The following is a 56,003-nucleotide window of genomic DNA, read 5'->3' on the forward strand; positions in this document are numbered from 1 at the left end:
CTTCTCCGGATCGGCAGCCTCGCGAGCGCGCCGGCGCTCAGCGATAGCCTCACGGTTCCGGTAGTAGTAATCGCGCTGAGCCTGCTTGTACGCCTCGAGATGCTTCTGCTTGTACCGCTCGCGCGCCTGCTGGCGTTCCTCCGGGTGTTCCTTAGCCCAGGCCTTCGCGCGATCGATCTGCTTCTGGCGTCGCGCCTTCTCCTCCCGCGCGCGTTGAGCACGATCGCGTTCGCGTTCGCGGTTCTTGCGGCGGATGTCCTCTCGGTTCCGCTCGCGGTACTCGGCGTAATACGTCGGGTGGGCCTCGTTCTATGCCTTCCGCTGTCGGGCCAGGCGCGCTGCACGCTCCTCGTCGCTCGGGTGTCCGTCACTCATATCGGATCCACCATGAGCACGCCGTCAAAGCTCGGCGAGCGCCGTGAACAACTCCTCGCGCGTGGCGGTCGGGTCGGTGATCGCTCGCACGAAGAGCGCGCCCATCCGTTCGCGCTGAACGTCGGACACGTTACCGAGCCGCACGAGACACCATTCGATGTCATCGGCGAGGCTATAGCTCGGATCATCCACCTCGATGCCGGGGTAGTACAGGAACGCGAGCACAGCCACGTGCTCCAAGACAGCGTCAGCGCGCTCACGATCGCTCATGGCATCAAGGTGCGCACCCCGCGCCCAACCGCTCGCACGGCGATGTCTGTTGGTCGGTTTACTCTCATGCGTGTTCGGCCGGAGGATGCCCAATGACCGAATCGCACCTATGGCACCCGCTGCTCGCAGCGCAGGAAGGTCCGACGGGCACCTGGACCTCAATAGACACGTGCGACCGCGTGTACGGCACGATCGAGCTCTCGACTCAACGCCACTACAGTTCGCTACCGCGTCAGCTTTCGGGGCGAAGTAATCGGCTGGTCCTCGACTCTCCGCGTTGCGTGCGAGCGGGTCCACGGCGAGTCCCTCCGGAACCACGGGCCAAACGGCGGGCCAATCGCGAGTTGGGGCGCGACGGAGCAAGCGCAGTGACCACAGGCCGCCTTCTCAGGTCGGCTGATCCTTGGAGAAGGCGCGGTCGAGCATCTCGGCAGTGGAGGGGTTCACCATCTCGTTTCGACGAATGTAATGCTGGATGGTGATCTTGGGATCCGTGTGGCCCAACAGCTCTGCCGCAAGCTCCACGCCCGCCTGTTCGTTGATCGCTGTCGCGACCGTGCGGCGGAACGCGTGCGGCGTGACTCCGGTGATGCCGGCGATCTCCATGACTCGTCGAAGTTGGCGCCGCACATTGTTCGTGGTCAACGGGGTGCCCTCCCTGCTGCAGAAGAGCAGAGCGTCCAACGCCGGATCACTGAGACTAGCCAGACGCCGACGGACGGCCTCGGCCGTGAAAGTCGGAATCGCGATAGTGCGTCGCGACTTCGCGGTCTTCGGGTGATCCTGCCGCTGGGTCGGCTCACCCTTGTTGCTGACAATCGTGCCCGCGATGCGAATCGACGGCACCGCGCTCGTGATGTCAACATCACGACGTCGAATCGCGAGCACTTCGCCGATTCGGGCGGATGTTCCGAGCATGACCTCGACGATTCCACCGAGCTGTCCATCCGGCTTCGGCCCTGAGATCGCACGACCGCTCTCCCACACGGCGATCGCCGTGCGGATCGCCGTCACTTCGACCGGCGTGAGTGCGTCAGGTGTGGTTGTCTGCCGATTCAGTCGAGCGACATGGTCCATCGGATTACGCGACAGGACCTCGTGACGGACAGCGAGGCCGAACGCCAGGCGAAGTACCACGCGCGCATGCTTTGCTCGGCTGTAGCTCCACTTGTTCAGCTGCTTGAGGAGTTGGTCGCAGCGCGCGACACCGATCTCACGCAGCGTCAGATTGCCGATCGCCGGCATGACGAGCGTTCGCATATTGCGCTCGTACAGCTGCCGTGTCGCCGTGGAGAGACGACCCTCCTGATCCAGGTCCTCAAGCCAGTAGTCCACGAGATGTGAGAACAGGCTGTCGGGCGTGAGCACCGATGTCGTGGGCTGAAAGACGCTCCGCGTTGAGAGCTTTTCTTTCAGTGCGCGCTCGGCAAGCGTGCGCGTCCCTGCGGAGACCTGCACGAGCCTGGTCCGGCCATCCCAATCGCGATATCGAGCTCGGGCAATCACGCGACCGGGTCCGGTGGCAAGGAACCCGATCTCGCCGAACGTGCCGATCGCGAGGCGTGCGCGGCTCATCGTGTCACCGCGAGGCGGCGGGCGGCGGACCACCCGTCTCCCGGTGCGCGTCGACCCAGGCCCGCACGTCCGTGGCCGCGAATGTCAGATGCTTGCCGTAGCGATGCGCGAGAGGCGCCTGCCCCTTCGTACGCCACTCGTAGATGGTCGACACCGGGACGCGAAGATAGGCCGCGAGCTCGTTGATATTGAGGAGTCTCTCCAGCCCCCAGAGCTCTAGCGTCAGGTTGTCTACCGTGTCCATGCCGATAAGGTGCGCAGGTCGTTGCCCCACCATTCGGAGGCAACCGGAGCGAAGCCGAGTCAGTCGAGGCTTCGCGCCGCGAGAGTGCGCCAGAGCGGTCAATTTGATGGCATTGCGATGACGTGATCAAGTTTCACCAACTAAGAAGTCCCGGGAACCCTTAGGTTCCCGGGACTTTCCGGTCGGGATGACAGGATTTGAACCTGCGACCCCTTGACCCCCAGTCAAGTGCGCTACCAAGCTGCGCCACATCCCGATGTCCCCGCCGAAGCGCGGACAACTCCCCCATCCTACCGGCTCGTCGGAGCGCTCGCGAACGCGCGCGAGCACCCTGCGCCGGGTACTCTCCCACCATGGCCTCGACGCGGACTTCCCCGCCCACGGCACTCGGCCACACCCTGCTGCCGTTCGCTCCGTACGCGCTGGTCGCCGCCGTCCACGTCATCTCGCTGGCGGCCGGTGCGTCCGCCGTCGCCGCGCCGACCAAACTCCTCCTCATGCCGCTCCTGGCGGTCGGCGTCGTCTGGGCCCTTCGCGGCGCGATCGCGCGCACCCCCGGCATCCTGCTCCTCATCGCGCTCGGCCTGTCGTGGCTCGGAGACGGCGCAGGCACGTTCTTCCCCTTCGCCCCGACCGTCCCGATGATGCTCCTCTGCTTCGGCCTGGCGCACGTGGCCTACATCGTGCTGTTCTGGCGCTTCCTGTCGCGTGACCCGGTGCCCGCGTGGGCCCTCGTGTACGCCGTCTGGTGGGGAGCGCTCCTCGCGGTGCTGTGGCCGCATCTCGGAGCGCTTCTGCTTCCCGTGGCGGTCTACGGCCTGGTTCTCGGCGGCACCGCGGTCGCCGCATCCCGCGCACGGGCGATGATCGCCGTGGGCGGGGCATTCTTCCTCACCTCCGACTCGATCCTCGCCTTCGACCTGTTCTGGCCCGACGCGCCGACGGCCGTGACCGGCCCGCTGGTGATGCTCACGTACGCCGTCGGACAGGGGCTCATCGCGCTCGGCGTGGTGCGGGCGGTCTCCTCCGCCGCCCGCGGAGGCCCGAGATGACGGCGGATACCGCGCGGGTCGATGCCTGGTTGTGGGCGATCCGCATCTACAAGACCCGCTCGGCTGCGACGACGGCGTGCCGAGCGGGGCATGTCCGCGTCAACGGCGAACGGGCCAAGGCTGCAGTGCAGGTGCGGGCCGGCGACGAGCTGCGCGTGCGGATCCAGGGGTTCGACCGCATCCTGGTGGTGCGCCAAACGATCTCCAAGCGCGTCGGCGCCGCTGTCGCCGCATCCGCCTTCGAAGACCGCACACCGCCCCCGCCCCCGCGGGAGCTCGCCGGCTCCGTCCCGGTGCGCGACCGCGGCGCCGGGCGGCCGACGAAGCGCGAACGACGCGACCTCGACCGACTGCGCGGCCGCTGATCTGCTGCGGATGTCGACGGCTGCCGCTACCGTCACCCCATGAGCGTCGAGATCCTGCCCGCCACATCCGACCGCCACGACGACGCCGTGCGCGCCATCGCCCACGGTGACGGGCCGAGCTGCCTGTGCCAGTGGTGGATGGTCCGCCCCTCCGATTTCGCCTCCTTGACGAAGGAGGACAAGAAGCGGATGCTGCGCGACGACCTGTCGGCCCCGGTGGCGCCGGGCCTCATCGCCTACCGGGACGGCGAGGCGGCCGGCTGGGTCAGAGTCGGCCCCCGGCCCGCCCAGACGCGCATCGCGCGCACCCGGGCGATCGTCGCCCACTCCCGCGAGCCCCTCGAAGACTCCTCGGTCTGGGCCGTCACCTGCTTCGCGATCCGGCGGGAGCATCGCGGCGAGGGTCTCATGCGGGATCTCCTCGACGCCGCCGTCTCACACGCCCGGGCCCAGGGTGCGCGGGTCATCGAGGGCTATCCCCTCGACCCGACGGTGAGAAGGCGCGGAGCGAACGATCTCTATCACGGCACCGTCTCGGTCTTCGAGCATGCGGGTTTCGAGGTGGTCGCCCGCCCCCGACCCGACAGCGCGATCGTCGCGCTCACCGTCTCCGACGCGGCCCGCTGACCCGCCGTCCCGCTATGAGCTCACCTCGCCCGGCAGGCGGTCGAGCAGCCATCGGGCGCCGCGACTGGCCGCACCGACAGCGCCCACGCGTGCCCCGAGTTCGCGATCGCTCGTGATCACGGTCACCGCTTCGCCGCGGGCCGCGGCGGCCGCCGCCGTCGCGACAATCTCGTCGTCCCCAGCCTGGGAAGCGCGGACGACCTCGAGTCCCGCCGGCACCGGCGCGCGCCGCGCCTCGCCCTCCACGACTGCGATGACGCGGGGAAACCACACATCGCCCCAGAGGTCGAGCGCCTCCGCGTCGACGCCGGCGTCGACGAGGTGCCGCAGGCGGCGGAGCATGCGGTCCGCCGCCCCCGCGCGATCGCGCCACCAGCCGTCGGGAACCGCACCGACGACGTTGGCCACATCGACGATCAGGGTGGGTCGTGTCTGCAGGTGCTCGCGCAACGACGGCCAGGCCGCCCCGAAGCCGGGATGCAGCGGGTAGTCCTCCACCTCGTCGACCCCGACCCATCCGAGATCGAGGCTCTCGGGATCGGCGATGACCGGTTCGAAGGGCGCCGTCACCTCGGCGACGACCGTCGTGTAGGTCCACACCTCCAGGTCGAGCACGCTGACGAATCGCGGACGGACCGCGCCGGCGGGGACCCCGGCCTCCTCACGCGCTTCGCGCAGCGCCGCATCGGTGGCATCCTCCCCCTGATGCCGCGCCCCGCCCGGGAGCCCCCAGGTGCCCCCGAAGTGACTCCATCCGACACGGTGCTGCAGCAGGACGCCGCGTTGCGGGTCGACCGCGAGGAGCCCCGCCGCACCGAAGCGACCCCAGTAGCGCTCGCCCGACTCGGTCACCACCCAGGCATCACCCGGGTCGCGCGGCCCGCTCGGACGGCGCGGCTCGCCGGGGGCCGGGGGTTGGATCGTCACCCTCTCAGCCTGTCACAGCGACACACCCCGTGGCCCCGCGGCCGTCATCGGAGGTCACGCCCTCTCAGCGCTGACGACGCTCCCGCACCCGCATGTTCAGCACGATCGGCGTGCCCTCGAACCCGTAGAGCTCCCGGAGGCGCCGCTGGATGAACCGGCGATACCCGGGATCGAGGAACCCCGTGGTGAACAGCACGAACGTCGGCGGGCGGGTCGACGCCTGGGTTCCGAACAGGATGCGGGGCTGCTTGCCGCCGCGGACCGGATGCGGGTGCTCGGCGACGAGCTCGGAGAGGAAGGCGTTGAACTTGCCCGTCGAGATGCGCTGATCCCACGACGCCAGCGCGGTCTCCAGCGCCGGCACGAGCTTGTCCAGGTGGCGCCCCGTGCGGGCGGAAATGTTCACGCGCGGCGCCCAGGCGACGTGAGCGAGGTCCTGCTCGATCTCGCGCTCCAGATAGCGGCGGCGATCGGCGTTCTCGAGATCGACGTCGTTCAGGCGGTCCCACTTGTTGAACGCCAGGACCAGGGCGCGCCCCGACTCCAGCACGAGGTCGATGATGCGGACATCCTGCTCGCTGAGCGATTCCGAGACGTCGAGCACGACGACGGCGACCTCCGCCTTCTCCAGCGCCGCCGACGTCCGCAGCGACGCGTAGAAGTCCGCGCCCTGCTGGAGGTGCACGCGGCGTCGGATGCCCGCCGTGTCGACGAATCGCCAGAGCTTCCCCCCGAGCTCGACGACCTCGTCGACGGGGTCGCGGGTCGTTCCCGCGAGCTCGTTCACGACGACGCGCTCCTCGCCGGCCGCCTTGTTCAGCAGCGACGACTTGCCGACGTTCGGCCGGCCGAGGATCGCCACGCGACGCGGCCCGCCGATCTCCTGCTTCGCCACCGCCGAGACCTCCGGCAGCACCTTCATCATCTCGTCGAGGAGGTCGGCGACCCCCCGGCCGTGGATGGCCGACACGGGGTGGGGCTCGCCGAGCCCCAGGTTCCACAGGGCGGCGGCCTCGGGCTCCTGCCGGGCATCGTCGATCTTGTTAGCGACGAGGAAGACGGGCTTGCCGCTCTTGCGCAGCAGCTTCACGACGTGCTCATCGGTCGAGGTCGCCCCGACCATGGCGTCGACGACGAACATGACGACATCGCACAGCTCGATGGCGATCTCGGCCTGGGCGGCGACCGACGCATCGATCCCTCGCGCGTCGGGCTCCCACCCTCCGGTGTCGACGATCGAGAACCGGCGGTCCATCCACTCGGCCTTGTACGTCACCCGGTCGCGCGTGACCCCGGGGGTGTCCTCCACGACGGCCTCGCGGCGACCGAGGATGCGATTCACGAGCGCGGACTTGCCGACGTTCGGGCGGCCGACGATGGCGACGACCGGCAGGGCCGGGAGGTATTCCACCCCATCGCCCTCGTCGAGAAGACCGGCCAGGAGCGCCGCATCCTCGTCCTCGAGATCGTAGTCCGACAGGCTCGCGCGCAGCGTCGCCGCGCGCTGCTCGGCGAGGTCGTCGTCGATGTCGGCGAGGGTCTCGGCGAGGTGGTCGTCTCCCCCGGCGTACTCCCCGTCCTCGGAAGGGGCGTCGGTGGGACGCGTGTCATCGGACATCGGAAACTCCCGTCTCCACGAGCGAGCGCACGACGCCGAGGACGGCGTCGACGGTCTGTGCGAAATCGAGGTCGGTCGAATCGATCACCGTCACCCCGGGGGCGGCGGTGAGGAAGTCGACGACCGTGCTGTCGGCTGAGTCGCGCCGTTCCAGGGATGCCGCGACCCGGGCGACGTCGTCGGCGTCGAGTTCGGCGGATCGGCGCGCCGCGCGCACCTCGGGAGCGGCGGTGAGGAGGATCCGGACGGGGGCGTCGGGGGCGACCACAGTGGTGATGTCGCGGCCCTCGACGACCACCCCGGGTCTGTGCGAACCGGCGATCAGCCCACGGAAGAGGGCGTTGACGGAGCGTCGGACCGGCGCGACCCTGGCGACGCCGCTCACGGCGTCGGTGACACGCTGCTCGCGGATCGCGGCCGTGACGTCGGTCGGGCCGACGCGGACCCAGTAGTCCTCGGGATCGAGGGAGATGTCGTAGTCGAAGTCGCCCGCGACCTCGAGCACCGCGGTGGAGTCGGAGGTGTCGGCACCGTGCTCGAGGGCATGCCAGGCCAGCGCGCGGTACGCGGCGCCGGTGTCGAGGTAGCCGAAGCCGAGGCGCCGGGCCACCTCCTTGGACACACTCGATTTCCCGCTTCCCGCGGGGCCGTCGATGGCGACGACGAGGGGCTCAGTCATGGGTGGTGCTCGCAATCTTCCAGCCGCGGGACTCCAGCCCCGCGATCGCAGGGCGGACGGCGCTGGGCGCGACGCTGATCTCGGCGAGGCCGAACAGCGCCCCCGGCGAATGCTCCAGCCGCAGATCTTCGACGTTCACCTCGAGGTCGCCGAGGTCGCCGAACAGCCGACCGAGCTGCCCCGGGCGGTCATCGACCATGACGACGACGGTCTCGAAGCGTCGGTTCTGCCCGTGCTTGCCGGGCAGGCGTTCGACCCCCTCGTTGCCCCGCTTGATCGTGTCGGCGATCGAGCGGCGAGCACCGGGCGCCTCCGGGGCGCGCAGGGCGTCCGCCACGTCGGCGAGGTCGCCGGCGACGGCATCGAGGACGGATGCCACGGGCGCGGCGTTCGCACCGAGGATCTGCACCCACAGCTCGGGCGCCGAGGCGGCGATGCGCGTCGTGTCGCGGACGCCCTGACCGGCGAGGCGGAGGAAGCCGTCGGGGGCGTCGACGAAGCGGGCCGCCAGGAGGCTCGCGATCAGCTGGGGAACGTGCGACATGAGTGCGACGGCGGCGTCGTGCTCCTCGGGGGTCATCTCCAGCGGCGTCGCCCCCAGATCCAGGGCGAGCCCCTCGACGAGGGCGAGGTCGCGGGCGGGGGTCTCCTCGTCCCGGCACACCACCCACGGGCGGCCGACGAAGATGTCGGCGCGGGCGGCGATCGCACCGCCCCGCTCCCGTCCGGCCAGTGGGTGGGACCCGATGTAGTGGGTCAGGTCGACCCCGCGCTCCCGGAGGCGGCGAAGCGGCTCGAGCTTGACGCTCGCGACATCCGTCACGACGGCCTGGGGGTGGCGACGCAGCTCCCTCTCGATGACGTCGGCGGTGACATCGGGCGGCACCGCCACGACGATGAGCGCCGGGTCGTCGTCGTCGCGGGCCGCGCGCCCGGCACCGTAATCGATCGCCAGGCGCAACTGCGACGGGGAGGTGTCATCGAGTGCGACGTCCACGCCAAGGGCGCGGAGCGCATGCCCGATGCTCGCCCCGAGCAGTCCCGAGCCGACGATGCGGACCGTCCCCTGAACCCGCGGCGCGAGCGGCGGGGCCGGGCGCGCGGCAGAGCTGTTCTCGAGGGTCACGGATTCTCCTGGCGCGACAGGGTCAGAAGCGCACCGCGTTCCACTGTAGTCAACTCCCGGGCCTGTCCTACGGCGAGGGTTCCCAGGTGCAGGGGCCCGAACTGCCGCCGTACAAGTTCCAGAACGGGGTGTCCGACCTCGGCCATCATGCGCCGCACGATGCGATTGCGCCCCGAATGGAGCGTGAGCTCGACGAGGGACTCGCCCTCCGACGGAGAGGAGGACAGCAGCCGGGCCCTGTCCGCCGCGATGGGCCCGTCCTCGAGCTCGACGCCGCGGGTGATCCGGGCGATCGTCTGGGGGGTGACCCGCCCGGCGACCTTGGCGACGTAGACCTTCGTCACCCCGAACGACGGGTGGGCCAGGATGTGCGCGAGCGCGCCGTCGTTCGTGAGCACGAGCAGACCGCTGGTGTCGGCGTCGAGCCGGCCGACGTTGTACAGGCGCTCCGGCCACGCGGAGGTGAAGGTGCGCAGATCGGGCCGTCCACGATCGTCTTTGAGGGAGCTGACGACCCCGCGCGGCTTGTTGAGCATGACGTAGCGCCGAGACTGGTCCAGCTGCACCGCGACGCCGTCGACGTCGATGAGATCGGCTTCGGGGTCGACCCGCGAGCCGAGTTCGGTCACCGTCTGCCCGTTGACCCGCACACGACCGTCGACGATCATCTGCTCGGCGACCCGGCGGGAGGCCACTCCGGCGTTCGCCAGCGCCTTCTGCAGGCGCACGCCCTCGGTCCCCGGTTCGGTGGTGTCGCTCATCGGATGTCCTCGAAGCCGTCCGAGCCGTCGTCCAGCAGCGGCGAGATCGGCGGCAGCTCGTCGAGGGAGTTGATACCGAGGTTCACCAGGAGCGCGTCCGTCGTCTCGTAGTGGATCGCCCCGGTGTCGGGGTCGGTGAAGGCCTCGGTGATGAGGCCACGGGCGAGGAGGGTGCGCACGACCGAGTCGACGTTCACCGCACGAATCGCCGCGACCTGGCCGCGGGTGACGGGCTGCTTGTAGGCGATGACAGCGAGGGTTTCCAGGGCCGCCTGCGACAGCCGCGCGGGCGCCTGGCCGCCGACGAAGTCGCTGACGAGGTCGTCGTGCTCGGCACGGACGTAGAGCCGCCACCCGCCGCCCACTTCGCGCAGTTCGAAGCCCCGGCGAGGCCCCCCGGTCTTGCCGTCGTAGTCGTCGACGAGCGACTCGATGGCCTGCCGGACCGCGGCGACGGGCGCGCCCACGGCGGTGGCGAGGCTCACCAGACTCTGCGGCTCCTCCACCACCAGGAGGATGGCTTCCAGCCGACGCGCCACCGACCCCGGCGAGACGGACTCGGTCACGGTCTGCCCGTCGGTCATGGTCTTCTCGTCGGTCATGGTCTGCTCATCGGTCATAGTCGGCTCCCAGGCTCGCGAGGCTCTCGTCGCTCCAGCGGTCGGCGGTCCACCGCAGGGTCAGCTCACCGAGCGGCTCCACCTGCTCGAACGACAGGGCGGCGTGACGGAAGAGCTCGAGCACCGAGAGGAAGCGGGCGACGACCACGCCGGGCTGATCGACGCCGGCGATCAGCTCGCGGAACGACAGCGAACCCGCGCTCCGCAGGAGCGCGACCACCACAGCGGCCTGCTCGCGGATGCTGACCAGGGGCGCGTGCAGGTGGTCCAGACGCACCTCCGGGATCTCCTTCGGTGTCATCGCCAGCAGTGCCAGGGCGGCGAAGTCGGCGGCACTGAGGGTCCAGACCAGTTCGGGGGTCGATGCCCGGTAGCGCTCGTCCAGCCTGACAGCCCGCGCGTGGCGGCGATCCTCCGCCTGCAGACGTTCGGCGAACCAGCTCGACACCTGCTTGAACGCGCGGTACTGCAGCAGTCGGGCGAACAGAAGATCGCGCGCCTCCAGCAGCGCCACCGACTCGGCGTCGACGAGCTCGCCCTGCGGAAGGAGCCCCGCCACTTTCATGTCCAGGAGCGTCGCCGCCACGACCAGGAACTCCGAGGCCTCCTCCAGCTCCTCAGCCGGGTCGAGCTGACGCAGATAGGCGATGAACTCATCGGTGACGGCACTGAGCGAGACCTCGGTGATGTCGAGCTCGCGCTGGGAGATCAGGGTCAGCAGAAGATCGAAGGGCCCGTCGAAGACGCCGAGAGAGACGCGGAATCCGTTCCCGGCCCCGCCGGGGGTGTCGGCCGACGACTCCGGACCGTGGACGGTCTCAGGCGACGGCGCCACGCGCGACCAGCTCCCGCGCGAGTCGCAGGTAGGCCTGCGCCGCGGCGTGCTCGGGCGCGAACTCGGTGATGGGCATCCCGGACACGGAGGCGTCGGGGAACTTCACGGTGCGTCCGATGACCGTTTCGAGAACCTCGTCGCCGAACGCCTCCACCACCCGCTCGAGCACCTCGCGCGAGTGCAGCGTGCGCGCGTCGTACATCGTCGCGAGCACCCCGTCGAGCGTGATCGTCGGGTTCAGGCGGTCGCGCACCTTGTCGATGGTCTCGATGAGGAGCGCCACCCCGCGCAGGGCGAAGAACTCGCACTCCAGCGGGATGAGCACGCCGTGGCTCGCGGTGAGCGCGTTGACCGTCAGGAGTCCGAGTGACGGCTGGCAGTCCACGAGGATGACGTCGTAGTCGGCCGAGACCTTCCGCAGCACCCGCGCGAGCGTGGTCTCCCGGGCGACCTCGTTGACGAGGTGCACTTCGGCGGCCGAAAGGTCGATGTTGGCGGGGAGGACGTCGAGGTTGTCCACCCGGGTGGAGACGATGACCTCGCCAGGATCGCGCTTGGTGTCCAGCAGCAGGTCGTAGATCGTCGGGATCTCGTGGGTCTGGATGCCCAGGCCCGCCGACAGCGCGCCCTGCGGGTCGAAGTCCACAGCGAGCACACGGCGCCCGTACCCGGCCAGCGCCGCGGCGAGGTTGATGGTCGTGGTGGTCTTGCCGACCCCGCCCTTCTGATTGCAGAGCGAGATGATCCGTGCCGGACCGTGACCATCGAGCTTCGGCGGCGTCGGGAACCCCTGGTAGGGCCGACCGGTGGGACCGATCGGGACGTCGCTGACAGCGGCCTTCTTCGCGCTCCGCGTGCTACCGGCCACGACTCTCCTGACTTCCGACATGTCTGATCGATTGTAACGACGCGCGCCCCCGCGCCCGTGGAGGCTCACCCACCTCGGCTCACCGGGCGCGGGGATGACTGGTCGCGTAGACGTCGCGCAGTGCCTCGACGCTGACGTGGGTGTAGATCTGCGTGGTGGTGACCGAGGCGTGCCCGAGGAGCTCCTGCACGACGCGCACATCCGCGCCCCCCTGCAGCAGGTGCGTGGCGAAGGAATGGCGCAGGGTGTGCGGCGAGACATGGGCGGTGAGCCCTGCCCGCTCCGCGGCCTGCTGGATCACCAACCACGCACTCTGTCGCGACAGCGGCGCGCCGCGCGCGCCGAGGAAGAGCCGCGGGCTCGCGCGGCCGCGCCGGGAGAGCTCGGGTCGCGCGCGGGTGAGGTAGGCGCCGACCGCCGCCTGGGCGTACGACCCCACCGGCACGATCCGCTCCTTGTCGCCCTTGCCGCGAAGCCGCAGAACCGCGGGATGGGAAAGGTCGTCGACATCGAGCCGGACCGCCTCCGACACGCGCGCTCCGGTGGCGTAGAGCAGTTCGAGCAGCGCCCGGTCGCGGAGGCCGAGCTCGTCGCCCGGCTGTGCGGAGCCCGGCGTCGGCCCCGCGGCATCCAGCAGCTGCTCGACCTGAGAGATGGTCAGCGCCTTCGGCAGCCGGCGGGGAGCCTTGGGGGGGCGGAGCGTGCTGGCGGGGTCGACCTCCTGCAGACCCTCCCGTACGAGGAAGCGGTGCAGTCCCCGCACCGACGACTGCAGACGGGCCAGGCTGGATGCCGCCGGCGGAGGGTCTGCGCGCGCGCGCTCGGCAGCGAACTCCTCCAGCAGCTCGGTGGTGACCTCGTCGAGATCGGTGAGACCGCGTGCCCGGAGCCACGCGAGATAGATCCCCAGATCGCGGCGGTACGCCGCGACGGTGTGGTCTGACAGGCCCCGTTCGACGGTGACGTGGCGGAGGTAGGCGTGCACCGCCCGGTCCGGCGTCATCGGCCTGAGCCGCCGGAGAGGAGCATCGCCCGACTCAGCCGTCCGCGCGTTCGCGCCGCAGAACCTCCGCGGCGGCGAGCGCGCCCGTGGCGAGGATCCCGTTGCGGAAGCGACCGGCGATGACGGCGTCGATCACATCGGTCAGGGCGACCCACTCCACGCGGATGTCGGCCTCCTCCTCGCCGCGGGCGTGCACCTCGGGCGCCGCGGAGAGATCACGGGCGAGGAAGAGATGGACGACCTCGTCGTTGCCACCGGGTGTGGTGAAGATGCTCACGAGCGGGTCCCACCGCGCGGCGGCGAGATCGACCTCCTCGGCGAGTTCCCGCTGCGCCGTCGCAAGCGGAGGCTCCCCCTCCACATCGAGCAGCCCCGCCGGGATCTCCCAATCCCGGTGGCGGATGGGATGGCGGTACTGCTGGATGACGACGATGCGGTCCTCGTCATCCAGCGCGACGACGGCGGCCGCGCCCGGGTGCGCGACGTACTCGCGGACGAGCTCGTCGCGACCGTATCGGACGACATCGCGCTGGACGTTCCACACCCGGCCGGCGTACACCCGATCCGCGGCGGCCACGTGCGGCGTCACCGGCTCGTCGCGCAGGGGTTCGGAGACGGTGTGCTCAGTCATTGTCGACGTCGAACAGTTCGCTGGCGCGGTGTCGATCCAGCGCCGCGCCGACGAGACCCCGGAAGAGAGGATGCGGCTCGGTCGGCCGTGAGCGCAGCTCGGGGTGCGCCTGGGTGGCGATGTAGTACGGGTGGACCTCGCGCGGCAGTTCGACGTACTCGACCAGGTTCCGGTCCGGTGAGAGACCGGAGAACACCAGTCCCGCCTCGGCCAACTGCGCGCGGTAGGCGTTGTTGACCTCGTAGCGGTGGCGATGCCGCTCGAGGACCTGATCGGCCTGATACACCTCGGCGGCGACGGAGCCCTCGGCCAGCTGGGCAGGGTACAGGCCGAGCCTCATCGTGCCACCGAGATCACCGCGATCGAGGATGTCGACCTGTTCGGCCATCGTCGCGATGACGGGGAAAGGCGTCTGCGGGTCGAACTCGCTCGATGAGGCGTCTGCGAGACCCGCGACGTTGCGCGCGTACTCGATCACCATGCACTGCAGGCCCAGGCACAGTCCGAGGGTGGGGATGCCCTGCTCGCGGGCGAAGCGCAGGGCACCGAGCTTGCCCTCGATGCCCCGGATGCCGAAGCCCCCGGGAACGATGATGCCGTCGAGGTCGCCCAGGGCCTTGGCGGCGCCCTCGGGAGTCTGGCAGTCATCGGAGGGGATCCAGCGGATGGTGACGTGGGTCTCGTGCGCGAAACCGCCGGCCTTGAGCGCCTCGGTCACGCTGAGGTAGGCGTCCGGAAGGTCGATGTACTTCCCGACCAGCCCGATCGTGACCTCGTGCTTGGGGTTGTGGACCGCCTGCAGCACCTTGTCCCACCGCGACCAGTCGACCTCTTCGGCGGTGTCGAGGCCGAGGGAGCGGACGATGTAGGCGTCCAGCCCCTGCTCGTGGAGCATGGTGGGGATGTCGTAGATGCTCGGCACGTCGACGGCGTTGACGACGGCGTCCTCGTCCACGTCGCACATCAGCGCGATCTTGCGCTTGTTGCTGTCGGTGACAGGCCTGTCGCTGCGCAGCACCAGTGCGTCGGGCTGAATGCCGATGGACCGCAGCGCCGCCACGGAGTGCTGCGTGGGCTTGGTCTTCTGCTCCCCGGATGCGCCCATGAACGGCACGAGCGAGACGTGGACGAAGAAGACGTTGCGTCGGCCGAGCTCGTGCCGTATCTGACGAGCGGACTCGATGAACGGCTGCGACTCGATGTCGCCGACCGTGCCGCCGATCTCGGTGATGATGACGTCAGGCCGGGGTTCCTCGCTCGCCTGCAGCCGCATCCGGCGCTTGATCTCATCGGTGATGTGGGGGATCACCTGGACGGTGTCGCCGAGGTACTCCCCGCGACGCTCGCGCGCGATGACCTGCGAGTAGATCTGGCCGGTCGTGACGTTGGCCGCCTGGCTGAGATCGATGTCGAGGAAGCGCTCGTAATGCCCGATGTCCAGATCGGTCTCGGCGCCGTCATCCGTCACGAAGACCTCGCCGTGCTGGAAGGGGTTCATCGTGCCCGGATCGACGTTCAGATACGGATCCAGTTTCTGCATCACCACGCGCAGACCGCGGGCGGTGAGCAGGTTGCCCAGACTCGCCGCAGTGAGGCCCTTGCCCAACGAAGAGACGACACCGCCCGTCACGAAGATGTGTCTGGTGGTGTCGTCGTTCGGTCCCGCCTCAGGAGTCTGCATCACGGGCTTCGATCCTATCAGCCGGCAGCGGCGACGCTGCGGTCGCAGCGCCGAGTTCGAGAAGCTCTTTGGCGTGCGTCAGCGCCGCGTCGGAGTCGGGCATGCCCGAGAGCAGGCGTGCCATCTCGGCCTCGCGATCTCGGCCGGTCAGCCGTCGGACGCTCGACGCCGTCACCGAGCCGTCACTGGCCTTCTCCACCGTGAGGTGATTGCCGGCGAAGGCCGCCACCTGGGCGAGGTGGGTGACCGCGATCACCTGCGCCGACCGGGCGAGCATCGCCAGCCGTCGGCCGACCTCGATCGCGGCGGCCCCGCCGACGCCCGCGTCGACCTCGTCGAAGACGAAGGTGGGCACGGGGTCGCTGCCGGCGATGACCACTTCGATCGCGAGCATCACCCGGCTGAGCTCGCCGCCGGACGCACCGCGCGCCACGGGCCGGGGCTCCGCGCCGGGGTGGGCGGCGAGGAGGAAGGTCACCTCGTCGCGGCCCGACGCGCTCGCCGATGTCTCCCCGACGTCGACCCGGATCAGCGCGTCGGGCATCGCCAGCGCGCGCACCTCGGCGGTGACCGCGCGCCCCAGCCGCTCCGCGGCATCCTTCCGGGCGGAGGAGAGCACCGCGGCCGCGGCGTCCAGGTCGGATGCCGCCCGATCGCGCTCCGCCGACAGACGCGCGACCCGCTCGCCGTCGTCGTCGAGTTCCATCAGCCGCGCCGAACCCGTCGCGAGGAACGCGAGGGCGTCGTCCACGGAACCGTGTCGACGCACGAGCGCGCCGAGCACGGCCCGACGCTCCTCGACCTGCTCGAGCTCGCGGGGACCGGCTTCGTCGAGATCGGCCAGGTAGGCCGAGAGAGTGGTGGCGGCATCGACGATGCGGTATCCGATGTCGGCCAGCTCGTCGGCGTGCGGTCGCAGCGCAGGGTCGTCCACCCGCTCCAGCGCCTGGCGGGCTTCGGCGACCAGCGTCGCCGCGTCGGGTACGTCGAGGTCGCTCGAGAGTGCATCATGCGCAGCGGCGGCCGCTCGTCGCAGCTCCTCGGCGTTGGCCAGGCGCTCCGCGCGGGCGGCGAGCTCGACGTCCTCCCCCGGCTGGGGATCGGCTTCCTCGATCTCCGCGACGGCGGATCGGAGATCGTCGGCCTCGCGGGCACGGACGTCGCGGGATTCCAGGAGTGCGCGCAGCTCGTCGTCGAGCGCCCGGTGGCGCTGGAAGGCCTCGCGGTACACCCCGAGGGCGTCGCTGACCGGCTCACCCCCGAAGCGGTCGAGGGCATCGCGCTGCGCGGACGCGGAGCGCAGCCGAAGCTGATCGGACTGACCGTGCACGACGACGAGATGGTCGGCGACGTCGGCGAGCACCCCCGCAGGGGCTGACCGGCCTCCCACGCTGGCTCGGCTGCGTCCTTCGCTGGTGACGGTGCGGCCGAGGAACAGCTCGGCGCGGTCGTCATCGAGGGGTTCGAGCTCTCCCCCGGCCTCTTCGACGCGGGCGGCGACCGGGCCGCGTGCCGGCACCGTCCAGACGCCGTCGACGGCGGCCTGGCCGCTGCCGGCGCGGACCACCGACGAATCGGCGCGCTGACCCAGAAGGAGACCCAATCCGGTCACGACCATCGTCTTGCCCGCGCCGGTCTCGCCCGTGATCGCCGTGAAGCCGGGCCCGAGAGGGAGGGTGGCCTCGGCGATGACGCCCAGACCGCGCAGCCGCATCTCCTCGATCATGAGGGCCGCTCCCGACCGGATGCCGGCGTCGGCCCCCGCCAGCCTTCGACCGGCAGGCGGAACTTCCGCACCAGGCGGTCGGTGAAGGCCGCGGGATGCAGTCGGGCGAGCCGAACCGGAACGGCGGCGCGCCGCACCACGACGCGGGCGCCCGGGGGCAGGTCGTGGGACCGGCGTCCGTCGCACCACAGGATGCCGGTGTCGTCGGTGCGGTCGAGCACCTCGATCGCGACGGCGTGCTCGGGCCCGACCACGAGCGGTCGTGCGAAGAGGGCGTGGGCCGAGAGCGGCACCACGGAGATGGCCTGCACGGTCGGCCAGATGATGGGTCCGCCGGCCGAGAAGTTGTAGGCCGTCGACCCGGTCGGCGTCGACACGACCACACCGTCGCATCCGAAGCTCGACAGCGGTCGTCCGTCGACTTCGATGACGACCTCGAGCATCCGCTGGCGGCTCGCCTTCTCCACGGTCGCCTCGTTCAACGCCCAGGTGTCGTAGACGACGGCGCCCGAGGCATCCTTCACCCGCACCGACAGGGTCAGCCGCTCCTCGACCTCGTAGTCGCGCGCGATCACCATGCGGACGGCGTCGTCCATGTCATCCGGCTCGATCTCGGCGAGGAACCCGACGTGACCCATGTTGATCCCGAGCACCGGCGCTCCGCCGTCCCGGACGAGTTCGGCGGCACGCAGGATAGTGCCGTCACCGCCGAGGACGATCGCGAGCTCGATGTCGTCGATCGCGACGTCCTCGCCCAGCCGCCCGATCTCGGTGTGCCGGGGGTCCACCTCCTCGGCGCGGAACAGACGCTCGGTGAGGAGTCTCATCTCCGTGGTGTCGTCGGCGGGCAGGACCGGTCGTGCCCCGGCAGCGGTCAACGCCGTGATGACGCGGGTCGCGGCATCGATCGTCGCAGGCCGGTGCGCGTGCGCGACGACCAGGATGTTGCGGTCCGCCTCGGTCATCGCTCCCCTGTCACATCGTTCACGGTCCCGAGCCATTCTGTCGGGTTTTGCCCGGCACCCGGTCGGAGGCGGATGAGGAACTCCCTGTTGCCGCGTGCTCCCAGGAGGGGCGAGGCGATCACGCCCGCCGTCCCCAAGCCACTGTCCCACGCACTCCAGAGCACTCCGGACACCGCATCGGCGCGTGCGGACGGATCGGTCACCAGCCCCTCCTTGACCCCGGTCCGCCCCACTTCGAACTGCGGCTTGACCAGCAGGACGACATCGGCCGCCGCGGGGACGACGCGTGCGATCGCGGGGAGGATGTGCCTCAGCGAGATGAACGAGAGATCACCGACCACGATCTCAGGGCCTACCTCCCCCGCCGACCACGATCGCCAGTGCGCGGAGGTCATCTCGCGGGCGTTGAAGCCCTCCACGACGACCACCCCGGGGTCGGCACGGATCCGCGGATCGAGCTGTGCGTGACCGACGTCGACGGCGACGACCGTCCGTGCACCCCGCTCGCGCAGCACCTGCGTGAAACCGCCCGTGGATGCTCCGAGATCCAGCGCGATCCGCCCGGAAGGGTCGACGGCGAACGCGTCCAGCGCGGCGGCGAGCTTCACGGCCCCGCGGCTGACGTAGTGATCGGTTTGGGCGACATCGATGACGGCGTCGTCGGTGACCCGGTGCGAGGCCTTGCGGATCTCCGCGCCGTCGACGCGCACGGCGCCCGCGGTGATGAGCGAGGCGGCATGCGTCCGGGATCGGGCGAGCCCGCGGGCGGCCAGGGCCGCGTCCAGGCGCTGCGTCATCGGCGCGTCGGGTCGCCGGCACCGAGCGTGTCGTCCAGGCGCCGAGCCAGGTCGTCGTGAATGGCCGTGAAGGCCTCAGCCCGTTCGCCCAGCGGCTGCGATTCGATGATCTCCAGCGCCGACAGCAGCTCCGACGGAGCCGCGGCGTCGGTCTTCCGATCGTCCTCGCCCATGGTCACATGCTACGTGCAATCCGAATCGCGCCCCGCTCCGAAGCACTCTCGTCTCTGACCTTCGTGAGGGGGGGACGTCGACCTGGACAGCGAGAGTGGGCACTCGTGTCGACGGCACCCGTCGCGGGGTGATCGAAAGGAACCCGAACCTTGACGGTCTACGATCCGTCCTCGCCGCTGCCCACGGCGAGACAGCACACGACACAACAGCATCACGCCGGATGGCTCGCCGCCTTCCGCCACGGGGATGACGCGCTTCGCGCGTGGGTCCTCTCCCATCCCCCGGAGGTGTGGTCCACCGATCCCGGCCTGCTGCTCGCGATGGCGGCGACCTACCGGTGGGAGGGTGCCGAGGGAGCCTGGACGATGCTCCCCTACCTCGAGCAGGCCGAATCCCTGATCGATGCCGACCCCGACGCGCCGGGGCGCACCCGCGCATCGGCGGCGCTGCTGAGGTGCCTGGCCGAACGGTCACGGGGCGATCTGCACGCGGCTCTGATCTACGCGGAGCGGACATTGGAGATCCTGGCCTCGACCGGGACCGATATCCGGGACCGCCTCGATCTGCGCTCGGCCGCACTGCTCAAGCGAGGCAGCATCCATGCGCTCAGGGGAGATCTCCCCCGCGCGCGCAGCGACCTCGAACGGGGCCTGCGCGACGCCGACTCCGATCTCACGCCGCGCAAACGCGTGGAGGCTCTGGGTTTCCTCGCGATCATCGAGGCGCTGACCGGGGCCCTCCCCGACGCCGAGCGGGTCCTGCACCGGGCACGCCCGGTGGCCGACCGCATGCCCGGCGGACTGTGGTCGGCACCCCTCGAGATCGCCGAGCTCCTCATCGCGGCGGAACGCTCCGAACTGGGCGCGAACGCGCCCACGCTTCGTCGACTGGTGACCGAGGTGGAAGGGTCGGAGTTCGACTTCCTCGCTCAGCATCTCCTGGCGCTCCTGGCGGAGGAGTCCGGCGACACCGACGGCCGACGCGCGGCGATCCGGCGCCTGCGGATCATCGAGCAGCAGGGGAAGGATCAGGGGCTGCTGCGCCTGCTCCGCATGGGCGACCGTGCAGAGGCGCTGCTCGACCTGGGCGACCTCGCGCGCACCGGCGCGGCACTCCGAGACGACCGGGACCACGCGCACCTCCTGTGCGCGGCAGCACTGCGTGCCCGCGCCGCGCTCGCCATCGGCGATGCGCGCGCGGCTGTGGCCGAGACGCGGTCGTGCCTGCTCGAAGAGGATCATCCCGTGCGGTCGCTCGTGGCGTCCGCCGCGGTCGATGCCGAGGCCCGCGTCATGATCGGCGACACCTCCTCCGCCGACGCCGCCTTCCGGCTCGTGTTGCGCGAGGCCGTCGCCACGGGGGCGCAGCGGGCGCTGCGCCGGATGTCGCCATCGGTCCGGCGGCTGCTCGCCGAGCGCGCGAGAGAAGGGTCGGATCCGGATGCCGCGGAGTCGGCGCTCCTCGCCGAGTTGGCCTCTTCGACTCTGCCGCCGGAAACACCGTCGGGCCCGACCGTCGCCCTCAGCCCCCGGGAGCGGGTGGTCCTCGCGAGGCTGGCCGCCGGCGAGTCGCCCCGCGCCATCGCCCAGGCGCTGCACGTGTCGTTGAACACGGTCAAGACCCAGGTGCGGAGCACGTACCGCAAACTCGGCGCGTCCACGCGCGACGGCGCTGTGGAGCGCGCCCTCATCCTCGGCGTCCTCACCACGGGCTGACGGCCCGCGACGGACCCGCGTGAGGGGCGGGAGGCGGAGGCCTCCCGCCCCTCACGCGTCTCATCCCCCATCACCTCGCCCTCACCCCTCGTGGCCCATCACTCCCCCTTCGGAAAGCCATATTCACCTCTGGATCAGGCTGTTTCTCGTCGGCTTCACCTCATCGTCCGCGTTCGACTGACGCAGACGAGAGGAGAGGTCATGCTTGTTGCGGTCATTCCGGCCCACAACGAAGAGGCGGGGATCGGCGCGGCGATCCGAGGTCTGCGACAGCAGACCACTCCGCCCGACCACATCGTGGTCGTGGCCGACAACTGCAGCGACGACACGGTCGGCGTGGCGGCGAGTCTCGACGTCGACGTGTGGCCGACGGAGGGCAACACCGCCAAGAAGGCCGGCGCCCTCAATCAGGTACTCGCGCGCATGCTGCGCGAACTGCACGACGCCGACCTGGTCCTGGTTCAGGACGCTGACTCCGCCCTCGACGGTGGATTCATCGCCACGGCGCTGCGCGAACTGGCCTCGCCGCGGATCGGCGCCGTCGGGGGTGTGTTCCGCGGGTCGGCGGGGGGCGGATTCGTCGGCCATCTTCAGCGCAACGAGTACGCCCGATACGGACGGGACGTGCGGCGGCTCGAGGGGAAGTGCCTGGTTGTGACCGGAACGGCCGCCGTGATGCGTGTGGCGGTGCTGCGGGAGATCAGCCGGGCTCGGATGCAGGGCGCGCTTCCCTCCGGTGACGGCCACGGGGGCGTGTACGACACCAGCGTCCTCACGGAGGACAATGAGCTGACGTTCGCCATCAAGCACCTGGGGTACGAGGTGCTCAGTCCTGCCGGATGCACTCTCGTCACCGAAGTCATGCCGAACTGGTCAGCACTGTGGCGTCAGCGTCTGCGGTGGAAGCGGGGCGCGGTGGAGAACTGCGTCCAGTACGGACTGACTCGGGTGACGTGGCCGTACTGGGGTCGCCAGCTCGTCACGATGGCCGGATGTCTCGTGACGTACCTCTACCTGGCGACCATCATCTTCGCTGCCGTCGCCGGCCAGTGGGGCCTGCAGCCGTTCTGGCTGTGCGTCACGGCCATCTTCGTGGTCGAACGCGTCGTGACGGTGCGCGATCGCGGATGGCGCTACATGCTGCCGGCCGCGCTGATGTACGAACTGCTGCTGGACGTCTTCCTGCAGCTGGTTCACACAAAGGCTTACCTCGACGCGCTGACCCGACGTCAACGCGCATGGTAGGAGGAAAGGAAACCCACATGTACAACGACGCCATCTCATCGACGGGGGCGGGCGCGGGCGCAGGCGTGCTCGCGGCCACCGGATTCGACTCGCTCTGGCTCGGACTGGCCGCCTTCGCCCTCATCGCCGCGGGAACCGCGGTGATGCGCATCGTGCCGCGCCGGCGGCGCGCCCTGGCGCACACCTCGTCGGACTGAGCGGGAGGAGGGGGATGTGCGACATCCCCCTCCCCCTCACGGTCGGTGGAAGGGGTCGGCGTACAGCCGCTCGGGCACACGGAAGCCGAAGATCGCCCGCCCGGTGTTCCAGATCGCCGTCGCCCCGGCGCGGAGGAGGTCGATCGGCCGGTCACCGTCGCTGTCGATGAGGACGTCGCCACCGTCGATCCGTACGCGCGCACGCCCGACGGTCACGGTGTCGCCGGACACACGGACGGCGGGGTACGGCTCGTGCAGCTCCCGCAGATCGCCCAGGAGGTAGGTGGGACGCGAACCAGGCGGTGCGGCGAGCACCTGCTTCGGACGGTCGATGCCCGTCAGCACGAGGGCGGAGTCGATTCCCGCTCGCTGCGCACCGAGGATGTCGGTGTCGAGCCGGTCGCCGATGAACAGGGGACGGTGCGCGCCGAATCGCGACACCGCCTCGTCGAAGATCGGCGTCTCGGGTTTGCCGGCCACCGTCGCCAGTCGCCCCACCGCGGTGTGCACAGCGGACACGAGCGTGCCGTTACCGGGTGCGATTCCCCGTGACTGAGGAATGGTCCAGTCGGTGTTCGTGGCGATCCACGGAATGCCCCCGTCTTCCTCGGGTGTCTTCAGTGCGTACGCGGCCTCGGCGAGCTGCAGCCAGCCGACGTCGGGGGCGAAGCCCTGCACCACGGCAGCGGGACGATCCTCCGCGCTGCGCGTGACGATGTACCCGGCCTTCTCGACTTCGCGCGTCAGACCCTCGCCGCCCACCACGAGGATCGTCGCCCCGGGGGCCACCTTCGTGGCGAGCAACCTCATCGCGGCCTGCGGACTGGTCACCACCTCGTCGGCGGCTGTCGGCAGCCCCAGGGATGTGAGGTGCGCGGCGACCGCCGCATCGGTCCGAGATGCGTTGTTGGTGATGTAAGCCAGACGACGACCGTCTTTGGCGCGTGTGAGCGCCTCCACCGCGTGCGGCAGTGCGCCCGCACCCGCGTAGACGACCCCGTCGAGATCCGCGAGGACGACGTCGACACCCGACAGCGGCGTCGGATCGCTGCGTCTGGTGAAAAGCGCCATCAGTCACGTACCCCCGCGACGTCGCCGTGGCCGGCAGACGCGGGGCCACCATCCGAGGACTCTTCGATCACCTCGTCGACCTCGACCGTCTCCCACTGATCCTCGCCGTTCGCGCCGGCGATGACATCGGCTGCGACAGCCGCCCGCTTGCGCCAGGACGCAGCGTCATCGTCGCGGCCGAGCTCCTCCAGCACCGTCGCCCGAGCGGCGAAGAGATCCGGACTCCAGGGGAAGGCGCGATCAGGATCGAGCTCGGGGATGTCGAGCTCCTGGAGGGCGCGCTCGGTCTCGCCGAGATCCAGGCGCGCGCCCGACATCGCGATCGCCAGGTGCACACGCACGTCGGTCGGGAGCGTCTTCCGGTCCACCGCACGCCCGACCTCGAGTGCCCGGTCAGGCCGCCCCACCCCCCGCTCACTGTCGACCATGAGTGCGATCTGATCGTCACGGCCGGAGATGCGGCGGTAGGTCCGCAGCTCGCGAAGAGCGAGCGCGAAATCCCCGACCGCATACGCCGTGATCGCCGCAGTCTCGCGCACGACCGCCACGCGCCCGGCGCGCCGTGTCGCGGCAAGGGCATGCTCATGCGCTCGCGCCGGATCCTCATCGATGAGCAGAGCCGCCATCGCCAGGTGTCGGGCGACCGCCTCGGCATTCTCTTTGCTGAGGGTCTTCAGCTGGTTACGTGCTGCCGCATCGAGGGAGCGGGGAGTGACATCCTCGGGAAGCTCGGGCTCGGGGATGCGCTCGGATTGGGGCGGGCGGGAAGGACGTGCATCGGCTCGGCGGTGATCATCGCGCCGTGGCCTGGCCCCACCGCCACCGTCGCGCCGAGGGCCACCGTCGCGGTCGCCCTCCCGACGCGTGGCGCCCCGTCGATCACCGTCGGAGGCCCGACGATCAGCGCCGCCGTGAGCTGAGCTTCCTCGTCCCGACAGCGGCGGTCGGTCTCCGGAATCGCGTCGAGGTCGTTCCCGGCGGTCGTCGTCACGTCCGGCACCGGCCTTACCGCGGCTGTCGCGGGACGGATGATTCCTGCGATCGTCCGATCTGCCGCGTCGATCCTCGGTCATGACGCTCCCCTCTCCGACCCGACGTGGGCCGTTAACGCGAAATGGCCACCCAACACTGGGTGGCCATTTCTCGAAAGAAGTCCGGCGGTGTCCTACTCTCCCACAGGGTCCCCCCTGCAGTACCATCGGCGCTGAGAGGCTTAGCTTCCGGGTTCGGAATGGGACCGGGCGTTTCCCTCTCGCTATGGCCGCCGAAACACTATTGATGTTTCAGTCTGCACAACAAAAGTCATTGTCATGCGATTCTCGACCGTACATCGAGAACCACTCAGTGGACGCGGGCAACACAAACGAAGTGTTATCAAGTCATCGGCTTATTAGTACCAGTCAGCTGCATGCATTACTGCACTTCCACATCTGGCCTATCAACCCAGTAGTCTGGCTGGGAGCCTCTCGCCCGAAGGCATGGAAGTCTCATCTTGAGGCCGGCTTCCCGCTTAGATGCTTTCAGCGGTTATCCATCCCGAACGTAGCTAATCAGCGGTGCTCCTGGCGGAACAACTGACACACCAGAGGTTCGTCCAACCCGGTCCTCTCGTACTAGGGTCAGATCCTCTCAAACTTCCTACGCGCGCAGCGGATAGGGACCGAACTGTCTCACGACGTTCTAAACCCAGCTCGCGTACCGCTTTAATGGGCGAACAGCCCAACCCTTGGGACCTACTCCAGCCCCAGGATGCGACGAGCCGACATCGAGGTGCCAAACCATGCCGTCGATATGGACTCTTGGGCAAGATCAGCCTGTTATCCCCGAGGTACCTTTTATCCGTTGAGCGACAGCGCTTCCACAAGCCACTGCCGGATCACTAGTCCCGACTTTCGTCCCTGCTCGACCTGTCAGTCTCACAGTCAAGCTCCCTTGTGCACTTACACTCGCCACCTGATTGCCAACCAGGTTGAGGGAACCTTTGGGCGCCTCCGTTACTTTTTGGGAGGCAACCGCCCCAGTTAAACTACCCACCAGGCACTGTCCCTGAACCGGATTACGGTTCTAAGTTAGATATCCAGAGTGACCAGAGTGGTATTTCAACAATGACTCCACATGAACTGGCGTCCATGCTTCAAAGTCTCCCACCTATCCTACACAAGCCACACCGAACACCAATACCAAGCTGTAGTAAAGGTCACGGGGTCTTTCCGTCCTGCTGCGCGTAACGAGCATCTTTACTCGTAATGCAATTTCGCCGAGTTCGTGGTTGAGACAGTTGGGAAGTCGTTACGCCATTCGTGCAGGTCGGAACTTACCCGACAAGGAATTTCGCTACCTTAGGATGGTTATAGTTACCACCGCCGTTTACTGGGGCTTAAATTCTGAGCTTCGCCTTGCGGCTAACCCGTCCTCTTAACCTTCCAGCACCGGGCAGGCGTCAGTCCGTATACATCGTCTTGCGACTTGGCACGGACCTGTGTTTTTAGTAAACAGTCGCTACCCACTAGTCTCTGCGGCCCCCAAACGCTTTCGGAGCAAGTCCTAGTACGTCGAAGGCCCCCCTTCTCCCGAAGTTACGGGGGTATTTTGCCGAGTTCCTTAACCACGATTCTCTCGATCCCCTTGGTATTCTCTACCTGACCACCTGAGTCGGTTTGGGGTACGGGCGGCTTGAACCTCGCGTCGATGCTTTTCTCGGCAGCATAGGATCACCCACTTTTTATCCGCATCGTGTCTCAGCCTGTATGAGTGACGGATTTGCCTATCACTCGGCCTACGCACTTGCACCAGGACAACCATCGCCTGGCTTGGGCTACCTTCCTGCGTCACACCTGTTAATACGCTAGCCGCACCAGCATGGGGTCGAGCGTTCACCAAGACGTCTTCACCCCGAAGGGATCCGTACATTCCTGGCTAGGACTCTTAGCACCACTGGATTAGCTTGGGCGGTTCTTCGCCGGTACGGGAATATCAACCCGTTGTCCATCGACTACGCCTGTCGGCCTCGCCTTAGGTCCCGACTTACCCAGGGAAGATTAGCTTGACCCTGGAACCCTTGGTCATTCGGGGGACGTGTTTCTCACACGTCTTTCGCTACTCATGCCTGCATTCTCACTCGTGTAGCCTCCACGGCTGGTTCACACCGCCGCTTCGCTGGCCACACGACGCTCTCCTACCCATCAACACGGCTGGACCACGAAGGCCTACCAATAATGTCAATGCCACAACTTCGGTGGCGTGCTTGAGCCCCGTTACATTGTCGGCGCGGAATCACTTGACCAGTGAGCTATTACGCACTCTTTCAAGGGTGGCTGCTTCTAAGCCAACCTCCTGGTTGTCTGAGCAACTCCACATCCTTTCCCACTTAGCACGCGCTTAGGGACCTTAGTTGGTGGTCTGGGTTGTTTCCCTCTCGACTATGAAGCTTATCCCCCACAGTCTCACTGCTGCGTTCTCACTTACCGGCATTCGGAGTTTGGCTGACGTCAGTAACCTTGTGGGGCCCATCGGCCATCCAGTAGCTCTACCTCCGGCAAGAAACACGCAACGCTGCACCTAAATGCATTTCGGAGAGAACCAGCTATCACGAAGTTTGATTGGCCTTTCACCCCTATCCACAGCTCATCCCCTCAGTTTTCAACCTAAGTGGGTTCGGCCCTCCACGACGTCTTACCGTCGCTTCAGCCTGGCCATGGATAGATCACTTCGCTTCGGGTCTAGGACACGCGACTGAATCGCCCTATTCAGACTCGCTTTCGCTACGGCTACCCCACTCGGGTTAACCTCGCCACGTATCGCTAACTCGCAGGCTCATTCTTCAAAAGGCACGCTGTCACAGCTGCTATGGCTGCTCCAACGGTTTGTAAGCAAACGGTTTCAGGTACTATTTCACTCCCCTCCCGGGGTACTTTTCACCTTTCCCTCACGGTACTTGTCCGCTATCGGTCATCTGGGAGTATTTAGGCTTATCAGGTGGTCCTGACAGATTCACACGGGATTTCTCGGGCCCCGTGCTACTTGGGATACTTCTCGCGCCAAGGGAGGCATTTCGACTACGGGGTTGGCACCCTCTATGACCGGCCTTTCAATGCCGTTCGTCTATACCTTCTTGTAACGCTGACTGCTCGGCAGAACAATCTGAAAAGTCCCACAACCCCGAATACGCAACTCCTGCCGGATATCACACGTACTCGGTTTAGCCTGTTCCGGTTTCGCTCGCCACTACTAACGGAATCGCGGTTGCTTTCTCTTCCTGTGGGTACTGAGATGTTTCACTTCCCCACGTTCCCTCTACCCGCCCTATATATTCAGGCGGGAGTCACTGGGTCGGCACGCCGCCCAGCGGGGTTTCCCCATTCGGAGATCCTCGGATCAAAGTGTGCTTATCCACTCCCCGAGGCTTATCGCAGATTGCTACGTCCTTCTTCGGCTCCAGATGCCAAGGCATCCACCGTTTGCTCTTAAAGACTTGAAATCACATGAGCTGATCTATCGATCATTCGTTTGTGAGGCGCGTCGTAAACGACGCGTCTCTAAGATGCTCGCGTCCACTGTGTAGTTCTCAAAGTACGGGCGGTACCCTTCCCGCATGCCGCACTGCGGCACCGAAGAAGGGCCCTGAGGTTCAGACTCGGCGAAGAGCGTCGAACGCTCCGCGCCTGCATCCGGTCCCTCAGGACCCAACAGCGTGCATGTGCCCCCCGAGGCGTGCCATTCCGTTCCAGCTGCGAGCAGCGTACTGAGATCGACACGATCCGTGAGGCACCTCGTCAAATGTTCCACCCATGAGCTGACCCCTTCGAGACATTCGCTCGAAGCGGGCTCTGGGATGCCGAAGCATCCAGATGCTCCTTAGAAAGGAGGTGATCCAGCCGCACCTTCCGGTACGGCTACCTTGTTACGACTTAGTCCTAATTACCGATCCCACCTTCGACGGCTCCCTCCACAAGGGTTGGGCCACCGGCTTCAGGTGTTACCGACTTTCATGACTTGACGGGCGGTGTGTACAAGACCCGGGAACGTATTCACCGCAGCGTTGCTGATCTGCGATTACTAGCGACTCCGACTTCATGAGGTCGAGTTGCAGACCTCAATCCGAACTGGGACCGGCTTTTTGGGATTCGCTCCACCTTGCGGTATTGCAGCCCTTTGTACCGGCCATTGTAGCATGCGTGAAGCCCAAGACATAAGGGGCATGATGATTTGACGTCATCCCCACCTTCCTCCGAGTTGACCCCGGCAGTATCCCATGAGTTCCCACCATTACGTGCTGGCAACATAGAACGAGGGTTGCGCTCGTTGCGGGACTTAACCCAACATCTCACGACACGAGCTGACGACAACCATGCACCACCTGTTTACGAGTGTCCAAAGAGTTGACCATTTCTGGCCCGTTCTCGTATATGTCAAGCCTTGGTAAGGTTCTTCGCGTTGCATCGAATTAATCCGCATGCTCCGCCGCTTGTGCGGGTCCCCGTCAATTCCTTTGAGTTTTAGCCTTGCGGCCGTACTCCCCAGGCGGGGAACTTAATGCGTTAGCTGCGTCACGGAATCCGTGGAATGGACCCCACAACTAGTTCCCAACGTTTACGGGGTGGACTACCAGGGTATCTAAGCCTGTTTGCTCCCCACCCTTTCGCTCCTCAGCGTCAGTTACGGCCCAGAGATCTGCCTTCGCCATCGGTGTTCCTCCTGATATCTGCGCATTCCACCGCTACACCAGGAATTCCAATCTCCCCTACCGCACTCTAGTCTGCCCGTACCCACTGCAGGCCCGAGGTTGAGCCTCGGGTTTTCACAGCAGACGCGACAAACCGCCTACGAGCTCTTTACGCCCAATAATTCCGGATAACGCTTGCGCCCTACGTATTACCGCGGCTGCTGGCACGTAGTTAGCCGGCGCTTTTTCTGCAGGTACCGTCACTTTCGCTTCTTCCCTGCTAAAAGAGGTTTACAACCCGAAGGCCGTCATCCCTCACGCGGCGTTGCTGCATCAGGCTTTCGCCCATTGTGCAATATTCCCCACTGCTGCCTCCCGTAGGAGTCTGGGCCGTGTCTCAGTCCCAGTGTGGCCGGTCACCCTCTCAGGCCGGCTACCCGTCGACGCCTTGGTGAGCCATTACCTCACCAACTAGCTGATAGGCCGCGAGCCCATCCCGGACCGAAATTCTTTCCAGCTGCTGAAGATGCCTTCGCAGCTCGTATCCGGTATTAGCAGCTGTTTCCAGCTGTTATCCCAGAGTCCGGGGCAGGTTGCTCACGTGTTACTCACCCGTTCGCCACTGATCCAGAGAGCAAGCTCTCTTTCACCGTTCGACTTGCATGTGTTAAGCACGCCGCCAGCGTTCATCCTGAGCCAGGATCAAACTCTCCGTAAAGAAATGTTGCTGCGAGCCGGTCGGAATAGACCGACAGCAGCGAGTTTGATCTGACCAAAGGGATGTCATTGCTGACTATCCGTTGCCGACCCGAAGGTCGGTCTTTGATCCAAAGGAATCTCTATCCGGTTTTCACCGGAACGAGGTTATTTGGCATTTGACAAGTGCACGCTGTTGAGTTCTCAAGGATCGGATGCTCCTGCTTTCTGGCCTCTCGACCATCTCCGCAGGGCAACTTCTCTAGCTTAGCCCCCGTGTTCGACTCCGTCAAATCGTGTCATTCGCAACCGAGAAGGTTTCGGATGACGCTCGATCAGCTCGATCGTCGGGGGGCTCCCCATCGTAGACCTTCCGGTCGACGACTCTCAAGTTTTGAGCCTGAGCTCATGTTGAGGGGGGATGTTCTCCGCTTGAGGGGGGTGAGGCTCTCGGCCTCTCTCGCTTCCCTTTGGGGCGAACAAGTAATAATTTACGTGCGCCCTGCGGGACTGGCAAATCGTGCCCGCATCCCGGGCGTGTCGCGCCCTCTTTCCGCGGAAAGACGCGGGTCCCGGCGGCACGACACGACGACGGCCGTGAGGATGGGCATGCCGATGCCGGGCGCCGACGATCCAGATCGCACGGCCAGACCGTGGAGGCGGAGTCCGATCAGGCCGCGGTGCGTTCGTCGTCACAGCGCGAGCGCCCACGGCGACGCGCTCACGACACGCGCCGGCATGCGCCTCAATGCGCTCTCGACAAGCGCGCAGAAGACCCGCGGCAGTCAGCGGACGAAGACGCCCGCGAGCGTCTTCTTGCCGCGACGCAGGACGGATACGCCGCCCGGAAGCGATCCCTCGACCGTGGCGGAGTCATCGCTGACACGCATCCCGTCGATGGCCACGCCGCCCTGCGCGATCGCGCGTCGCGCTTCCGAGAGGCTCGCGACCAATCCGGTCTCGACGAGTGCTTGCACGACAGGCGCGCCACGGTCCAGGTCGGCGTGGGGAAGTTCGCGCAGCGCCTGGATCAGCGTCTCGGCATCGAGCGTGCGGAGGTCCCCCTGCCCGAAGAGCGCATCGGACGCGGCGACGACCGCGCTCGCGGCATCCTCTCCGTGCACGAGAGCGGTCACTTCTGCGGCGAGACGCTTCTGTGCGGCGCGACGGAACGGCTCGTCCTCGACCAGCCGCGCGAGGTCTTCGATCTCCTCGCGCGAGAGGAAGGTGAAGATCTTCAGCCGCGCGATGACGTCGGCGTCGTCCGTGTTCAGCCAGAACTGGTACATCCGGTACGGACTGCACATGGCGGGATCGAGCCAGATGGCGTTGCCCTCGCTCTTGCCGAACTTCGTTCCGTCGCTGTTGGTGATCAGCGGCGTGCCGATGGCGTGCACCGAGGTGTGCTCTATGTAGTGGATCAGGTCGACCCCACTGGTGAGGTTGCCCCACTGATCGGACCCGCCGGTCTGCAGAACGCAGCCGTACGTGCGGTAGAGCTCGAGGTAGTCCAGTCCCTGCAGGATCTGGTAGCTGAATTCGGTGTAGCTGATGCCGGCCTCGGAGTTCAGCCGCGCGCTCACCGCGTCCTTGCTCAGCATCTTCCCGACGCGATAGTGCTTGCCGATCTCGCGGAGGAAATCGATCGCCGACAGCGGCGCCGTCCAGTCGAGGTTGTTCACGATGCGAGCGGCGTTGTCACCGTCGAAACTCAGGAAGCGCTCCACCTGCGCGCGCAGGTACCCGACCCACTCGGCGACGGTCTCCTTCGTGTTCAACGTCCGCTCGCTCGAGGGGCGCGGATCGCCGATGAGGCCGGTGGATCCCCCGACCAGGCCGAGCGGACGGTGGCCGGCGAGCTGAAGTCGGCGCATGGTCAGCAGCTGCACGAGGTTGCCGAGGTGCAGACTCGGCGCCGTGGGGTCGAACCCGCAGTAGAACGTGATCGGCTCGCCGCCGAGAAGCGCGCGGAGCTCGTCGACATCCGTGGAGACGTGGATCAGCCCGCGCCACACCAGTTCGTCCCAGACATTGTCGAAGGACGGATCGTTCGCGGGGGCGGTCGCGTTCACGACGACGGATGACACGCCTTCCAGGTTATCAGCGCGTTCGACGTGGCCCGACAGACCCCGGACACCCGACAGCGTTCGCGTTCGTCGCGCGGCACGTGTCGGACTCCCGTGGGACACTTACGCCATGCCGGATGCCATCGACGCCACAGATCCGCTGGCCGTCGCGGTCGTCGTCATCATCGTTTTCCTGTCGATGTGCGCCGCACTGGTTCTCGTCACGATCGCGCAGCGTCGACCGCGGGCATCCGTTCTGTCGGTGGCCGCGGGTCTCGTTCTGCTGTCACTCCTCGTCGTCGCGGTGCTGCCGTACAACATCCCGGTCCTCCTCGGGGCCATCCTGGCGGTCCTCGGCGTGGCCCTGGCGATCCTCGGCGGCAACCCGTTCACCCGGTGGGTCCTCGTCGCGGCCGACGGACGCACGACCGAGGGTCCGCGCGGCGGGATCCTGGTCGAGCTCGCCGCCGATCACGACGAGACGCGTCAGGAGGAGATCCTCCGGGGTGGCACCACGATCGGATTCCTCGAGCGGGCATCCGTCGCGCTCGGCATCCTCGCCGGATTCCCCGCGGTCATCGCGGTGGTGGTCGCCCTTAAGGGCGTGGGCCGCTTCTCGGAACTGGCGACCCCGGCCGCGCGCGAGCGGTTCATCGTCGGGACGATGGCCAGTCTTCTCTGGTCATCGGCTGTGGCCGCCGCTGTCTGGCTCGCGATCTGGTGATGCCGGCCCGCGCTCGCCGGTGAGCGCGCGGAGCCCCTCGAGCAGTGCACCCGCCTCAGCGGCGGCGAGCGCCTGCGAGACGGCGGACTGCACGACACCTTCCGCGGCGGCGAGGTCCGTCTGCGTACGCCCGCGCCATCGCCCGTAGACGAGCCGTCGCGTCCGTGCGCTCAATTGAGCGATCGCGCGATCGCGCGCGAGCAGTCCGCTGTTGGCGATCCCCACCATCTCGCGCGTCTCCGCCGTCGCGCCTTCGGCTGCTGCGACCCAGGTCCGCGCCGTCGGCGCGGTCCTGCGCGCAAGCCGCTCGACCTGGTCGATCGCACCGCGCGCCGCCCACCAGGCTTCGCCCTCGGACAGCGCTCCACCGACGGAGGGGATCTCCTCGATGCGTCCGAGACCGATCCCGAAGCGGAGCTCGAGCCCCTCCGGCAGAGCAAGCTGAAGCAGCATCGTCGCCGCGAGCGCGGAGGACAGATCGGAGTACACCCCCTGCACCTCGTCGCCCACCACGGGCCGAAGACCCTGCTCGGCAGGCGGCCCCTCCTCGCTGACCTGGGCGAGGACGGTCTCGAGATCTCGTTGTGCGACTTTCCTGTCCGCGAGCTCGCGAGAAGAGACGATGTCCGCGATCACGACGGCCGGCATGAAATCAGTCTACAGCTGATATGGGTGCGAATATCGCTTTTTCAGTGATAATGCGCGGAAGATCAGTGAATCACTGATTTCCAAGAAACGCGGTTGCGGCTGTCTGCGCTCGGGTGATGAGCTCGGCGCGTTGCTCGGCGACGCGCTGCGGGGCCGTTCCGCCGATGCCTGAACGACTGGCCACCGACCCCTCGACGGTCAGCACGGCGCGGACCTCGGGCGAAAGGTGCGGCGAGACCTCGGCCAGCATCTCGTCGTCCGCATCCTCCAGACCCGTCCCCCGCTCCTCGCATGCCCGCACCAGCGCTCCGGAGATCTCGTGCGCGTCGCGGAAGGGAACACCGCGTCTGACCAGCCACTCCGCGACGTCCGTGGCAAGCGAGAACCCCGCCGGCGCGAGTTCGCGCATTCTGTCGACGTCGAAGCGCATGGTCGCAACCATTCCGGCGAAGGCGGGAAGGACCACCTCGAGGGTCTGCACGCTGTCGAAGACCGGTTCCTTGTCCTCCTGCAGGTCGCGGTTGTAGGCGAGTGGGAGGCCCTTGAGCACCGTCAGCAATCCGGTCAGGTTGCCGATGAGCCTGCCCGTCTTCCCCCGGGCGAGCTCGGCGATGTCGGGATTCTTCTTCTGCGGCATGATGCTCGACCCCGTCGAGAAGCCATCGTCGAGGACGACGAAGGAGAACTCCCGCGTGTTCCACACGATGATGTCCTCCGCGAATCGGCTGACGTCGATGCCGATCTGGGCTGCGATGTAGGCGAATTCCGCCACGACATCGCGGGCAGCGGTTCCGTCGATCGAGTTCTCGGTGGGCCGTCCCAGACCGACCTCGCGGGCGACCAGGGCGGGGTCCAATCCCAGTGTCGATCCTGCGAGAGCGCCGGAGCCGTACGGTGAGGTGTCCGCTCGCACTCGCCAATCGCGGAGCCGCTCGAGGTCGCGCACGAGCGGCCAGGCGTGCGCCTGCAGGTGATGAGCGAGAAGAACAGGCTGCGCGTGCTGGAGATGCGTGCGTCCGGGCATGATCGCGTCCGCGTGCGCATCGGCCTGCGCGACGATCGCGTCGATCAGACGCAGCACGTCGCGGGCCACGACGGCGGCGTGGTCGACGAGATACATCCGCACCAGCGTTGCGATCTGGTCGTTCCTGCTCCGTCCTGCCCGAAGCTTGCCGCCGAGCTCGGGACCGACCTCGGTGATCAGAGCCGCCTCGAGCGCCCCGTGCACGTCCTCGTCTGCGGGACGGGGACGAAGCGTGCCCTCCCGCACCGCAGACAGCAGGCGGTCCAGTGCCGCGTGCATCCGCTGTTCTTCGTCGGCGGTGAGATACCCCGCCGACGCCAGAGCCTTCGCGTGCGCGTGCGATCCCACGATGTCGTAGGGGGCCAGCGCCCAATCGAAATGCGTCGACACACTCAGCGCCGCAAGCTCGGGCGACGGGCCGGAGGCGAAGCGCGCGCCCCACAGAGCACCCTCGTTGGTCTGTTCGTCCTTGGTCACGGAGTGCTCCTGTTCGTCAGTGTGCTCGGCACGATCAGCTTCGACAGCCTGTCGAAAGCCCACTCCAGGGGGCCTCGTCCGATCAGCAGCGCCCAGCCGGTGCATCCGGCGACGATGCCGAGCGTCAGGGGCCAGAAGGGTTCGAGCTCCCGGAACGGGGTGAGAAGACTCGTGGTGCCGAAAGCCGCCAGGGCGATGAACGCCCAGACGACGATCTGGGCGGTATAGGCGGTGAGCGGCATGGCCCCCACAGCTCGCAGGGGCAGAACGACCCAGACCACCAGCGTGCGGCACACCAGGAGCGAGGCGGCGAGGGCGGCGATGGCGAAGCCGCCGGACCCGACGACCTCGAGCAGTCCGCTCGAGTGGGGCTCGGCCGTCCACACCTCGCTCCACAGGGTGGGCATCACCGGGTCGGCGCCTCTGCTGGCCGCGGCATCCAGACCGTACCCCAGGGCAGCCAGGACGGCGCCTGTCGAAAGCGAGATCAGCTGGACGCGCAGCCGGGTCAGATCCGCGCGCGCGAGCCCCAGTCCGGCGAGGACGAAGGCCATCCAGACGGGGAACGGGTAGTGCCAGCCGATCGCGGCCGACAGTTCATCGCCGAGCGGAGTCGACCACAGCGGCGCCTCGTCGAGGAGCACCTGGACCCAGGGCATGACCAAGGCCAGCCCCGCGGCCACGGCGAGAAGCGCAACAGCCGGGAGCCGGGTGAACGGAAGGGCGAGGACGAACATGATCGCGTACGCCGGGAGGATGACGTAGACCGGCACACCGGTGGCGATGAGCAGCACGCCGAGTCCCCACAGGAAGCCTGCGCGCACCCCCAGGCGCATGCGGGCGATCGCCATCGCCTCACGTCCGAGCGGGCGCGGTCCTCCGGTGACCAGGCCGATCGACACCCCGGCGAGGGTGGCGAACAGGATGGAGGATCGACCGTCGACGATCCCCAGCCAGGTGGCGGGCATCGTCCAGAGCAGTTCCGGGGTCACCAGCAGGTGCGCGGCGAACATCCCGAGAACCGCCAGCCCGCGGGCCAGATCGATTCCGGCGAGCCGGCCTTCCCCGTTCAGCCAAGCCCAGTTGCGGGCGAGCGTCGCGGGTGCGCGACCGGTCACTGCTGGCGCAGCAGCCACACCAGCAGCGCCTTCTGCGCGTGAAGTCTGTTCTCCGCCTCGTCCCACACGACGCTCTGCGGTCCGTCGATGACCTCCGCATCCACCTCGTACCCGCGGTCGGCGGGGAGGCAGTGGATGAAGATGGCGTCGTCGGCGGCGAGCGACATGAGCTCGGTGGTCACCTTGTACGACCCGAGGTCGCGGAGCCGCGCGAGCTTCTCCTCCTCCTTGCCCATCGACACCCACGTGTCGGTGACGATGACGTCGGCGCCCGCAGCCGCCTCGTTCGGGTCGGTGAAGAGGACCACGCTGCCACCGGTCTCGGCGGCGCGACGGTCGGCCGCCTCGACGACGTCGTCACGCGGCGCATAATCCTCCGGGGATGCGACGCGGACGTGCATGCCCGCCGTCACGCCCGCCAGGAGGTAGGAGTGCGCCATGTTGGAGCGCCCGTCGCCGAAGAACGAGAGCGTGAGACCCGCGAGCTCGCCCTTGTGCTCGCGAATGGTGAGGAGGTCTGCCAGCAGCTGGCACGGGTGGAAGTCGTCGGAGAGGGCGTTGACGACAGGAACCCGCGTTCCCTCGGCCATCTCCTCCAGCCCCGCCTGCGCGTAGGTGCGCCACACGATCGCGGCCACCTGCCGCTCGAGCACCCGCGCCGTGTCCGAGGGGGTCTCCTTGCCGCCCAGCTGACTGTTGGCGGTGGAGATGATCAGCGGTGAGCCGCCGAGGTCGGCGATGCCGACGGCGAAGGACACGCGGGTTCGCGTGGAGGACTTGTCGAAGATCACCGCCACCGTCTGAGGACCCTCGAGGGGTCGCAGCTTCCACCGGTCGCTCTTGAGCTCGACAGCGAGGTCGAGGATCTCCCGCTGTTCGGCGGCGGACAGGTCGTCGTCGCGGAGAAGATGCCGCGTCATTTCGATGCCGTCCCTTCGCCGGATGCCGCGCCGGCGCCGTCGAGCACGAGCGCGTCCTCGACCGAGCGGATCGCCGCGGTGAAGAGCGCGACGAAGTCGTCGACCTCGACGTCGCCGATGGTCAGGGCGGGCGCGAGCCGGATGGTGGTGTCGTTGGGGGCGTTGATGATCAGACCGTGCTGCTGGGCCGCCGCGACGAGTGCCTTGGCGAGCGGATGCCGCAGCGCGACACCGATCAGGAGGCCCTGCCCGCGGCATCCCTCGATGAGGTCGGTGTTGATCGCAGTGATCGCGTCGCGCACCTGCAGACCCCGCTCTCGCGCGTTGGTGAGGAGGTCTGCCCGCTCGATCTCCCCGAGGACGGCGGAGGCGACCGCGGTGCCGAGGGCGTTGCCGCCGAACGTGGAACCGTGCGTGCCGGGGTAGAACAGATCGCTGGCCGCTCCGAAGGTGATCAGCGCCCCGATGGGGAAGCCGCCGCCGATGCCCTTGGCGACCGTGATGGCGTCAGGGGTGATGCCCGCGTGCTGGAAGGCGAACCACTCCCCCGTCCGGCCGGCTCCGGTCTGGATCTCGTCGACGATGAGCAGCGCGCCGTGGCGCTTCGTGATCTCGCGTGCCGCGGCGAGGTACCCGGGGGGAAGTTCCACGACGCCGGCTTCGCCCTTGATCGGTTCGACGAAGAGCGCTGCCACCCCTCCGTCGATCGCGTCATCCAGCGCCTCGACCGTGGAGTCGATGAACTCCACGCCGGGCACCATCGGGAGGAACGGCTCCTGCATCCAGGACTTGCCGGTGAGGGCGAGGGTTCCCATCGTGCGCCCGTGGAAGGCGTCGCGCAGGGCCAGGATGCGCGGACGTTCGGCCCCGCCGTGCAGGCGGGCCAGCTTGAACGCGGCTTCGTTCGCCTCGGCGCCGGAGTTGCCGAAGTACACCCGGCCGCCGTCACCGGTTCCGGCGAGACGCTTCAGCCGCGCGGCGAGTTCGAGCTGCGGGGGCGTGGCGAAGTAGTTCGACACGTGCGCCAGGGTCGCAGCCTGCCGCGCCACCGCGTCGACGAACACGGGGTGGGCGTGGCCGAGGGAATTCACCGCGATCCCGCCGAGGAAGTCGAGATACCGGGTGCCCGCGTCGTCCCAGAGGTATGCGCCCTCCCCGCGGACGAACATCGCCATCCGGTCGCCGAAGCTGCGGACGAGGTCGCGTCCCGCGTCATCCTGCCAGGTCATCCTCGCACCACCTCTGTTCCGATTCCGTTGCTGGTGAAGATCTCCACGAGCACCGAGTGCGGCACCCGCCCGTCGATGATCGCCGCCGTCTCGACACCTCCCTCGACCGCCTCGAGGCACGCCTGCATCTTCGGGATCATGCCCGACTCCAGCGTCGGCAGCATCTCCCGCAGGGCGGAGGACGTCAGGTGCGAGACGAGGGAGTCGCGGTTCGGCCAGTCGGCGTACAAGCCCGGCACGTCGGTGAGGACCACGAGCTTCACCGCTTTCAGCGCGACCGCGAGCGCCGACGCCGCGGCATCGGCGTTGACGTTGAGCGACGCGCCGGGGCGATCGAGGTCGGGCGCGATGCTGGAGACCACCGGGATGCGGCCGGCCGCGAGATGATCGAGGACCGGCTGCGGGTCGACCTCGACCACATCGCCCACCCGGCCGAGGTCATGCTCGATGCCGTCGATGGTGACGCCCCGCCGGCGACCGCCGAAAAGCCCCGCGTCCTCGCCGCTCAGGCCCGTCGCCAGCGGACCGTGGGTGTTGATCTTCCCCACGAGTTGCGGGTTGATCTGACCGGTGAGCACCATCCGCACCACCGAGATCGCCTCGGTGGAGGTGACACGGTAGCCGCCCTTGAACTCGCTCGGGATCTCCAGTCGGTCGAGCATCGACGAGATCTGCGGGCCGCCGCCGTGCACCACGACCGGCTTCACACCCGCGTAGCGGAGGTAGGCCATGTCGGCGGCGAACGCATCCTGCAGCTCTTCGCTGACCATGGCGTTGCCGCCGTACTTGATCACGATGACCTGATCGCGGAAGCGCCGCAGCCAGGGCAGCGAGTCGATGAGGACGGCGGCTCTCGCGCTGGCCTCACCCGGGTCGGTCGTCTGGATGTCGGTCATGAGGAGTAGGCGCTGTTCTCGTGGACGTAGTCGTGGGTGAGGTCGTTGGTGCGGATGAGGGCGTGCGCGTCGCCGGATTTGAGGTCGATGCGGACCGTCGTGGCCCGCGGCGTCAGGTCGACCTCCTCGCGGGGGCGGTCGGGGCCGCCCTGGGTGCACACGCGCACGCCGTTCATCCACACGTCGACGTCATAGGGATCGAAGACCGCGTCGGTGGTGCCGATGGCCGCGAGCACCCGTCCCCAGTTGGGGTCGTTGCCGAAGATCGCGGCCTTGAAGAGGTTGTTGCGGGCGACCGAGCGTCCGACGGTCACGGCGTCGTCCTCGGATGCCGCGTTCGTGACCTGGATGCTGATGTCGTGACTCGCGCCCTCCGCGTCGGCCTGGAGCTGCCCGGCGAGGTCGTCGCACACGGCGGTCAGGCGCCGTCGGAATTCCTCGGGATCCGGCGTCACGCCCGAGGCGCCGCTGACCATGAGCGTCACCTGGTCGTTCGTCGACATGCATCCGTCGGAATCCAGCCGGTCGAAGGTCGTACGCGTCGCTGCGCGCAGATGCGCATCGGCCTCCTCGGCGGTGAGGACGGCGTCGGTGGTGAGGACGACGAGCATCGTGGCAAGGCCCGGGGCGAGCATCCCCGCCCCCTTCGCCATGCCACCGATGGTCCATCCGTGGCTGGCCGTGACAGCCCGCTTCGGCCGCGAGTCGGTCGTCATGATCGCCTCGGATGCCGCATCGCCGCCGTCCGCGGCGAGCGACGCGATCGCCCGCTCGGTCCCGTCGAGCACCTTCTGCCGGAACACCTCGTCGCCTGTCCCGATGAGGCCGGTGGAGCAGACCAGGATGTCGCCGGCGCCGACGCCGAGGAGGGCGGCGGCCTTCTCGGCGGTCTGGTGCGTGGTCTGGAAGCCGAACGATCCGGTGAAGCAGTTGGCACCGCCGGAGTTCAGCACGATCGCCTCGACGACGCCGTCGCGGACCACCTGCTCCGACCACAGGATGGGGTTGGCCTTCGCGCGGTTGCTCGTGAAGACCGCGGCGCCGACCTTCAGCGGCCCGCGATTCGCGACGACGGCGACATCGGGCTTGCCGGTGGACTTCAGGCCCGCGGCGACCCCGGCCGCCTCGAAGCCCCGGGGCGCGGTGACGCCCGTGGCGGAGAAACCGTGCGGCCGATCGTCGTCGATGTTCACGGGGCGACTCCGTTCACGGTGAGCGCCCGCCCCTCGGGGAGGCCGAGCGCGATGTTCATGGACTGCACCGCGGCGCCCGCGGTGCCCTTGACGAGATTGTCGACCGCGGTGACGACGACCACCCGATTCGCGTCGCGATCGATCGCGAGCCCCATCAGCGCGGTGTTGGCGCCGAGCACGTCGGCCGTGCGGGGGAAGTGACCCGCGGGAAGCAGCTGGACGAAGGTCTCATCGCCGTACGCCCGCTCCCACGCCGCACGGATGTCGTCGTCGGTGGCGCCGGCTGCGATGGGCGCGGTCGAGGTGGCGAGGATCCCGCGTGCCATCGGCACGATCACCGGGGTGAAGGAGATCCGGATGGGGACGGCGGTCTCCGACATCGCGGCGGCGAGCGCCTGCCGGATCTCGGGAATGTGGCGATGACCACCCCCCACCGCGTAGGGGTTCGCGGTGCCGAGGATCTCGCTGCCGAGGAGGTGCGGCTTCAGACTCTTCCCGGCGCCGGAGGGCCCGACCGCGAGCACCGTGACGATGTCGCTCGGGTCGATCACCCCGGCGGAGACTCCCGGCGCGAGGCTGAGGCTGACGGTGGAGGCGTTGCAGCCGGGGGCAGCGATGCGAGTCGCACCCCGAAGCAGCTCACGCTGCGTGCCGCCGCCGACGAGGAGCTCGGGAACCCCGTACGTCCACGGGTGGTGGTGGTCGCCGCCGTAGAACTTCTCCCACTCGGTCGTCGATTCCAGCCGGTGGTCGGCGCCGGCGTCGATGACGAGCGGCGTGTCCGCCAGCGCGTCGGTGTACTGCCCCGACTGACCGTGCGGCAGAGCGAGGAAGACGATGTCGTGGCCGGAGAGCACCTCGGGGGTCGTCTCCTGGAGCGTCAGGTGCGCCAGTGAGCGCAGGTGCGGCTGATGCTCGATGAGCTTCTGTCCGGCGTTGGAGTGCGCGGTGACCGTGCGGATCTCGACGTCGGGATGTGCGGCGAGGATCCGGAGGATCTCGCCGCCCGCATAGCCGGATGCGCCGGAGACGGCGACCGAATATGTCATGGATTCCACCTTAGAGTCTGGGGTCGTGGGCTGCCGACGGCGACGCCCGTGACTCCCCTCCAGGGAGGTGCGCGGGGTCGCCTAGAGTCGGCGTCCGTCCAGACGTCGGCGCGCAGGAGCGACGCTCACAGGGAGCGTGGCGGAATCGAGCGCGGCCGAGGACATGGGCCGACCATAGCGGCGGGGTGCCGCCGCCCGCAAATCGGGACTCCTGCCCTGTCCGGTTACGGGCGCCACCGTCGTAACTCCTGCCGATCGTCGAGCGCAGCGCCTGCCGCCCGCGCAATCACGGGTGCCGTCGGCGTCAGCGAACGCGTTCTGCAGGAGTTAGGCGCGTGGGGTCAGCTCATCTCCCCCAGAAGCGCGAGTTCTTCGGCCCGGGTGAGTCCGCTGCGTCGCTCACGGTCGAGGCCGCGGGCGCGTTCGTCGGCGAGCGTGCGGCGCAGGGTGTCGTCGAGGGCGCGGAGCAGGCCGCCCGCGGCACGGTAGGCGGCATTGGACCGCGTCGCGAACCCCGGCATGTCGGCAGGCAGCCACAGCGGGAGCGACCGCGGCCCCATCCAGTGCTGCACGTCGTGCGCGACCAGCCAGGCGTCGTCGGCTGTCACGAGCTCGCCACCATGACCCGCCACCTCGCGGGCGGCGTCGATGAAGGTGCGGAACGGCAGGGGATCGCCGATCGCGTTCGCGACGACGGATCGCCCATCAGCCCCGCATGCCACGAGGAACGCGGCGAGGTCATCGACGTCGATCACCTGGGTCATCCGGTCATCGAGCGTCGGCGTGAGGACCGGCCGGTCGCCGACGAGGGCGAAGCGCGCCACCCAGTAGCCGAACCGGTCCGTGGGGTCGTCCGGGCCGACGATGAGTCCCGGACGCACGATGGCAGCCCGGTCGCCGAGGTGGTGGACAACGGATGCCTCGGCAGCGGCCTTCGCGCGCGAGTAGTCGTACTCCTCCCCCGGGCGGAGCGGTTCGCTGAGCGCCGCGTCCTCCGCCGCACCCACGACGTCGTTCGTCGCGTACACCGACAGCGACGACACGTACGTCAGGTGACGGGCGACCGGCGCGAGCGCGACGACGGCTGACGCGACGTGCTCGGGTGTCGAGGAGATCTCGACCACCTCGTCCCACTCGCGCCCGGCCACCGCGGCGTAGGCGTCCGGCTCTCCCCGGTCGGCGACGACGAGCTCCGCTCCGTCCGGTGCGGGCCGACCGCCGCGCGCGAGGCACGTGACATGCGCGCCGGCATCCACCCAGGCGCGCGCGACCCGACCGCTCAGCCAACCGGTCCCGCCCAGGACCAGCACATTCATCATGCCGTCATCTCATCAGAGAGTCGGGCAGGACGACACCGCGTTCCGCTCTGGGCGGAGCGCACCGGCTACTCGCGCAGGGTCGCCCCGAACCGCTCCGTCGCGACCGCGACGCCGGCGAGCTTGGCCTCCGTCGCCTCGGCCGCGGTGAGGGTGCGGTCGGGCGCGCGGAAGCGGAGGGCGAAGGTCAGACTCTTCGTCCCCTCGGAAACCCCTGCACCCCGGTAGTCGTCGACCAGGCGCAGCGATTCGAGCAGATCGCCCGCACCGTCGATGAGCGCCGTGCGGACCTCGGAGGCCGGCACCGTCGCATCCACCACGAGGGAAACGTCCTGCGTCGCCGCCGGGTAGCCCGACAGCGAAGCCGCCACGACCTTCTCCCCTGCCACGGAGAGCATGAGGTCGAGATCGAGTTCCGCGACGATGACCCGACCGGGAAGGTCGGCGTCCTCCGCGACGGAGGGAAGGAGCTCACCGACGTAGCCGACCTCGGTCGCCCCGACGGAGAGCACGCCGGTGCGTCCGGGGTGCAGGGCTGCGCGCTCGTCCTGCGCGACCTCGATCGCCACCCCCGCCGCGGCAGCGATCGTGCGGACGGCGTCGAGCGCGTCGGCGAGACCGGCGGTCTCGGCGGCGAGGCCCGGCTGCTTCGGGGTGATCGAACCGGTGAGCAGCACCGCGACGTGGCGGTGCTGCGGCGGGATCGACGCGTCGAGGGCCGTCAGGGTCCCGGCATCCGGTCGCACGGCCAGCGGTGGAACGCCCTCGGTGCCGTAGGCGACACCGGGCTTCGGAAGGAACACGACACCGGTCTCGAACAGCGCCAGGTCGGTCAGACCGCGCGCGACGTTGCGGTGCGCCACACGGAGAAGTCCCGGAACGAGGCTGCGGCGAAGGAATGGTGCCTGCCCGTCGAGGGGGTTGGCGAGCTTGACGCTCGGCAGGTGGGCTCCCGAGGCCGATCCGTGCAGATCGTTCTGCTCTTCGGTCGTGAAGGGGAAGGACGGCGTCTCGACGTACCCCGCGGCGGCGAGCGCGTTCGCCACGCGACGCCTGCCCTGCTGCGCCGAGGTCAGACCGCGGCCGGACGGCGGAGTCGGCAGCACCGACGGAATGCGGTCGTAGCCCTCGATGCGGGCGACCTCCTCCGCCAGGGTCCACTTGTCCGTGAGGTCGGGACGCCACGACGGCGGGAAGACGACCCAGGTGCGCTCGTTCTCACGCACCTCGCAGCCGATCAGCTCGAGGGCGCCGACGATCTCGGTCTCGCTGTAGTCGACGCCGATCAGCGCGGGGACGAAGGGGCGCGGCAGCTCGACGCCGGGCGTCTCGATCGTGGCATGCAGAGCGCCCCCGGCACGCGTGTCGGTGCCCCCGGCGTACTGGACCATGAGTTCGGCGACACGTGCCGCGGCGACGAAGGCGATCGCCGGGTCGACGCCGCGCTCGAAGCGACGGGACGCCTCGGAGGGCAGCTTGTGACGACGGGCGGTGCGGGCGATCGAGACGGGGTCGAAGGTGGCGGCTTCGATGAGCACGTTGCGGGTCGACGAGGTCATCTCGGTCGTTCCGCCGCCCATGACGCCGGCGAGTCCGATCGGTCCCGACTCGTCGGTAATGAGAAGGTCCTCGGGGTTGAGCTCGCGCACCTTGCCGTCGAGGGTCTCGAGCTTCTCCCCCGCCACCGCACGGCGGACGGTGATGCCTCCGCGCAGGGTGTCGAGGTCGTAGCCGTGGATCGGCTGCCCGAGCTCGACCATGACGTAGTTGGTGATGTCGATGAGGATGCCGAGCGACCGGATGCCGGCCAGCGAAAGCCGCGCGATCATCCACGCCGGTGTGGGCTTGGTGGGATCCACGTCGCGGACGATCCGGGCGACGAACTCCGACGCTCCGACGCGGCCGCGGATCGGGGCCCGATCGTCGACGGCGACGGTGAACGCCGTGTCGTCGTGGAGGTTGACCTCGCCCCACTCGCGCGCACCCGGATCGCGGAAGGTGGCCCCGGTTGCATGGGAGTACTCCCTCGCGATGCCGCGGACCGACAGCGCGTACCCGCGATCGGGGGTGACGTTGACGTCGATGGCGGCGTCGTCGAGACCGAGCAACGAGATCGCATCCGACCCGACGGGGGCGTCGATGCCGAGCTCGACGAGGCGCAGGATGCCGTCGTGCTCGTCGCCCAGACCGAGTTCCTTCGCTGACGCGATCATCCCGTCCGACACGTGGCCGTAGGTCTTGCGCGCGGCGATCGGGAACGGGCCGGGGAGGACGGCGCCCGGAAGAGTGACAGGCACCTTGTCGCCGACGAAGAAGTTGCGCGCGCCGCACACGATGCCGTGCACGGCAGGACCGCCGTCGGCGGCCGGCTGGCCGTCGGGCGCGACCTGCACCTGGCACCAGCGGATCGTCTTGCCGTTGGACTGCGGCTCCTCGACGAACTCGAGCACCTCGCCGACGACGATCGGGCCCTGCAGCTCGAAGCGGTGCACGTCCTCCTCTTCGAACCCGACGCGCACGAGCGCCGCGAGCACGTCCTCTGGGGCGGCGTCCGCCGGCACATCGACATACTCACGCAGCCACGAAAGCGGGACGCGCATCAGACCACCATCCCGAACTGCTCGCTGAAGCGCACATCGCCCTCGGCCATGTCGCGCATGTCCTGCACGTCGCTGCGGAACATCAGTGTCCGCTCGATCCCCATCCCGAACGCGAAGCCCGAGTACTCCTCGGGGTCGATCCCCGCCGCGCGGAGCACGTTGGGGTTCACCATCCCGCATCCGCCCCACTCGATCCAGCGCGCACCGCCCTTGAAGGTCGGGTGCCAAAGATCGAGCTCCGCCGACGGCTCGGTGAAGGGGAAGTAGTTGGCGCGGAACCGGGTCTTCGCCTCGGGACCGAACAGCACGCGGGCCGCGTGGTCGAGCGTGCCCTTCAGGTGCGCCATCGTGATCCCCTTGTCGATCACGAGGCCCTCGAACTGCGTGAAGACGGGCAGGTGCGTCGCGTCGAACTCGTCCGTGCGGTACACCCGGCCCGGGCACAGGACGTAGATCGGCAGGTCGCGCTCGAGCATCGAGCGCACCTGCACGGGGCTCGTGTGCGTGCGCATCACCAGGTGCCGATCGACCGGGTCGATGAAGAACGTGTCCTGCATCTGCCGGGCCGGGTGGTCGGCGTCGAAGTTGAGCGCGTCGAAGTTGAACCACTCGTGCTCGAGCTCGGGACCCTCCGCGATCTCCCATCCCATGCCGACGAAGATGTCGGCGACCTGCTCCTGAAGAAGGGAGATCGGATGCCGCGCGCCGACGCGGGCGCGGGCGGGGAGGGCCGTGACATCGATGCGCTCCGCTTCCAGCCGCGCGGCGGTCTCGGCAGCTGCGACCTCGGCCTCTCGGGCCGCAAAAGCCTGCGCCACCCGTCCGCGGGCCTGACCGATGAGCTTGCCGAATTCGGCCTTGCGCTCGGGCGCGACGTCGCGGAGGCGCGCGTTCAGCCGGGCGAGGGGCGAGCCCTCCGCCGCGTGCGCGGAGCGCGCCGCCTTCAGGTCAGCCGTGCTGGATGCCGCGGCGATTGCGGCGAGGGCGGCGTCGACCGCGGCCTGCACTGCGTCAGGGGTGATCTCGGGTGCGTCGGACACGAGAGTCGAGTCTACCGACGGCGGATACTCAGACCCGCCGCGCCGTCAGAACCCCGGGGCGTTCCCAGACTGCCGAGCGGACGCGCTCGCCTGCGCGACGAGAATCGCCTGGTCGGGATCCACGTCAGCACCGCCGCGCTTGGCCTTGCGCCCGCCGCTGGCCGTCCGCCGTGCGAGCCACCGCGCGAACCAGGACAGGGACAGGTTGATGGCGAGGTAGATGATCAGGCACACGAAGAACAGCGAGAACAGGTAGCGGTTGCCGTAGAAGCTCGCGAGGTTGTTCATCATCGTGCGGATGAGCTCGTTGTAGCCGACGATGTATCCGAGTGACGTGTCCTTGAGCAGCACGACGAGCTGCGCGACGATGATCGGCAGCATCTGGCGGAAGGCCTGGGGGAACTCCACCAGCACCTTCGACTGGAATTCGCGCATGCCCACGCTGAGAGCGGCCTCACGCTGGCCGCGCGGCAGAGCGGCCAGTCCCGCACGCAGCGCTTCACCGATCAGGGTGCCGTTGTAGAGGATGAGCGCGATCACCACGGCCCAGAACGCCCCCGTCGACGCGACGAGGAGGATGAACAGCATCATCAGCAGCACCGGCATGCCACGCAGGAACTCGATGAGCCATGCCGTTGGGATCCGCACCCAGGCGATCGAGGAGCTCCGCAAGAGGGAGAGCACGATGCCGAGCAGGATCGCCCCGACGGCGGCGACGGCGGCCGCCTGGAGAGTGGCGACGACCCCTCGGCCGATCGCGCCCCACACCTCGGGATCGAGGTAGATGTCCCACCGCACCGGATCGAGGATCGCCGGGACCGGCACGCCGCCGGAGACGCGCGGCGTCGCGAGAATCCAGATGAGCCACGCGAGCACGCCCAGGATGATGACCGCCCCGATCACCGAGGCGATGAGGGACAGCCGCCGGGCCCGGGGTCCGGGGGCGTCGAAGAGGACGGAGGGAGCACTCATCGCTGAACCACCACGCGCTTCTCGATCTGCCCGGCGAGCAGGCCGAGCGGGACGGTGATCACGAGGTAGAGGGCCGCCGCGGTGAGGAGGATGGGGATCACCATGTTCCCATTCGCGTTCGCCAGTGCGCGCGTGCCCGCGAACAGCTCCACCACGAAGAAGCCCCCCGCGACCGAGGTGTTCTTGGTCAGCGCGATGAAGACGTTGATGAGCGGCGGAATGGTCATGCGGAACGCCTGGGGCAGGACGACGAGCGACACCGTCTGGCTGAAGCCCAGGCCGATACTGCGCGCCGCCTCGGCTTGCCCTACGGGCACCCCGTTGATGCCCGAGCGGAGCGCCTCGGCCACGAAGGGAGACGTGTAGTAGGCCAGCGCGGCGATCGCCAGCGGCACGAAGGGCAGGCGCGCGCCGAGGAAGGGGACCACGACGGCGAAGAAGAAGAAGACAAGGGTGAGCGGGGTGTTCCGTGCGATCTCGACCCAGAAGGCTGCGAAGACGCGCAGGGAGCCGATGGGCGAGATGCGCATCGCGGCGATGAGCGTGCCGAGGATGAGGGACAGCACACCTGAGACCGCCAGGAGCAGCAGCGTCACCCGGAACCCTTCCCAGAATGTGGGCCACAGGCTCAGATACTGTTCCACTCCGCCTCCTCTCTCACAGTTGGATCATGTCGATGGATGCCCCGGACCGACGCCTCACGCCGGTCCGGGGCATCCCGTCGATCAGTAGCGGTCGGGTGCCGGCGGCTCGACGAACGGCAGGATCGTTCCCGCCGTGCTGTTCCACGCCTCTTCGTATCGACCATCCTCGTAGGAAGCCTCGAGGACGTCGTTGATCCACATGCGGAAATCGGTGTCGTCGAGCGCGAGGCCGATGCCGTAGGGCTCGTCGGTGAACGGCTCTCCGACGACCTTGAACTCGCCCTCGTTCTGGGCGGCGAGACCGGCGAGGATCACATTGTCGGTCGACACCGCGACCACGGCCCCGGTGCGAAGCGGCTCGAGGCAATTGGAGTACGTGTCGGTCAGGACGGGCTCGGCTCCCAACTCGGCGAGGTTCTCCGCGGGAGTGGATCCTGTCACCGAGCAGACCGGCTGTCCGACCAGATCCTCTTCGCTTTGGATGTCCTCGTTGTCAGCGAGCACGAGGATCGACTGGCCCGCCATGTAATACGGCCCGGCGAACGAGACGACCTCCTTGCGGGTTTCGTTGATCGTGTAGGTCGCGATGACGATGTCGACCTGGCCGTTCTCGATGAACGGCTCGCGGTTGGCCGAAACAGTCTCGACCCACTCGATGTTGTCCTCGGAGATGCCGAGCTCCGACGCGATGATCTTGCCGATCTCGACGTCGAACCCCTCCGGCACTCCCGAGGGACCGACCAGGCCGAAGAGCGGCTGATCGAACTTCGTGCCGATGGTGATGCTTCCGGCGTCGGCCAGCGCGGCCATCGTCGTGCCCTCTTCGAAGCTGACCTCTTCCGAGGGTGCGCTCTCCTCCGCCCCCGGGTCGGCCTCCGTGTCCGTCCCGCCGGCACAAGCCGACAGAGCGAGGGCCCCCGCCGCGACCAGTGCGATCAGCGGAATTCTCGTTCGCTTCATGTCTTCATCCTTTGCTGTGTACCGTCGCGCGTGGCGACTTTCCTCCGGTTTCCGAGCCGCTCGTAGCGGTCGGGTCTGACGTCAGTGATCGAGGATCTTGGAGAGGAAGTCTTTCGCCCTCTCGCTCTGCGGGTTGGTGAAGAACTGCTCGGGGGTCGCCTCCTCGACGATGGCGCCCCCGTCCATGAAGAGAACGCGATCCGCGGCTTTTCGCGCGAACCCCATCTCGTGCGTCACGACGATCATGGTCATGCCGTCACCGGCGAGACCGACCATCACGTCGAGCACCTCGTTGATCATCTCGGGATCGAGCGCGCTGGTCGGCTCGTCCATCAGGATGAGCTTCGGGTTCATCGCCAGGGAGCGGGCGATCGCCACGCGCTGCTGCTGGCCGCCGGAGAGCTGATTCGGCATCTTCTTGGCCTGGTTGGCCACGCCGACGCGCTCGAGTAGCTGCATGGCGCGCTCGTCGGCCTCCTTGCGCTTCATCCCCCGCACCCGCATCGGCCCGAGAGTGACGTTCTCGAGGACCGTCTTGTGCGCGAACAGGTTGAACGACTGGAACACCATGCCGACGTCCGCACGCAGGCGTGCCAGCGCCTTGCCCTCTTCGGGGAGGGGCTCGCCGTCGATGACGATGCGCCCCGAGTCGATGGTCTCCAGGCGGTTGATCGCGCGGCACAGCGTGGACTTGCCCGACCCGGAGGGGCCGATGACGACGACGACCTCGCCCCGGTTGACGACAGTGTCGATGTCCTTGAGAACGTGCAGGTCGCCGAAGTGCTTGTCGACGTGCTCGATCACCACGAGGGGCTCTCCGCGACGAACCGCGATGTTGGACGTCCGCGGCGCCGCCGTTGGTGCATCAGATGCCATGCCTGCCACCCTAGGCCGACGGCCGCTGCCAGACCGGTCAGGTGAGCAGACCTTAACCGAGTTGTAACAGCCGCTGTTTCGAATCGGCTGATCTCGCGGAAGCGAGACCTCAGCTCTGAGAGAGCACCGCGCGCTGTGCGAACGCGGTCTCGTAGAGGCACACACTCGCGGCCGTGGCGAGGTTCAGCGACTCGGCCGCTCCGTAGATCGGCAGGCGCACGGACAGGTCGGCGAGCGCCAGCGCTTTGGCTTCGAGCCCGCGCGCCTCATTGCCGAACAGCCACGCCGTGGGCTCCGACAGCGACGGGCGGTGGGCGAGGAAGTCCTCTCCCCCGACGTCCGCGGCAACCACGCGAACGCCTGCGGCTCGCGCGCGTTCGACGGTCGAGGCGAGTTCGACGCCGACGGCCACGGGGAGGTGGAACAGCGAACCGGTGCTCGCTCGCACCACTTTCGGGTTGTATGGGTCAACGGTGCGTCCTGTCAGGATGACCGCATCTGCCCCGACCGCGTCGGCGGCGCGGATGATCGTGCCGAGATTGCCCGGATCGCGCACCTCCTCGCAGATGGCGATCAACCGCGGCCCGGCGGCGAACACGTCGCGCATCGAGGTGGGGGTCTGGCGGGCGACGGCGACGATCCCCTGCGGCGTGACGGTGTCGGCCATCGCATCGAGGACCGCCTCCGTGGCGAAGGTCACGTCGATACCGGCGTCACGCGCAGCATCCCGGATCTCGGCATGCTTCTCCAGCGCGGTCGGCGTGGCATAGAGATCGATCACCGTGTCCGGGCGATAAGCGAGAACCTCCCGCGCGGCCTGGGGGCCCTCCAGCAGGAAAAGCCCCGTCTCCTGACGGGCACTGCGCTTGGTGAGCTTCGCCACGGCGCGCACGCGCGGCGACCGCGGGTTCTCCAGCACAGCCCCAGCATACGGGCGCCCGGCCCATGCGAAAGGGCACCCCTCCGTGAGGAGAGGTGCCCTGTCGAGGATGCCGGGACTCAGGCGCTCTTGGGAGCGTTGACGTTCTCGGGGAGAGCCTGCTTGGCCGTCGCGACGAGCGAGGCGAAGACGGCCGGCTCGTTGACCGCGAGCTCGGCGAGCATACGGCGGTCGACCTGCACGCCTGCGAGGCCCAGACCCTGGATGAACCGGTTGTAGGTGATGCCGTTCTGACGGGCGGCGGCGTTGATGCGCTGGATCCACAGACGGCGGAAGTCGCCCTTGCGCTTGCGACGGTCGCGGTACGCGTAGACGAGCGAGTGGGTGACCTGCTCCTTCGCCTTGCGGTACAGGCGCGAGCGCTGCCCGCGGTAACCGGACGCGCGCTCGAGGATGACGCGACGCTTCTTCTGGGCGTTGACAGCCCGCTTTACTCTGGCCATTTCGTTTCGTTCCTAACCTTCGAGTCCGGGTGCTCAGCGACCGAGCAGCTTCTTGGCGACCTTGGCGTCACCCGGGGCGAGGACCTGGTCCTGCGACAGGCGACGGGTGCGCTTGGTGGGCTTCCCCTCGAAGTTGTGGCGGAGGTTCGCCTGCTGCTTCATGAGCTTGCCGGTGCCGGTGATCTTGAAGCGCTTCTTGGCACCCGAGTGGGTCTTCTGCTTCGGCATCTTCTCATTCCTTCTGATCTCGCCCGGAGGCGGGGTGGGGTCCCGCCGGAGCGGGAGTCTGATCCCGCACGGCGTGCGGGAAGTCGGGTTATTCGGCCGGCGCCTCGGCGTCGCTGCGCGGAGCGCGTGCGGCTTCCTTGTTGGCGGCGCGCTGCGCGTTCTGCTCGGCCTTGGCCTCGGACTTGTTCTTGTGCGGCGCGACCACCATGGTCATGTTGCGTCCATCGATCGTGGGGTTGGACTCCACGGTCCCGAACTCCGCGACGTCCTCCGCGAATTTGCGGAGCAGACGCACGCCCTGCTCGGGACGGGACTGCTCCCGACCGCGGAACAGGATCATGGCTTTGACCTTGTCGCCGGCCTTGAGGAAGCCTTCGGCGCGCTTGAGCTTGGTCTGGTAGTCGTGAGCCTCGATCTTCAGGCGGAACCGCACCTCTTTGAGGACGGTGTTGGCCTGATTTCGTCGGGCCTCCTTCGCCTTCTGCGCGTTCTCGTACTTGAACTTCCCGTAGTCCATGATCTTGACCACGGGGGGCTTGGAGTTGGGGGCGACCTCGACCAGATCGAGATCGGCCTCCTGAGCCAGACGCTGTGCAACCTCGATGCGGACGACGCCGACCTGTTCGCCGTTGGGGCCGACGAGTCGGACCTCGGGAACGCGGATGCGCTCATTGGTGCGGGGATCGCTGATGCGGAACTCCTCTTCGGTGGCGGTTGGCATCCCGCGTCACGGTGCGACGCGGGGCGATCGAGGAACCACCCACCTGCGACGGCGCGAAGCGCCGGCTTTCCGCACCCGGTCCGTTTCCGGCTACCCCGGCCGCATGGCGGACGAGGCGGAGTGCATGACCCGGTAGCCTGGAGCGGCAAGCGCGGGTGGGATGTGATCCTCTTTCGAATCGGAGCAGAATGCTCCGAGCCCGTGGAAGTCTACCAGAGAGTGCGAGCGGCCAGCATCGACATGGACACCCGAGACGATTCCGCGCCCGTGGGCGATGAACGACCCGCGCAGTGGGAGGAACAGGATGCCGCGGCATCGGCTGCCACGCGAGACATCGCCGATGTGCCGGCCGTAGAAGTGATCACCACCACCGCGGTGCACCTCATGAGCGCGGCGGCGGTCAAGGTGGGTCTGGCCGACGATCCCGGGACGCAGCTGGACCTCGACGAGGCCCGCAAGCTCATCAACGCCCTCGCGGGACTCATCACCGCAGGTGCCCCGGAGATCAGCGACATGCACGCCCGGTCGCTCCGCGACGGCCTCCGGTCGCTGCAGCTGGCCTTCCGCGAGGCGTCGGTCATTCCCGACCCGATCGGCAAGGGCCCCGGCGAGAAGTGGACCGGACCGGTCACCTGACACCCGGGCTCTGCGACCGATGCTCAGGCTCCTCGCCGCAATCTGACCGTCAGAGAGTCGACGAGAACGGCGATGCGGTCATCGGCGGCCCACCGCTTAGCGAGCCGGCCGAGCACGGCGTCGAGCGCGGTGCGGTCGAGGCCCTGGACGAGCTGGAGCTCCACGACCAGCTCGGGTCCGCGCAACCGGGCGCTGGGGTCTCCGGGCGCGAGGGCGAAGTCGAGGACGGCCAGCTCGCTTCCGACGCTCTCGCGGAAGCCCGCGTAGACCTCGGGAGAGGTGTGGCTGGGTTCCCACGTCTGGCCCTGCGCGATCGCCCACACCGCGGGTCGGCGCAGCACGAACTCGGTCGGCGATCCGGGGTCGATCACGATCAGCTCGGTGTCCTCGGCGGCGACGGCGAGAGCCGTGCGCACCCCGTCCGCGGGCACCGGGCGCGCACCGGGGTCCCATCGCGACATCGTCGCCACGGAGGTGAAGACCGGCAGGACACGACGACCGTCGGGCGCCGCCACCGACACGATCGACAGCTCCTGGGTCTTGTCCACGGCCAGGCCGTGCGCACCCACCCCCTCCTCGCCCTTCTCGGCGATCAGGGGGATGAGCAGTCGCGCGGAGCGGTACGCCTCGACGACCGCCCGCTCGTCGGCCTCGCCACGGACGAAGGACTCCAGGGCGGCGAGGAGCCGGGGATCGGCGCTGCCGTCGTCTCCCGCGTGCGGATTGGGCTGGAAGGCCCTCCCCTCCCACGGAACGCCGGCCGAGTCGGCCCGGGGGCCGTGCTCGTGGGGCGGGTCAGTGTCCGGCGACATCCAGCGCCTCGCGCAGCGTGAAGGCTCCTGCGTACAGCGCCTTGCCGACGATCGCGCCTTCGACGCCGAGGGGCACCAGTTCGCGCAGGGCGGCGATGTCGTCGAGACTCGACACGCCTCCGGAAGCCACGACGGGCTTGGGGGTGCGCGCGGTCATCTCTCGCAGCAGTTCCAGGTTCGGGCCGCGGAGCGTTCCATCCTTGGTGACGTCGGTGACCACGTAGCGACTGCAGCCGGCACTCTCCAGTCGCGTCAGCACGGTCCACAGATCACCGCCGTCGCGCGTCCAGCCGCGTGCGGCGAGGGTGGTGCCGCGCACGTCGAGCCCGACGGCGACGAGGTCGCCGTACCGACCGATCACGTCAGCCGCCCATTCGGGATTCTCCAGGGCCGCCGTGCCGAGGTTGACCCGCGCCGCCCCGGACTCGAGGGCGGCCTCGAGCGACGCGTCGTCGCGGATGCCGCCGGAGACCTCCACCTGGACCCCGCGCACCTGCTTGATCACCTTGCGCAGGACTGTGGCGTTGCTCCCCCGGCCGAATGCCGCATCGAGATCGACGAGGTGGATCCACTGCGCGCCCTGTCGTGCCCAGTCCAGGGCGGCGTCGACGGGATCGCCGTAGCTGGTCTCGCTGCCGGCCTCACCCTGGGTCAGTCGCACCGCCTTGCCGCCCGCCACGTCGACGGCAGGGAGGAGGATCAAAGCGGGCGTGGACGCGAAATCGTTCATGGCTCCATGAGGGGTCGTGGGGCGTGGTGGGCCACCGCGCGAAGGCACGGTTTCAGAGGGTAGCCCTGCGAAGGCCCGCGATCCAATTGGCGAGCAGCCGGATGCCGGCCGAGCCCGACTTCTCGGGGTGGAACTGCGTCGCCGACAAAGGCCCGTTCTCCACGGCGGCCAGGAACGGCTCGCCGTACGTCGTCCAGGTCAGCGCCGGCTGCGGGAAGGGGTCGTGGACGTCGAGGTCCCAGGTCTTGGCAGCAAACGAGTGCACGAAGTAGAAGCGCTCGTCGGCGAGTCCGGCGAAGAGCCGACTCTGCGGATCGGGGCGGACGGTGTTCCAGCCGATGTGCGGCAGCACGGGCGCGTCGAGCTGCGTCACCTCGCCCGGCCACTCACCGAGCCCGGCGGTGTCGACCCCGCGCTCGCGCCCCCATTCGAAGAGCACCTGCATCCCGACGCAGATGCCGAGCACCGGGAGGCCGCCCGCGAGCCGCCGTTCGATCAGCTCGTCGCCGCGCTGCGCGCGGAGAGCCTCCATGACGGCGCGATACGCCCCGACACCGGGTACGACCAGCCCGTCCGCGTCTCGCACGAGCCCACGGTCGGCGGTCAGACGGGCGTCCGCCCCTGCTTCGGCGAGCGCCTTGACGGCGCTGTGGACGTTGCCGGAACCGTAGTCGAGGACAGCGACGAGAGGCCGGTCGCTCACAAGGCGCCCTTGGTGCTGGGAATGCCGTCGACCAGGCCGTCCCACGCCTTGGCGGACCGGAACGCGCGAGCGAACGCCTTGTACTCCGCTTCGGCGATGTGGTGCGGATCACGACCGCTGAGCACCTCGACATGGAGGGTGAGTCCGCCGTGGACGGCGAGAGCCTCGAAGGTGTGCCGGACCAGCGATCCGGTGAAGTGCCCGCCGATGAGGTGGAATTCGAATCCGGCGGGCTCGCCGCCGTGAACCAGGTAGGGTCTCCCGCTGATGTCGACCACGGCGCGGGCCAATGCCTCGTCCAGGGGGACCATGGCGTCGCCGTAGCGGGAGATGCCGGCCTTGTCGCCCAGCGCCTGACGGATCGCCTGTCCGAGGACGATCGCGGTGTCCTCCACGGTGTGGTGAGCGTCGATGTCGGTGTCGCCGTGCGCGCGGACGGTCAGGTCGGTCAACGAGTGCTTGGCGAACGCGGTGAGCATGTGGTCGAAGAACGGAACGGTGGTCTGGATGCTGCTGCGACCGGTCCCGTCGAGGTCGAGCTCGAGCTCGACGGTGGACTCGCTGGTCCCACGGCGAAGCGACGCGGTACGCGCAGGACGGGTCATGCGCCCGAGTCTATCGACGCTAGGGCGTCCAAGAAGATCGAGGTCTCCTGCTCGGTTCCGGCCGTCACGCGAAGGTGGTGCGGGATGCCGACGTCACGGATGAGCACACCGCGGTCGTACAGCGCTCGCCAGGTCACTGCGGGGTCGGACACACCCCCGAACAGGACGAAATTCGTCCAGGATTCGTACGGTTCGTATCCGAGCGCGGACACCGTCGCCGAGATCCTGTCGCGCTGCGCCACGATCTCATCGACCATCCGCAGCATCGTCGGCGCATGCTGGAGCGCCGCCGTCGCCGCCGCCTGCGTCAGCGCGCTCAGGTGGTAGGGCAGGCGCACCAGACGCAGGGCATCGATGACCGCCGGATCGGCGGCGAGGTAACCGACGCGCGCTCCTGCGAAGGCGAACGCCTTGCTCATGGTGCGTGACACGACCAGACGCGGGCGGTCCGGCAGGAGGGTCACGGCGGAAGGGGCGTCGTGCGGTGCGAACTCGACGTAGGCCTCGTCGACGATGACGATTCCGCGGGTCGCGCCGTAGACCGCGTCGATGACGTCCAGGGGAAGCGGCGTCCCGGTCGGATTGTTGGGCGCGCAGAGGAACACCACGTCGGGTTCGGCTTCGGCGACCTGTGCCGCCGCGCTGTCCGCCGAGACGGTGAAGTCGCGCTCGCGAACGCCCGCGCGCCAGGTGGCACCCGTCCCCCGCGTCAGCAGGGGATACATCGAATACGTCGGTGCGAATCCGAACGCCGTCCGGCCCGGACCGGCGAAAGCCTGGAGCAGGTGTTGGAGCACCTCGTTGGAGCCGTTAGCCGCCCAGATCTGGTCTCGCATCAGCCCGTGTCCGAGATACTCGGCCAGGTGCTCCCGCAAACCGGTGAACTCACGGTCGGGGTAACGGTTCACCTCGCGCAGCGCAATGGCGA

General features: G+C 68.3%; 54 protein-coding genes, 1 tRNA gene and 3 rRNA genes (1 of these 58 only partly in view). 9 read left to right on the forward strand and 49 right to left on the reverse strand.

Annotated features, from left to right (window positions below; translation table 11 throughout):
- Nucleotides 1–399: 399 nt before the first annotated feature.
- The 4 genes from MA875_RS05235 to MA875_RS05250 form a co-directional block, all read right to left on the reverse strand.
- Nucleotides 400–645 carry a hypothetical protein gene (locus tag MA875_RS05235; RefSeq protein WP_248240762.1) on the reverse strand — a complete coding sequence of 82 codons (246 nt, stop codon included), beginning with the start codon at nt 643–645 and terminating at the stop codon, nt 400–402.
- Between the two features lie 387 nt (nt 646–1,032).
- A complete protein-coding gene (locus MA875_RS05240) occupies nt 1,033–2,220 on the reverse strand; it encodes a tyrosine-type recombinase/integrase (protein ID WP_248240763.1) in 1,188 nt (395 codons plus the stop codon).
- A 4-nt stretch (nt 2,221–2,224) separates the two neighbouring features.
- Nucleotides 2,225–2,464 (reverse strand): helix-turn-helix transcriptional regulator, encoded by a 240-nt coding sequence (locus MA875_RS05245; RefSeq protein WP_248240765.1) that lies wholly within the window; start codon nt 2,462–2,464, stop codon nt 2,225–2,227.
- Between the two features lie 182 nt (nt 2,465–2,646).
- Nucleotides 2,647–2,720: transfer RNA gene (locus MA875_RS05250), tRNA-Pro, on the reverse strand.
- Between the two features lie 97 nt (nt 2,721–2,817).
- Here MA875_RS05250 and MA875_RS05255 point away from each other — a divergent pair.
- The 3 genes from MA875_RS05255 to MA875_RS05265 are packed head-to-tail and all read left to right on the forward strand — an operon-like array spanning nt 2,818 to nt 4,508.
- Entirely contained in the window at nt 2,818–3,516 is a 699-nt protein-coding gene (locus MA875_RS05255) for a lysoplasmalogenase (protein ID WP_248240766.1), read from the forward strand.
- Nucleotides 3,513–3,881 (forward strand): RNA-binding S4 domain-containing protein, encoded by a 369-nt coding sequence (locus MA875_RS05260; protein WP_248240768.1) that lies wholly within the window; start codon nt 3,513–3,515, stop codon nt 3,879–3,881. The genes MA875_RS05255 and MA875_RS05260 overlap by 4 nt, the downstream gene beginning before the upstream one ends.
- A gap of 39 nt (nt 3,882–3,920) precedes the next feature.
- A complete protein-coding gene (locus MA875_RS05265) occupies nt 3,921–4,508 on the forward strand; it encodes a GNAT family N-acetyltransferase (protein ID WP_248240770.1) in 588 nt (195 codons plus the stop codon).
- Between the two features lie 12 nt (nt 4,509–4,520).
- Here the strand turns inward: MA875_RS05265 and MA875_RS05270 are convergent, their stop codons facing one another.
- The 15 genes from MA875_RS05270 to MA875_RS05340 form a co-directional block, all read right to left on the reverse strand.
- Entirely contained in the window at nt 4,521–5,435 is a 915-nt protein-coding gene (locus MA875_RS05270; protein WP_248240772.1) for an NUDIX domain-containing protein, read from the reverse strand.
- Between the two features lie 64 nt (nt 5,436–5,499).
- The gene (der, locus tag MA875_RS05275) at nt 5,500–7,053 is read right to left on the reverse strand and encodes a ribosome biogenesis GTPase Der (RefSeq protein ID WP_248240774.1); all 1,554 of its coding nucleotides are present in this window, start codon (nt 7,051–7,053) and stop codon (nt 5,500–5,502) included.
- Nucleotides 7,043–7,732: a (d)CMP kinase gene (gene cmk, locus MA875_RS05280; RefSeq protein WP_248240776.1), complete on the reverse strand. Its 690-nt coding sequence runs from the start codon at nt 7,730–7,732 to the stop codon at nt 7,043–7,045. The genes der and cmk overlap by 11 nt, the downstream gene beginning before the upstream one ends.
- Nucleotides 7,725–8,858, reverse strand: coding sequence for a prephenate dehydrogenase (locus tag MA875_RS05285; RefSeq protein WP_248240778.1), 1,134 nt, complete (start codon nt 8,856–8,858; stop codon nt 7,725–7,727). The genes cmk and MA875_RS05285 overlap by 8 nt, the downstream gene beginning before the upstream one ends.
- Complete coding sequence (locus tag MA875_RS05290; protein WP_248240780.1) at nt 8,855–9,619, reverse strand: pseudouridine synthase; 765 nt, start codon at nt 9,617–9,619, stop codon at nt 8,855–8,857. The genes MA875_RS05285 and MA875_RS05290 overlap by 4 nt, the downstream gene beginning before the upstream one ends.
- Nucleotides 9,616–10,203 (reverse strand): SMC-Scp complex subunit ScpB, encoded by a 588-nt coding sequence (scpB, locus tag MA875_RS05295; RefSeq protein WP_248241347.1) that lies wholly within the window; start codon nt 10,201–10,203, stop codon nt 9,616–9,618. The genes MA875_RS05290 and scpB overlap by 4 nt, the downstream gene beginning before the upstream one ends.
- A 25-nt stretch (nt 10,204–10,228) precedes the next feature.
- On the reverse strand, nt 10,229–11,074 hold the full coding sequence (locus MA875_RS05300) for a segregation and condensation protein A (protein ID WP_248240782.1): 846 nt from the start codon (nt 11,072–11,074) through the stop codon (nt 10,229–10,231).
- A complete protein-coding gene (locus MA875_RS05305; RefSeq protein WP_248240783.1) occupies nt 11,058–11,963 on the reverse strand; it encodes a ParA family protein in 906 nt (301 codons plus the stop codon). Before MA875_RS05305 ends, MA875_RS05300 begins: the two co-directional genes overlap by 17 nt.
- Before the next feature lie 58 nt (nt 11,964–12,021).
- Nucleotides 12,022–12,945: a site-specific tyrosine recombinase XerD gene (xerD, locus tag MA875_RS05310; protein WP_248240786.1), complete on the reverse strand. Its 924-nt coding sequence runs from the start codon at nt 12,943–12,945 to the stop codon at nt 12,022–12,024.
- 34 nt (nt 12,946–12,979) lie between these two features.
- Nucleotides 12,980–13,576 (reverse strand): NUDIX domain-containing protein, encoded by a 597-nt coding sequence (locus MA875_RS05315; protein ID WP_248240788.1) that lies wholly within the window; start codon nt 13,574–13,576, stop codon nt 12,980–12,982.
- Nucleotides 13,569–15,257 (reverse strand): CTP synthase, encoded by a 1,689-nt coding sequence (gene pyrG / locus MA875_RS05320; RefSeq protein ID WP_248240790.1) that lies wholly within the window; start codon nt 15,255–15,257, stop codon nt 13,569–13,571. The genes MA875_RS05315 and pyrG overlap by 8 nt, the downstream gene beginning before the upstream one ends.
- A complete protein-coding gene (recN, locus tag MA875_RS05325) occupies nt 15,244–16,983 on the reverse strand; it encodes a DNA repair protein RecN (protein ID WP_248240792.1) in 1,740 nt (579 codons plus the stop codon). Before recN ends, pyrG begins: the two co-directional genes overlap by 14 nt.
- A complete protein-coding gene (locus tag MA875_RS05330; protein ID WP_248240794.1) occupies nt 16,980–17,948 on the reverse strand; it encodes an NAD kinase in 969 nt (322 codons plus the stop codon). The genes recN and MA875_RS05330 overlap by 4 nt, the downstream gene beginning before the upstream one ends.
- Nucleotides 17,945–18,745: a TlyA family RNA methyltransferase gene (locus MA875_RS05335; RefSeq protein WP_248240796.1), complete on the reverse strand. Its 801-nt coding sequence runs from the start codon at nt 18,743–18,745 to the stop codon at nt 17,945–17,947. Before MA875_RS05335 ends, MA875_RS05330 begins: the two co-directional genes overlap by 4 nt.
- Entirely contained in the window at nt 18,742–18,918 is a 177-nt protein-coding gene (locus MA875_RS05340) for a hypothetical protein (protein ID WP_248240798.1), read from the reverse strand. The genes MA875_RS05335 and MA875_RS05340 overlap by 4 nt, the downstream gene beginning before the upstream one ends.
- 150 nt (nt 18,919–19,068) lie before the next feature.
- Between MA875_RS05340 and MA875_RS17440 the strand changes: the two genes are divergently transcribed.
- From MA875_RS17440 to MA875_RS05355, 3 genes are all read left to right on the forward strand, one after another.
- Entirely contained in the window at nt 19,069–20,634 is a 1,566-nt protein-coding gene (locus MA875_RS17440) for a helix-turn-helix transcriptional regulator (protein ID WP_282448726.1), read from the forward strand.
- Nucleotides 20,635–20,835: 201 nt separating this feature from the next.
- Complete coding sequence (locus MA875_RS05350; protein ID WP_248240800.1) at nt 20,836–21,879, forward strand: glycosyltransferase family 2 protein; 1,044 nt, start codon at nt 20,836–20,838, stop codon at nt 21,877–21,879.
- Between the two features lie 17 nt (nt 21,880–21,896).
- Nucleotides 21,897–22,076: a hypothetical protein gene (locus tag MA875_RS05355; RefSeq protein ID WP_248240803.1), complete on the forward strand. Its 180-nt coding sequence runs from the start codon at nt 21,897–21,899 to the stop codon at nt 22,074–22,076.
- A 36-nt stretch (nt 22,077–22,112) separates the two neighbouring features.
- Here the strand turns inward: MA875_RS05355 and MA875_RS05360 are convergent, their stop codons facing one another.
- Together MA875_RS05360 and MA875_RS05365 are read right to left on the reverse strand one after the other, a co-directional pair.
- Complete coding sequence (locus MA875_RS05360; RefSeq protein ID WP_248240804.1) at nt 22,113–23,147, reverse strand: HAD-IIA family hydrolase; 1,035 nt, start codon at nt 23,145–23,147, stop codon at nt 22,113–22,115.
- Complete coding sequence (locus MA875_RS05365) at nt 23,147–23,686, reverse strand: hypothetical protein (RefSeq protein WP_248240806.1); 540 nt, start codon at nt 23,684–23,686, stop codon at nt 23,147–23,149. Before MA875_RS05365 ends, MA875_RS05360 begins: the two co-directional genes overlap by 1 nt.
- Before the next feature lie 45 nt (nt 23,687–23,731).
- Between MA875_RS05365 and MA875_RS05370 the strand changes: the two genes are divergently transcribed.
- Nucleotides 23,732–24,067, forward strand: a complete 336-nt coding sequence (locus MA875_RS05370) for a hypothetical protein (protein ID WP_248240808.1) — start codon at nt 23,732–23,734, stop codon at nt 24,065–24,067.
- A gap of 232 nt (nt 24,068–24,299) precedes the next feature.
- Here MA875_RS05370 and rrf read toward each other — a convergent pair.
- From rrf to tyrS, 4 genes are all read right to left on the reverse strand, one after another.
- Nucleotides 24,300–24,416, reverse strand: a 5S ribosomal RNA gene (rrf, locus tag MA875_RS05375).
- 101 nt (nt 24,417–24,517) lie between these two features.
- Nucleotides 24,518–27,624, reverse strand: a 23S ribosomal RNA gene (locus tag MA875_RS05380).
- 381 nt (nt 27,625–28,005) lie between these two features.
- Nucleotides 28,006–29,527: ribosomal RNA gene (locus MA875_RS05385) — 16S ribosomal RNA — on the reverse strand.
- The 16S, 23S and 5S rRNA genes sit together here, the layout of an rRNA operon.
- Before the next feature lie 763 nt (nt 29,528–30,290).
- Nucleotides 30,291–31,601: a tyrosine--tRNA ligase gene (gene tyrS, locus MA875_RS05390; RefSeq protein WP_282448741.1), complete on the reverse strand. Its 1,311-nt coding sequence runs from the start codon at nt 31,599–31,601 to the stop codon at nt 30,291–30,293.
- A gap of 100 nt (nt 31,602–31,701) precedes the next feature.
- On the opposite strand from tyrS, the gene MA875_RS05395 reads away from it, so the two are divergent.
- Entirely contained in the window at nt 31,702–32,295 is a 594-nt protein-coding gene (locus tag MA875_RS05395; RefSeq protein WP_248240812.1) for a hypothetical protein, read from the forward strand.
- On the opposite strand, the gene MA875_RS05400 is transcribed toward MA875_RS05395, so the two are convergent.
- From MA875_RS05400 to infC, 19 genes are all read right to left on the reverse strand, one after another.
- Nucleotides 32,254–32,943, reverse strand: coding sequence for a SatD family protein (locus MA875_RS05400; RefSeq protein WP_248240814.1), 690 nt, complete (start codon nt 32,941–32,943; stop codon nt 32,254–32,256). The two genes, MA875_RS05395 and MA875_RS05400, sit on opposite strands and share 42 nt — an antisense overlap.
- Before the next feature lie 70 nt (nt 32,944–33,013).
- Nucleotides 33,014–34,549 (reverse strand): argininosuccinate lyase, encoded by a 1,536-nt coding sequence (argH, locus tag MA875_RS05405; protein ID WP_372492527.1) that lies wholly within the window; start codon nt 34,547–34,549, stop codon nt 33,014–33,016.
- Nucleotides 34,441–35,580, reverse strand: coding sequence for a heparan-alpha-glucosaminide N-acetyltransferase domain-containing protein (locus tag MA875_RS05410; protein WP_248240818.1), 1,140 nt, complete (start codon nt 35,578–35,580; stop codon nt 34,441–34,443). Before MA875_RS05410 ends, argH begins: the two co-directional genes overlap by 109 nt.
- Nucleotides 35,559–36,482 (reverse strand): ornithine carbamoyltransferase, encoded by a 924-nt coding sequence (gene argF / locus MA875_RS05415; protein WP_248240820.1) that lies wholly within the window; start codon nt 36,480–36,482, stop codon nt 35,559–35,561. The genes MA875_RS05410 and argF overlap by 22 nt, the downstream gene beginning before the upstream one ends.
- Nucleotides 36,479–37,711, reverse strand: a complete 1,233-nt coding sequence (locus MA875_RS05420; protein ID WP_248240822.1) for an acetylornithine transaminase — start codon at nt 37,709–37,711, stop codon at nt 36,479–36,481. The genes argF and MA875_RS05420 overlap by 4 nt, the downstream gene beginning before the upstream one ends.
- Entirely contained in the window at nt 37,708–38,607 is a 900-nt protein-coding gene (argB, locus tag MA875_RS05425; RefSeq protein WP_179559475.1) for an acetylglutamate kinase, read from the reverse strand. Before argB ends, MA875_RS05420 begins: the two co-directional genes overlap by 4 nt.
- Nucleotides 38,604–39,800 carry a bifunctional glutamate N-acetyltransferase/amino-acid acetyltransferase ArgJ gene (argJ, locus tag MA875_RS05430; protein ID WP_248240824.1) on the reverse strand — a complete coding sequence of 399 codons (1,197 nt, stop codon included), beginning with the start codon at nt 39,798–39,800 and terminating at the stop codon, nt 38,604–38,606. The genes argB and argJ overlap by 4 nt, the downstream gene beginning before the upstream one ends.
- Nucleotides 39,797–40,849 (reverse strand): N-acetyl-gamma-glutamyl-phosphate reductase, encoded by a 1,053-nt coding sequence (gene argC / locus MA875_RS05435; RefSeq protein WP_248240826.1) that lies wholly within the window; start codon nt 40,847–40,849, stop codon nt 39,797–39,799. Before argC ends, argJ begins: the two co-directional genes overlap by 4 nt.
- Before the next feature lie 341 nt (nt 40,850–41,190).
- Nucleotides 41,191–42,168 carry an NAD-dependent epimerase/dehydratase family protein gene (locus MA875_RS05440; RefSeq protein ID WP_248240828.1) on the reverse strand — a complete coding sequence of 326 codons (978 nt, stop codon included), beginning with the start codon at nt 42,166–42,168 and terminating at the stop codon, nt 41,191–41,193.
- Nucleotides 42,169–42,233: 65 nt separating this feature from the next.
- The gene (pheT, locus tag MA875_RS05445; RefSeq protein WP_248240829.1) at nt 42,234–44,765 is read right to left on the reverse strand and encodes a phenylalanine--tRNA ligase subunit beta; all 2,532 of its coding nucleotides are present in this window, start codon (nt 44,763–44,765) and stop codon (nt 42,234–42,236) included.
- Nucleotides 44,765–45,805, reverse strand: a complete 1,041-nt coding sequence (gene pheS, locus MA875_RS05450) for a phenylalanine--tRNA ligase subunit alpha (RefSeq protein WP_248240831.1) — start codon at nt 45,803–45,805, stop codon at nt 44,765–44,767. Before pheS ends, pheT begins: the two co-directional genes overlap by 1 nt.
- 45 nt (nt 45,806–45,850) lie before the next feature.
- Entirely contained in the window at nt 45,851–46,777 is a 927-nt protein-coding gene (locus MA875_RS05455) for an amino acid ABC transporter permease (RefSeq protein WP_248240833.1), read from the reverse strand.
- On the reverse strand, nt 46,774–47,421 hold the full coding sequence (locus MA875_RS05460; protein ID WP_248240835.1) for an amino acid ABC transporter permease: 648 nt from the start codon (nt 47,419–47,421) through the stop codon (nt 46,774–46,776). Before MA875_RS05460 ends, MA875_RS05455 begins: the two co-directional genes overlap by 4 nt.
- Nucleotides 47,422–47,502: 81 nt before the next feature.
- Entirely contained in the window at nt 47,503–48,381 is an 879-nt protein-coding gene (locus tag MA875_RS05465; protein ID WP_248240837.1) for a glutamate ABC transporter substrate-binding protein, read from the reverse strand.
- A gap of 81 nt (nt 48,382–48,462) precedes the next feature.
- Nucleotides 48,463–49,257 carry an amino acid ABC transporter ATP-binding protein gene (locus MA875_RS05470; RefSeq protein WP_248240840.1) on the reverse strand — a complete coding sequence of 265 codons (795 nt, stop codon included), beginning with the start codon at nt 49,255–49,257 and terminating at the stop codon, nt 48,463–48,465.
- Nucleotides 49,258–49,366: 109 nt separating this feature from the next.
- A complete protein-coding gene (locus MA875_RS05475; protein WP_248240842.1) occupies nt 49,367–50,176 on the reverse strand; it encodes a TrmH family RNA methyltransferase in 810 nt (269 codons plus the stop codon).
- An 80-nt stretch (nt 50,177–50,256) separates the two neighbouring features.
- The gene (gene rplT / locus MA875_RS05480) at nt 50,257–50,640 is read right to left on the reverse strand and encodes a 50S ribosomal protein L20 (RefSeq protein WP_124292938.1); all 384 of its coding nucleotides are present in this window, start codon (nt 50,638–50,640) and stop codon (nt 50,257–50,259) included.
- A 33-nt stretch (nt 50,641–50,673) separates the two neighbouring features.
- A complete protein-coding gene (rpmI, locus tag MA875_RS05485) occupies nt 50,674–50,868 on the reverse strand; it encodes a 50S ribosomal protein L35 (protein ID WP_124292937.1) in 195 nt (64 codons plus the stop codon).
- Nucleotides 50,869–50,956: 88 nt separating this feature from the next.
- Nucleotides 50,957–51,589 (reverse strand): translation initiation factor IF-3, encoded by a 633-nt coding sequence (gene infC / locus MA875_RS05490; protein WP_124292936.1) that lies wholly within the window; start codon nt 51,587–51,589, stop codon nt 50,957–50,959.
- A gap of 240 nt (nt 51,590–51,829) precedes the next feature.
- Between infC and MA875_RS05495 the strand changes: the two genes are divergently transcribed.
- Nucleotides 51,830–52,225, forward strand: coding sequence for a DUF1844 domain-containing protein (locus MA875_RS05495; RefSeq protein ID WP_248240844.1), 396 nt, complete (start codon nt 51,830–51,832; stop codon nt 52,223–52,225).
- Between the two features lie 23 nt (nt 52,226–52,248).
- Here MA875_RS05495 and MA875_RS05500 read toward each other — a convergent pair whose 3' ends face one another.
- The 5 genes in view from MA875_RS05500 to MA875_RS05520 are tightly spaced (at most 52 nt apart) and all read right to left on the reverse strand, a layout consistent with a single transcriptional unit that may run on beyond the window.
- The gene (locus MA875_RS05500; RefSeq protein ID WP_248240846.1) at nt 52,249–53,037 is read right to left on the reverse strand and encodes an SseB family protein; all 789 of its coding nucleotides are present in this window, start codon (nt 53,035–53,037) and stop codon (nt 52,249–52,251) included.
- The gene (gene priA / locus MA875_RS05505; protein ID WP_248240848.1) at nt 53,021–53,767 is read right to left on the reverse strand and encodes a bifunctional 1-(5-phosphoribosyl)-5-((5-phosphoribosylamino)methylideneamino)imidazole-4-carboxamide isomerase/phosphoribosylanthranilate isomerase PriA; all 747 of its coding nucleotides are present in this window, start codon (nt 53,765–53,767) and stop codon (nt 53,021–53,023) included. The genes MA875_RS05500 and priA overlap by 17 nt, the downstream gene beginning before the upstream one ends.
- Nucleotides 53,768–53,819: 52 nt before the next feature.
- A complete protein-coding gene (gene hisH, locus MA875_RS05510; protein WP_248240849.1) occupies nt 53,820–54,470 on the reverse strand; it encodes an imidazole glycerol phosphate synthase subunit HisH in 651 nt (216 codons plus the stop codon).
- Nucleotides 54,467–55,075 carry an imidazoleglycerol-phosphate dehydratase HisB gene (gene hisB / locus MA875_RS05515; RefSeq protein WP_248240852.1) on the reverse strand — a complete coding sequence of 203 codons (609 nt, stop codon included), beginning with the start codon at nt 55,073–55,075 and terminating at the stop codon, nt 54,467–54,469. The genes hisH and hisB overlap by 4 nt, the downstream gene beginning before the upstream one ends.
- Nucleotides 55,072–56,003, reverse strand: the 3' portion of a protein-coding gene (locus MA875_RS05520; protein ID WP_248240854.1) for a histidinol-phosphate transaminase. Its footprint extends 163 nt past the window's final position; only the last 932 of its 1,095 coding nucleotides appear in the window; its start codon lies beyond the right edge, outside the window; its stop codon occupies nt 55,072–55,074. The genes hisB and MA875_RS05520 overlap by 4 nt, the downstream gene beginning before the upstream one ends.

It is taken from the genome of Microbacterium kunmingense, assembly GCF_023155745.1.
Lineage (GTDB): Bacteria > Actinomycetota > Actinomycetes > Actinomycetales > Microbacteriaceae > Microbacterium > Microbacterium kunmingense.

Excerpts from the sequence above, each read along its gene's own strand:
- hisB (WP_248240852.1), bottom strand. The coding sequence starts at position 55,075 with ATGACCCGTCCTGCGCGTACCGCGTCGCTTCGCCGTGGGACCAGCGAG.
- MA875_RS05355 (WP_248240803.1), top strand. The coding sequence starts at position 21,897 with ATGTACAACGACGCCATCTCATCGACGGGGGCGGGCGCGGGCGCAGGC.
- MA875_RS05305 (WP_248240783.1), bottom strand. The coding sequence starts at position 11,963 with ATGTCGGAAGTCAGGAGAGTCGTGGCCGGTAGCACGCGGAGCGCGAAG.
- infC (WP_124292936.1), bottom strand. The coding sequence starts at position 51,589 with ATGCCAACCGCCACCGAAGAGGAGTTCCGCATCAGCGATCCCCGCACC.
- argC (WP_248240826.1), bottom strand. The coding sequence starts at position 40,849 with ATGACATATTCGGTCGCCGTCTCCGGCGCATCCGGCTATGCGGGCGGC.
- MA875_RS05290 (WP_248240780.1), bottom strand. The coding sequence starts at position 9,619 with ATGAGCGACACCACCGAACCGGGGACCGAGGGCGTGCGCCTGCAGAAG.
- MA875_RS05315 (WP_248240788.1), bottom strand. The coding sequence starts at position 13,576 with ATGACTGAGCACACCGTCTCCGAACCCCTGCGCGACGAGCCGGTGACG.
- pyrG (WP_248240790.1), bottom strand. The coding sequence starts at position 15,257 with ATGCAGACTCCTGAGGCGGGACCGAACGACGACACCACCAGACACATC.
- MA875_RS05335 (WP_248240796.1), bottom strand. The coding sequence starts at position 18,745 with ATGACGCAGCGCCTGGACGCGGCCCTGGCCGCCCGCGGGCTCGCCCGA.
- cmk (WP_248240776.1), bottom strand. The coding sequence starts at position 7,732 with ATGACTGAGCCCCTCGTCGTCGCCATCGACGGCCCCGCGGGAAGCGGG.
- MA875_RS05240 (WP_248240763.1), bottom strand. The coding sequence starts at position 2,220 with ATGAGCCGCGCACGCCTCGCGATCGGCACGTTCGGCGAGATCGGGTTC.
- MA875_RS05235 (WP_248240762.1), bottom strand. The coding sequence starts at position 645 with ATGAGCGATCGTGAGCGCGCTGACGCTGTCTTGGAGCACGTGGCTGTG.
- MA875_RS05400 (WP_248240814.1), bottom strand. The coding sequence starts at position 32,943 with ATGCCGGCCGTCGTGATCGCGGACATCGTCTCTTCTCGCGAGCTCGCG.
- der (WP_248240774.1), bottom strand. The coding sequence starts at position 7,053 with ATGTCCGATGACACGCGTCCCACCGACGCCCCTTCCGAGGACGGGGAG.
- MA875_RS05370 (WP_248240808.1), top strand. The coding sequence starts at position 23,732 with ATGCGCTCGCGCCGGATCCTCATCGATGAGCAGAGCCGCCATCGCCAG.
- scpB (WP_248241347.1), bottom strand. The coding sequence starts at position 10,203 with ATGACCGACGGGCAGACCGTGACCGAGTCCGTCTCGCCGGGGTCGGTG.
- MA875_RS05245 (WP_248240765.1), bottom strand. The coding sequence starts at position 2,464 with ATGGACACGGTAGACAACCTGACGCTAGAGCTCTGGGGGCTGGAGAGA.
- MA875_RS05395 (WP_248240812.1), top strand. The coding sequence starts at position 31,702 with ATGCCGGATGCCATCGACGCCACAGATCCGCTGGCCGTCGCGGTCGTC.
- priA (WP_248240848.1), bottom strand. The coding sequence starts at position 53,767 with ATGAACGATTTCGCGTCCACGCCCGCTTTGATCCTCCTCCCTGCCGTC.
- MA875_RS05330 (WP_248240794.1), bottom strand. The coding sequence starts at position 17,948 with ATGACCGAGGCGGACCGCAACATCCTGGTCGTCGCGCACGCGCACCGG.
- recN (WP_248240792.1), bottom strand. The coding sequence starts at position 16,983 with ATGATCGAGGAGATGCGGCTGCGCGGTCTGGGCGTCATCGCCGAGGCC.
- pheT (WP_248240829.1), bottom strand. The coding sequence starts at position 44,765 with ATGCGCGTCCCGCTTTCGTGGCTGCGTGAGTATGTCGATGTGCCGGCG.
- MA875_RS05495 (WP_248240844.1), top strand. The coding sequence starts at position 51,830 with ATGGACACCCGAGACGATTCCGCGCCCGTGGGCGATGAACGACCCGCG.
- argB (WP_179559475.1), bottom strand. The coding sequence starts at position 38,607 with ATGACCGACATCCAGACGACCGACCCGGGTGAGGCCAGCGCGAGAGCC.
- MA875_RS05455 (WP_248240833.1), bottom strand. The coding sequence starts at position 46,777 with ATGAGTGCTCCCTCCGTCCTCTTCGACGCCCCCGGACCCCGGGCCCGG.
- xerD (WP_248240786.1), bottom strand. The coding sequence starts at position 12,945 with ATGACGCCGGACCGGGCGGTGCACGCCTACCTCCGCCACGTCACCGTC.
- MA875_RS05440 (WP_248240828.1), bottom strand. The coding sequence starts at position 42,168 with ATGATGAATGTGCTGGTCCTGGGCGGGACCGGTTGGCTGAGCGGTCGG.
- argF (WP_248240820.1), bottom strand. The coding sequence starts at position 36,482 with ATGACGCGGCATCTTCTCCGCGACGACGACCTGTCCGCCGCCGAACAG.
- MA875_RS05470 (WP_248240840.1), bottom strand. The coding sequence starts at position 49,257 with ATGGCATCTGATGCACCAACGGCGGCGCCGCGGACGTCCAACATCGCG.
- MA875_RS05350 (WP_248240800.1), top strand. The coding sequence starts at position 20,836 with ATGCTTGTTGCGGTCATTCCGGCCCACAACGAAGAGGCGGGGATCGGC.
- MA875_RS05265 (WP_248240770.1), top strand. The coding sequence starts at position 3,921 with ATGAGCGTCGAGATCCTGCCCGCCACATCCGACCGCCACGACGACGCC.
- MA875_RS05465 (WP_248240837.1), bottom strand. The coding sequence starts at position 48,381 with ATGAAGCGAACGAGAATTCCGCTGATCGCACTGGTCGCGGCGGGGGCC.
- rpmI (WP_124292937.1), bottom strand. The coding sequence starts at position 50,868 with ATGCCGAAGCAGAAGACCCACTCGGGTGCCAAGAAGCGCTTCAAGATC.
- MA875_RS05420 (WP_248240822.1), bottom strand. The coding sequence starts at position 37,711 with ATGACCTGGCAGGATGACGCGGGACGCGACCTCGTCCGCAGCTTCGGC.
- MA875_RS05500 (WP_248240846.1), bottom strand. The coding sequence starts at position 53,037 with ATGTCGCCGGACACTGACCCGCCCCACGAGCACGGCCCCCGGGCCGAC.
- MA875_RS05360 (WP_248240804.1), bottom strand. The coding sequence starts at position 23,147 with ATGGCGCTTTTCACCAGACGCAGCGATCCGACGCCGCTGTCGGGTGTC.
- MA875_RS05340 (WP_248240798.1), bottom strand. The coding sequence starts at position 18,918 with ATGGGCGAGGACGATCGGAAGACCGACGCCGCGGCTCCGTCGGAGCTG.
- rplT (WP_124292938.1), bottom strand. The coding sequence starts at position 50,640 with ATGGCCAGAGTAAAGCGGGCTGTCAACGCCCAGAAGAAGCGTCGCGTC.
- MA875_RS05260 (WP_248240768.1), top strand. The coding sequence starts at position 3,513 with ATGACGGCGGATACCGCGCGGGTCGATGCCTGGTTGTGGGCGATCCGC.
- MA875_RS05255 (WP_248240766.1), top strand. The coding sequence starts at position 2,818 with ATGGCCTCGACGCGGACTTCCCCGCCCACGGCACTCGGCCACACCCTG.
- argH (WP_372492527.1), bottom strand. The coding sequence starts at position 34,549 with ATGCACCGGCTGGGCGCTGCTGATCGGACGAGGCCCCCTGGAGTGGGC.